This is a genomic window from Flavobacterium sp., from assembly GCF_013823965.1.
Classification (GTDB): domain Bacteria; phylum Bacteroidota; class Bacteroidia; order Flavobacteriales; family Flavobacteriaceae; genus Flavobacterium.
In genome coordinates, this window is the sequence record NZ_PNNA01000020.1 from 1 (window position 1) to 57,671 (window position 57,671).

The 57,671-nt window shown below is 36.3% G+C and carries 43 protein-coding genes (1 of these 43 running past the window's edge); 14 read left to right on the top strand and 29 right to left on the bottom strand.

The window, feature by feature from the left end:
* Positions 1–301: 301 nt before the first annotated feature.
* The 6 genes from C0430_RS02105 to C0430_RS02130 all read right to left on the bottom strand — a co-directional run bounded on the left by C0430_RS02105 (position 302) and on the right by C0430_RS02130 (position 11,436).
* Positions 302–2,701, bottom strand: coding sequence for a glycoside hydrolase family 31 protein (locus C0430_RS02105; protein WP_290864986.1), 2,400 nt, complete (start codon positions 2,699–2,701; stop codon positions 302–304).
* Between the two features lie 206 nt (positions 2,702–2,907).
* Entirely contained in the window at positions 2,908–4,812 is a 1,905-nt protein-coding gene (gene glgB, locus C0430_RS02110) for a 1,4-alpha-glucan branching protein GlgB (RefSeq protein WP_290864988.1), read from the bottom strand.
* A gap of 62 nt (positions 4,813–4,874) precedes the next feature.
* The gene (locus tag C0430_RS02115) at positions 4,875–6,515 is read right to left on the bottom strand and encodes a trehalose synthase (RefSeq protein ID WP_290864990.1); all 1,641 of its coding nucleotides are present in this window, start codon (positions 6,513–6,515) and stop codon (positions 4,875–4,877) included.
* On the bottom strand, positions 6,515–8,449 hold the full coding sequence (locus C0430_RS02120; RefSeq protein ID WP_290864992.1) for an alpha-1,4-glucan--maltose-1-phosphate maltosyltransferase: 1,935 nt from the start codon (positions 8,447–8,449) through the stop codon (positions 6,515–6,517). The genes C0430_RS02115 and C0430_RS02120 overlap by 1 nt, the downstream gene beginning before the upstream one ends.
* A gap of 289 nt (positions 8,450–8,738) precedes the next feature.
* Positions 8,739–10,019, bottom strand: coding sequence for a glucose-1-phosphate adenylyltransferase (locus C0430_RS02125; RefSeq protein ID WP_290864993.1), 1,281 nt, complete (start codon positions 10,017–10,019; stop codon positions 8,739–8,741).
* The gene (locus C0430_RS02130; protein ID WP_290864996.1) at positions 10,009–11,436 is read right to left on the bottom strand and encodes a glycogen synthase; all 1,428 of its coding nucleotides are present in this window, start codon (positions 11,434–11,436) and stop codon (positions 10,009–10,011) included. The genes C0430_RS02125 and C0430_RS02130 overlap by 11 nt, the downstream gene beginning before the upstream one ends.
* Positions 11,437–11,619: 183 nt before the next feature.
* Between C0430_RS02130 and C0430_RS02135 the strand changes: the two genes are divergently transcribed.
* The gene (locus C0430_RS02135) at positions 11,620–12,483 is read left to right on the top strand and encodes an alpha/beta hydrolase (protein WP_290864998.1); all 864 of its coding nucleotides are present in this window, start codon (positions 11,620–11,622) and stop codon (positions 12,481–12,483) included.
* 4 nt (positions 12,484–12,487) lie between these two features.
* On the opposite strand, the gene C0430_RS02140 is transcribed toward C0430_RS02135, so the two are convergent.
* Both C0430_RS02140 and C0430_RS02145 read right to left on the bottom strand, forming a co-directional pair.
* Complete coding sequence (locus C0430_RS02140) at positions 12,488–14,107, bottom strand: amidase (protein WP_290864999.1); 1,620 nt, start codon at positions 14,105–14,107, stop codon at positions 12,488–12,490.
* A gap of 129 nt (positions 14,108–14,236) precedes the next feature.
* Positions 14,237–15,454: an aminotransferase class I/II-fold pyridoxal phosphate-dependent enzyme gene (locus tag C0430_RS02145; protein ID WP_290865001.1), complete on the bottom strand. Its 1,218-nt coding sequence runs from the start codon at positions 15,452–15,454 to the stop codon at positions 14,237–14,239.
* Positions 15,455–15,632: 178 nt separating this feature from the next.
* On the opposite strand from C0430_RS02145, the gene C0430_RS02150 reads away from it, so the two are divergent.
* From C0430_RS02150 to C0430_RS02175, 6 genes are all read left to right on the top strand, one after another.
* Positions 15,633–16,091, top strand: a complete 459-nt coding sequence (locus C0430_RS02150) for an Lrp/AsnC family transcriptional regulator (protein WP_290865003.1) — start codon at positions 15,633–15,635, stop codon at positions 16,089–16,091.
* Between the two features lie 110 nt (positions 16,092–16,201).
* Entirely contained in the window at positions 16,202–17,605 is a 1,404-nt protein-coding gene (lpdA, locus tag C0430_RS02155; protein ID WP_290865005.1) for a dihydrolipoyl dehydrogenase, read from the top strand.
* 321 nt (positions 17,606–17,926) lie between these two features.
* Positions 17,927–19,213, top strand: a complete 1,287-nt coding sequence (locus tag C0430_RS02160; RefSeq protein WP_290865007.1) for an anthranilate synthase component I family protein — start codon at positions 17,927–17,929, stop codon at positions 19,211–19,213.
* Positions 19,214–19,321: 108 nt separating this feature from the next.
* Positions 19,322–20,632, top strand: a complete 1,311-nt coding sequence (gene tilS / locus C0430_RS02165) for a tRNA lysidine(34) synthetase TilS (protein WP_290865009.1) — start codon at positions 19,322–19,324, stop codon at positions 20,630–20,632.
* Complete coding sequence (locus C0430_RS02170) at positions 20,632–22,638, top strand: thioredoxin family protein (protein WP_290865011.1); 2,007 nt, start codon at positions 20,632–20,634, stop codon at positions 22,636–22,638. Before tilS ends, C0430_RS02170 begins: the two co-directional genes overlap by 1 nt.
* Positions 22,639–22,703: 65 nt before the next feature.
* Positions 22,704–24,551, top strand: a complete 1,848-nt coding sequence (locus C0430_RS02175) for a CocE/NonD family hydrolase (protein ID WP_290865014.1) — start codon at positions 22,704–22,706, stop codon at positions 24,549–24,551.
* 161 nt (positions 24,552–24,712) lie between these two features.
* Here the strand turns inward: C0430_RS02175 and C0430_RS02180 are convergent, their stop codons facing one another.
* The 5 genes from C0430_RS02180 to C0430_RS02200 all read right to left on the bottom strand — a co-directional run bounded on the left by C0430_RS02180 (position 24,713) and on the right by C0430_RS02200 (position 32,836).
* On the bottom strand, positions 24,713–26,038 hold the full coding sequence (locus tag C0430_RS02180; protein WP_290865016.1) for an ammonium transporter: 1,326 nt from the start codon (positions 26,036–26,038) through the stop codon (positions 24,713–24,715).
* 173 nt (positions 26,039–26,211) lie between these two features.
* Positions 26,212–27,219 (bottom strand): aminotransferase class I/II-fold pyridoxal phosphate-dependent enzyme, encoded by a 1,008-nt coding sequence (locus tag C0430_RS02185; RefSeq protein ID WP_290865018.1) that lies wholly within the window; start codon positions 27,217–27,219, stop codon positions 26,212–26,214.
* A 3-nt stretch (positions 27,220–27,222) separates the two neighbouring features.
* Positions 27,223–28,236 carry a dipeptide epimerase gene (locus C0430_RS02190; RefSeq protein WP_290865020.1) on the bottom strand — a complete coding sequence of 338 codons (1,014 nt, stop codon included), beginning with the start codon at positions 28,234–28,236 and terminating at the stop codon, positions 27,223–27,225.
* A 304-nt stretch (positions 28,237–28,540) separates the two neighbouring features.
* Complete coding sequence (locus tag C0430_RS02195; RefSeq protein WP_290865022.1) at positions 28,541–29,809, bottom strand: amidohydrolase family protein; 1,269 nt, start codon at positions 29,807–29,809, stop codon at positions 28,541–28,543.
* Positions 29,810–29,845: 36 nt separating this feature from the next.
* On the bottom strand, positions 29,846–32,836 hold the full coding sequence (locus C0430_RS02200; RefSeq protein ID WP_290865024.1) for an amidohydrolase family protein: 2,991 nt from the start codon (positions 32,834–32,836) through the stop codon (positions 29,846–29,848).
* Positions 32,837–33,004: 168 nt separating this feature from the next.
* Between C0430_RS02200 and C0430_RS02205 the strand changes: the two genes are divergently transcribed.
* Positions 33,005–34,540, top strand: coding sequence for a YifB family Mg chelatase-like AAA ATPase (locus tag C0430_RS02205; protein WP_290865026.1), 1,536 nt, complete (start codon positions 33,005–33,007; stop codon positions 34,538–34,540).
* A gap of 202 nt (positions 34,541–34,742) precedes the next feature.
* Here C0430_RS02205 and C0430_RS02210 read toward each other — a convergent pair whose 3' ends face one another.
* A complete protein-coding gene (locus C0430_RS02210; RefSeq protein ID WP_290865028.1) occupies positions 34,743–35,762 on the bottom strand; it encodes a type I restriction enzyme HsdR N-terminal domain-containing protein in 1,020 nt (339 codons plus the stop codon).
* Positions 35,763–35,952: 190 nt separating this feature from the next.
* Here C0430_RS02210 and C0430_RS02215 point away from each other — a divergent pair, with 190 nt between their 5' ends.
* Positions 35,953–36,558: a transposase gene (locus tag C0430_RS02215; RefSeq protein ID WP_290865030.1), complete on the top strand. Its 606-nt coding sequence runs from the start codon at positions 35,953–35,955 to the stop codon at positions 36,556–36,558.
* A 62-nt stretch (positions 36,559–36,620) separates the two neighbouring features.
* Here C0430_RS02215 and C0430_RS02220 read toward each other — a convergent pair whose 3' ends face one another.
* From C0430_RS02220 to panB, 10 genes are all read right to left on the bottom strand, one after another.
* Positions 36,621–37,907 carry a DEAD/DEAH box helicase gene (locus tag C0430_RS02220; RefSeq protein ID WP_290865032.1) on the bottom strand — a complete coding sequence of 429 codons (1,287 nt, stop codon included), beginning with the start codon at positions 37,905–37,907 and terminating at the stop codon, positions 36,621–36,623.
* 174 nt (positions 37,908–38,081) lie between these two features.
* The gene (locus C0430_RS02225; RefSeq protein WP_290865034.1) at positions 38,082–38,939 is read right to left on the bottom strand and encodes a neutral zinc metallopeptidase; all 858 of its coding nucleotides are present in this window, start codon (positions 38,937–38,939) and stop codon (positions 38,082–38,084) included.
* An 83-nt stretch (positions 38,940–39,022) separates the two neighbouring features.
* The gene (locus C0430_RS02230) at positions 39,023–42,436 is read right to left on the bottom strand and encodes a PAS domain S-box protein (protein ID WP_290865036.1); all 3,414 of its coding nucleotides are present in this window, start codon (positions 42,434–42,436) and stop codon (positions 39,023–39,025) included.
* Between the two features lie 819 nt (positions 42,437–43,255).
* Complete coding sequence (locus C0430_RS02235; protein ID WP_290865038.1) at positions 43,256–44,014, bottom strand: hypothetical protein; 759 nt, start codon at positions 44,012–44,014, stop codon at positions 43,256–43,258.
* Positions 44,015–44,053: 39 nt separating this feature from the next.
* On the bottom strand, positions 44,054–44,791 hold the full coding sequence (locus C0430_RS02240; RefSeq protein WP_290865040.1) for a nitroreductase family protein: 738 nt from the start codon (positions 44,789–44,791) through the stop codon (positions 44,054–44,056).
* On the bottom strand, positions 44,782–46,110 hold the full coding sequence (locus C0430_RS02245; protein WP_290865042.1) for an aldehyde dehydrogenase: 1,329 nt from the start codon (positions 46,108–46,110) through the stop codon (positions 44,782–44,784). The genes C0430_RS02240 and C0430_RS02245 overlap by 10 nt, the downstream gene beginning before the upstream one ends.
* 44 nt (positions 46,111–46,154) lie before the next feature.
* Positions 46,155–46,844 (bottom strand): RluA family pseudouridine synthase, encoded by a 690-nt coding sequence (locus C0430_RS02250; protein ID WP_290865044.1) that lies wholly within the window; start codon positions 46,842–46,844, stop codon positions 46,155–46,157.
* An 18-nt stretch (positions 46,845–46,862) separates the two neighbouring features.
* Positions 46,863–48,284, bottom strand: a complete 1,422-nt coding sequence (locus C0430_RS02255) for a glycosyltransferase family 39 protein (protein ID WP_290865046.1) — start codon at positions 48,282–48,284, stop codon at positions 46,863–46,865.
* Positions 48,281–49,057, bottom strand: a complete 777-nt coding sequence (locus C0430_RS02260) for a glycosyltransferase (protein WP_290865048.1) — start codon at positions 49,055–49,057, stop codon at positions 48,281–48,283. The genes C0430_RS02255 and C0430_RS02260 overlap by 4 nt, the downstream gene beginning before the upstream one ends.
* Before the next feature lie 60 nt (positions 49,058–49,117).
* A complete protein-coding gene (gene panB, locus C0430_RS02265; protein WP_290865050.1) occupies positions 49,118–49,936 on the bottom strand; it encodes a 3-methyl-2-oxobutanoate hydroxymethyltransferase in 819 nt (272 codons plus the stop codon).
* A gap of 403 nt (positions 49,937–50,339) precedes the next feature.
* On the opposite strand from panB, the gene C0430_RS02270 reads away from it, so the two are divergent.
* Entirely contained in the window at positions 50,340–51,068 is a 729-nt protein-coding gene (locus C0430_RS02270; RefSeq protein ID WP_290865052.1) for an NUDIX domain-containing protein, read from the top strand.
* Here the strand turns inward: C0430_RS02270 and C0430_RS02275 are convergent.
* The 5 genes from C0430_RS02275 to C0430_RS02295 all read right to left on the bottom strand — a co-directional run bounded on the left by C0430_RS02275 (position 51,052) and on the right by C0430_RS02295 (position 55,588).
* Positions 51,052–51,441, bottom strand: a complete 390-nt coding sequence (locus C0430_RS02275) for a DUF2809 domain-containing protein (RefSeq protein ID WP_290865054.1) — start codon at positions 51,439–51,441, stop codon at positions 51,052–51,054. The genes C0430_RS02270 and C0430_RS02275 overlap by 17 nt on opposite strands.
* Positions 51,442–51,447: 6 nt before the next feature.
* Positions 51,448–52,875 carry an L-serine ammonia-lyase gene (locus C0430_RS02280; protein WP_290865056.1) on the bottom strand — a complete coding sequence of 476 codons (1,428 nt, stop codon included), beginning with the start codon at positions 52,873–52,875 and terminating at the stop codon, positions 51,448–51,450.
* 139 nt (positions 52,876–53,014) lie between these two features.
* On the bottom strand, positions 53,015–54,565 hold the full coding sequence (locus C0430_RS02285) for a SulP family inorganic anion transporter (protein ID WP_290865058.1): 1,551 nt from the start codon (positions 54,563–54,565) through the stop codon (positions 53,015–53,017).
* A gap of 175 nt (positions 54,566–54,740) precedes the next feature.
* On the bottom strand, positions 54,741–55,130 hold the full coding sequence (locus tag C0430_RS02290; RefSeq protein ID WP_290865060.1) for a DUF1398 family protein: 390 nt from the start codon (positions 55,128–55,130) through the stop codon (positions 54,741–54,743).
* A 23-nt stretch (positions 55,131–55,153) separates the two neighbouring features.
* Complete coding sequence (locus C0430_RS02295) at positions 55,154–55,588, bottom strand: thioesterase family protein (protein ID WP_290865062.1); 435 nt, start codon at positions 55,586–55,588, stop codon at positions 55,154–55,156.
* 315 nt (positions 55,589–55,903) lie between these two features.
* On the opposite strand from C0430_RS02295, the gene C0430_RS02300 reads away from it, so the two are divergent.
* The 4 genes from C0430_RS02300 to C0430_RS02315 form a co-directional block, all read left to right on the top strand.
* Positions 55,904–56,158 carry a hypothetical protein gene (locus tag C0430_RS02300; protein WP_290865064.1) on the top strand — a complete coding sequence of 85 codons (255 nt, stop codon included), beginning with the start codon at positions 55,904–55,906 and terminating at the stop codon, positions 56,156–56,158.
* A 114-nt stretch (positions 56,159–56,272) separates the two neighbouring features.
* Positions 56,273–56,611, top strand: coding sequence for a hypothetical protein (locus C0430_RS02305; protein WP_290865066.1), 339 nt, complete (start codon positions 56,273–56,275; stop codon positions 56,609–56,611).
* A gap of 90 nt (positions 56,612–56,701) precedes the next feature.
* Entirely contained in the window at positions 56,702–57,631 is a 930-nt protein-coding gene (locus C0430_RS02310; protein ID WP_290865068.1) for a TerC family protein, read from the top strand.
* Between the two features lie 11 nt (positions 57,632–57,642).
* Positions 57,643–57,671, top strand: partial view of a zf-TFIIB domain-containing protein gene (locus C0430_RS02315; RefSeq protein WP_290865070.1) — the 5' portion only. 217 nt of this gene lie beyond the right edge of the window; only the first 29 of its 246 coding nucleotides appear in the window; its start codon is at positions 57,643–57,645; its stop codon lies beyond the right edge, outside the window.

Genomic DNA, 57,671 nt, shown 5'->3' on the forward strand with positions numbered 1-57,671 from the left:
AGCCAGAACAGAGTAGTTAACCTTGCCTGTGCAGATGAACTGCTGTTAATTGGTGGGTTTTGGGTACTGGAAATAGAACAGAAAAAATGATATTAATTTAAAAATCACATCTAAAACAGTGTGAATGATGGTAATATAATTTCAGTGTCGAATGAAAGAAATTAGAAAACTTACCGTTCCTTTTAAACCAAACCTCTGCACTGAAAGTGCAGAGTGGTTAGGTTTAAATATTTATAATATACTACTATTATCAAATTTTAATTTATCAAATAAATTCAAAAGCATCAAATAGTATAGATAATTATGCACCGATAATATGCAATTCGGAAAACTCTTTATCAACAATCAAATAATTTTCTTTTTCAAAAGTATTGAAATCAAACGAAATTTTCTCGTTGTCTATTTCTATTTCTTTTACTTTAAAGGGTAATCCAAAAAGATTAATTTTATATTTTGAATAATTTGTATTGTATTTCCCTTCTTTGTGTAATTGAACGATTAGCTCATTTGGTTTGCCTATGGTTTGGAAAGACAAGAAGCTAAATCTTCCTTTTTTGTAATCGTACCCATCTTGTGCATCTTCGTAAACTCCTGATTTTTCTTTTCCTTCTTTGTAATATAAATCTAAAATCAATTCGTCAAATTCTATTTCGCCAACGTATTGTTGCACAGGGTATTTGGGGATTACGGCTCCAGCTTTTACAAAAATCGGAATTTGGTCAAATTTGGTATCAACCCAAATTTCTTTGCCTCCAGAAATCAATTCGTGGGTCCAATAATTATACCATTGGCCACGAGGAATATACATTCTTCTTCCTAAAGCATTAGGTTCTAGGATGGGACAAACTAATATTTGATTACCAAAAATAAACTCGTCATTTCGATAATGCGTTTGAATATCTTCTTGGTCGTAATATACCAAAGGTTTCAACATTGGGATTCCTTCTTCGATATATTGCCAAAACATCGTGTACAAATATGGCAATAGTTGATAGCGTAGATTGACAAACTTTCGAGTAATATCGATAACTTCCTCGTCAAATGACCAAGGTTCTTGACTGCCATGATCGCCAGATGAATGTGTTCTGCAAAATGGATGAAAAACACCCAATTGAATCCAACGTGCATATAACTCACCCGATGGTTGCTCGGCAAATCCTCCAATATCTGAACCGGTAAAGCCCATTCCTGACAGGCACATTCTTTGTACTTGAATGTTGGCTATCCATAAATGTTCCCAAGTAGCCACGTTATCTCCTGTCCAAGAGGAAGTATAACGCTGTGTTCCTGAATAAGCCGATCTCGTAATCACGAAAGGTCTTTTTGGATAAGAAAACCTTTTTACTCCATGATAGGTTGCCCTAGCCATTTGCATTCCATAAATATTGTGTGCTTTTCTATGACTGCAAGGATTTCCGTCATAATTATGACGCACATCCATTGGAAATGTTTTATTGGGAACTTCCATTACCGCGGGTTCGTTCATGTCATTCCACACGCCTTTTACACCAATATCCGAAATTAATTCCTTGAATAATCCTGCCCACCATTCTCTAACTTCGGGATTTGTATAATCGGGAAAATTGCATTCTCCTGGCCAAACTTTCCCTTTCATATAAGGACCATCAGCTCTTTTGCAGAAATAATCTTTCTCCAATGCTTCTTTATATACTGAATATTCTTTGTCTATTTTAATTCCCGGATCAATGATAACAATGGTTTTAAATCCGTCTTGGGCTAATTCAGTAACCATTCTTTTTGGGTCTGGAAAATACTCTTTGTTCCATGTAAAACAACGAAACCCTTCCATATAATCAATATCCAAGTAAATGGCATCACAAGGAATTTGTAATTCCCTGAATTTTGAAGTAATTTCTTTTACGTTACTTTCTGGAAAATAACTCCATTTGCATTGATGGTATCCCAACGCCCAAAGTGGTGGTAATTCCGGTTTCCCGGTCAAATCAGTATAAGTAGAGACTACATCCTGCATTTTTGGACCGTAAATGAAATAATAATTCATCTCTCCGCCTTCTGCCCAAAAACTGGTAATGTTTCTTCTTTCGTGACAAAAATCAAAATAAGTTCTAAAAGTATTATCGAAAAAAATACCGTATGAATGCTTGTTTTGCAATCCAACATAAAAGGGAACTACTTTGTATAAAGGTTCTTGATCTTTGCTAAAAGCATACTGGTCTGTTGCAAAATTCTCCAGTCTTTTTCCTTTTAAATTCAATTGGGTTGCTTTGTCTCCAAGTCCGTAAAAGCATTCTCCATCTTTTGATGTCTTGCTCATTTTGACAATATTCCCGCCATATTCATAGCTTTCTTCCCAGTGAAAACCCAATTCGTCTTCAAGAATAACATCATCTTTCAAATCAAAAATAGATATTCTTAAATCTGTTTTTTGAATTCTACACTTAACTTTACTTGTTTGTACTTGATAATAATCCTCTTCTTCCGTAAGTTCAAGAAAATTATATCCATGCGAATGATATCTGTCAATGGCATATGAAAAGTCGTTGCTAAAATATCCTTTTGTGGTGTATCTAAAACGTATCAAGCTATCTCTTAATACCGTCAATTTTAAGACTACATTATTCTCACTATGAAAATAAACAGAATCAACTTCTTTCTCGACTGAAACTATTTTTGCGGGATATTGATTTCCCTTAAATTCTAATTCTGTGTTTGTAATCATCTTATTGTGCTTGTTTTAATCGTTTTTTTTGGTTTTCAAAAATACAAAAATACTTTCTATGGTTTCTTTAATCTTTTTTATTATTAACGAAAACGTTGTAATGGATTTCACTACATGAAGACAAATAAAAAACCCAATTACATTTTAATTTTCACAATCTAGGCAAAAACTAAAAGTTGTAATTGGGTTTTAGGAGTAAAGTATTTTTATGCAAATTTAAAAACGGTCACGCTCAAAGGAGGTAATAGTAATTCTATCGAATATTCCCTGCCGTCATAAGGCGAAGCTTCGATTGTCAATTTGTTAGGATTTGAAACTCCACTGCCTCCATAAATAGTTGCATCACTGTTAAAAACCTCTACCAGTTTTCCTTTTTTTGGTAAACCAATACGGTAATTAGGGCGAACGACTTGAGTAAAATTGCAAACCACGACTACATCTTCTTTTGGATTGTTTCCTTTTCGAATATAAGACATAACGGCATTTTGATGGTCTGAATAATTAATCCATTCGAAACCTTCAGGGCTAAATTGTTTTTCGTGTAATGCTGGATACGATTTATACAAATCATTCAAGTCGGTTATTGTTTTTTTGATGCCTTCGTGAAAACCAAATTGCAATAAATGCCAATCCAGGCTTCCTTCAAAATTCCATTCGGCACTTTGTCCAAATTCACTTCCCATGAACAATAATTTGGAACCTGGATGCGTAAACATATAACCGTAAAGCAATCGTAAATTGGCAAATTTCTGCCATTCGTCGCCCGGCATTCTTCCTGCAATGGATTTTTTACCATACACTACTTCATCATGGGAAAGCGGCAACATAAAGTTTTCGGAAAAAGCATACGTCATCGAAAAAGTCAAGTCATTTTGATGGTATTTTCTGTATACTGTTTCTTTTTGGAAATATTCCAAGGTATCGTGCATCCATCCCATCATCCATTTCATCCCGAAACCTAATCCTCCCATTGATGTGGGTCTGGAAACCATCGAGAAAGAGGTACTTTCTTCGGCAATAGTTTGTACGCCTTCAAAATTGGAATACACTGCTTCGTTGAATTCTTTTAGGAAACTTATGGTATCCAGATTTTCTCTTCCGCCATAAATATTAGGTTCCCATTCGCCTTCTTTTCTGGAATAATCCAAATACAACATTGATGCAACGGCATCCACACGAAGTCCATCGGCGTGATAATGTTGCAACCAGAAAATCGCATTGCTTATCAAGAAAGAACGCACTTCATTTCGTCCGTAATTAAAAACCAAACTTTTCCAATCGGGATGATAGCCTTTTCTGCGATCAGGATGTTCGAAAAGATTGGAACCGTCAAAAAATCCCAAACCATGCGCATCATCAGGAAAATGAGAAGGAACCCAATCTAAAATAACTCCAATTCCGGCTTGGTGCAATTTGTCTACCAAAACCATAAAATCCTGCGGTTTTCCGAAACGGGAAGTGGGGGCAAAGTAACCTACCAATTGATAACCCCAAGAAGGATCATAGGGATATTCCATTATCGGCATAAATTCCACGTGGGTAAAACCAGTTTCTTTGACATAATTTACCAAATCTTCGGCTAATTCTAAATAAGTCAAGAATTTGCCATTGGCATTGCGCTTCCATGAACCCAAATGTACTTCATAAACGGAATAAGGCTTGTCCAAACCGTTATGGTCTTTACGCGTTTCCATCCATTTTTTGTCCTTCCATTGGTAATTTAAATCCCAAATTACAGATGCTGTATGCGGTGGATGCTCACAATACAAGGCAAATGGATCTGCTTTTTCTGTGATTATTCCACCGTTATGGGATTGTATTTTATATTTGTATGTACTCCCTTTTTCAATACCGGGAATAAATCCTTCCCAAATTCCGGAAGAATCCCAACGCACTTGCAACTGGTGTTCTCCTTGAATCCAATAATTGAAATCCCCAACCACGGAAACGGAACGCGCCGATGGTGCCCAAACGGCAAAATAAACGCCTTTAACGCCGTCGACTTCTATGAGATGTGCGCCTAGCTTTTCGTATAATCTGAAATGTTTTCCCGCTTTGAATAAATCTATATCAAAATCGGTAAAAAGGGAATAAGGTTGTACTTTGTTCATTTTAATTAGTAATTATATTTTTTTATTTTATGCCACCTCTAGTTATTCAACCCGGGCTTGGTTTAACTATTTTTTTTAAATTCCATAATGCTGGCAATTCCAGTCAAAGGAATCACGGCCCAGCGTGGACGAGAATTCAATTCATATCCCAGTTCGTAAACTGCTTTTTCGAGCAGGCAATATTTGAGCAGGAAATCGATTTCTTTTCGATAACCAATATTTAAATTTCCGCCTTGGGCAACATCGGTATACGTTTGGATAAAAACACCCACAAAATATTTGAACAATATTTCTCCAGCTTTAAAAAGTTCTTCCTGTTCGAAAGGATATTTGTCACCATTGTTGAAAATCGTGGCATAAATCGCATAATGAAATGAGCGAAACATTCCTGCAACATCCTTCAATGGCGGTTGTTTTACTTTTCGATCTCGAATCGTGCTTTCGGGTTCTCCTTCGAAATCCAAAATATAAAAATCGTCTCCATTGACCAAAACTTGACCCAAATGATAATCGCCGTGAATCCTGATTCTTTCGGATTTCATTTTTGTCCAATCGAAATCTAGAAATAATTTTCGAATTTCCTTTTTATGATCTAAAAACTGGTTGGCCAATTCTAAAGCCAAACCATCCAGTTTATGAAGGTTGTTTTCTAGAATATTCAATCGATTTTGAAACTGGTAAGTCAATCTATTTTTGAGCCAAACGGTATAATCTCCATTATAAGTTGTTGGCGTAAATGCCGTTTCATGAATGTCGCTTCCCAACGCAATATGCATTTCGGCTGTTCGTGTGGACAAAGTTTGAATGCGAATAAATATGCTCAATCCAGCCCAATCGATGATTTCGTGTGGAACCTCGTTGATTTTCAATCTTTTGAACAATTCAATATCGGGTAATTTAGCGATATTGATCTTTTTTTGTTTCAAATTATCGAAAATTTTGTCCACTTCTCCAATCATGAATTGCCAAGCATCGCCTTGATTTGGAACTAATTCTTGCATTAATCCAAGCGTAATGCTTCCTTCGGACAATGCAACGCTGATGCTTCCCATGTAAGCTGGCGAATTTTTGAAATCCATTCTTTCGGTAAGAAAACGACTGATTTCATAATCGGGATTCGTGCTGATGTAAATTCTCCTGAAAATCTTCAGCACCAAGGTATTGTTGTAAATTATGGAAGTGTTGCTTTGTTCCACACCCATAAATTTGGACGTTTTATATTCAGTTTCTTCCAGTTTTTCTCCTTTGTGAAACTTTACTTTTGAATCGGATTTTTCTCTCGAGTTGACAATTTTTTCAAACAACAATCTTTTAAAATCCTCTTGATGCAATGCATCGACAAGAAATCCTGATTGCCCGCCCATTTTTACCGGAGCAATTATGGTGTTCGTATCCAACTTGTCTTCCGACATGAAAGCAAGTGGCATAAAATAGTGTTGGTAAAAAGCTTCCTTGAAATTAACTTCGAGCAAAACACCATAATAAATGTTGTCCTTTGAAGCAATTTTAAACGAATCGACGACTTCAATATATTTTAAAGTACTTGCTTTTCCGCCATACCAACGCTTGTTGATAATGTAGTTTTCAAGAATGTCAGAAGAAAAAACTTTTAGGAATTCCTTTTCTTCAAAAGCATTTTCCCAGTTTGTTTTAAAAACAAACGGATTTTGAAATTGATCGTCGTTCATCTTGTTTTCTTTCACTATTTTCTAATTTTAAATAAATGAAAAGGCAATTCTGGAGAAAGCTCCACAAAATTCCATTCTTTATCCCAAATATAACTATTTCCTGTAATTAAATCGGTAATCTCGATTGGCACGTTTCTTAGTAATGCATCAGGAAGTCGGACCATCGCTTGTTGCGTGTTGTGAGCGTCGAGACTGGCCACCATCAAGGTTTCATCCTGTTTGTCGTCGTCAAACTTGTAATAGGCCAAAATCTGGTCGTTACTCGTGTCGCAAAACTCGATATTATTGGTTTGTTGCAACGAAGCTTGTTCCTTTCTAATCGTGTTAATTCTAGTGATTAGCGTTGTGATTTTGTTCTGTTTTTCCCAATCCCACCTGAAATATTCATATTTTTCGGAATCCAAATATTCTTCTTTGCCCGGAGCCATTGGAGTCGAAATTCGATACTCGAAAACTGGGCCGTAAATCCCGACGCTGGAACTCAAAGTTGCCGCCAAGAAATATTTTTGGAGATGAATGGATTCATTGCCGTTTTGCAGAGGAAAAGGGTTGATGTCCGGCGTGTTAGGCCAAAAATTAGGACGGTAAAACTCTTTTTGATCAGAACGTGTCAATTCTTCCACATATTCCGTCAATTCTTTTTTGGAATTTCTCCAAGTAAAATACGTGTAAGACTGTGTAAATCCTTGTTTAGCCAATTCGTTCATAATTTTTGGACGCGTGAAAGCTTCCGCCAAAAACAAAACATCGGGATGTTTTTTCTTGATTTCGCCAATCAACCAACCCCAGAAAAAGAACGGTTTTGTATGTGGATTATCGACTCTGTAAATCTTGATGTCACACTCTTCAATCCAAAACAGTGCCACGTCCAACAATTCTTTCCAAAGATTTTTCCAGTCGCCACTTTCAAAATAAATGGGTTGTATGTCTTGGTATTTTTTGGGTGGATTTTCGGCATATTGTACCGTTCCGTCCGGTCTCCACTTGAACCATTGTGGAAAATCTTTCACGTAAGGATGGTCTGGTGCGGCTTGCAAAGCATAATCCATAGCGACTTCAATTCCCAATTCTTTTGCTTTTTTGACCAATGATTTGAAATCATCAATACTTCCCAGTTCGGGATGCGTGGATTTGTGACCTCCATATTGCGAGCCTATTCCCCAAGGTGAACCCACATCGCCAGGTTGCGCATTGGTAGCGTTATTTTTTCCTTTGCGATTTACTTCTCCAATGGGGTGAATTGGCGGAAAATACAAGGTATCAAATCCCATTGCAGCGACTCTTGGCAACAATCTTTCGCAATCTTTGAAAGTTCCGTGTTTCCCTTCTTCAGCGGAAGCGGAACGAGGGAAAAACTCGTACCAAGTGCTGAATAAAGCTTTTTTCCTGTCAACGTAAACTTGTAATTCCTTGGATTTGTTTTCGATGAAACGAATTGGATATTTTTTGAATATTTGGTGTAATTCAGGGGACATTGCTTCCAGGATTGCCGTATCGTATTCAGATTCATTCGTGAAATAAGCCGCCAGTTTTGAAAGGTATTCTTTCTCGGAATCATTGGCTAGATTCATGATCGAATTCACGTATTCTGCACCTTCCAGAAGTTCTGATTTTACGTATTGGTTGTCTTGAATTTTGCGTTCGGTTCCGTGTTGCCAGTTCAGGGCATAATCAACCCAACCTTCTACAAAATAGGAATAAAATCCTTGTTTTTCGACTTTGAAGGTTGCTGTCCATTGTTCGTTGTCTTGAGGAACCATCCTTGCTTCTTGCCAATTTTTATCGGATTCGTGTTTGAATTTTACGCAACATTCGATGATGTCATGTCCATCGGAAAAAACATCTGCCGCTACGTTTACGGTTTGTCCAACAATTCTTTTTATGAAATATGATCCACAATCAATTTGTGGCGAAAGGTTTTCTATTACTATTCGGGTTTGATTCTGCATTTTGTATTTTTAAAAGTCAACTAAATTTAATGAAAATAGGTTTCGTGTCTAATTTTGAAATCTTTGTCAAAGATTAACTGCATTTGGGTTACGGCAATCTTGTTCTCTGGCAGTTGCTCTGCGTGAGGGATTACTTCACGTTGCAATTGTTTCCATAGGAGTTCAGTGAACTTCGTTTGCAGTGGAGCTCTTTTTATATTTGGCGATTTTTTCGCCAAATATAAAAAAGCGGGAACGTAAAGCCCGACCCGTAGTTTTTACGGAGGGTCATCCCTCAATCAAAATGCAATTACTTGATTACGTAATTATCAGGTATAACGGCTCCTTTTTTGACAACGACGATTCCTTCTTTGATGGTGTACAATTCATTTGTACGATTTTCCAAATGTTTGCCGCCATTGATGTAAACATCGTTTCCGATGCGGGAATTTTTATCAATAATGGCATTGTTTATAAAGCACCTTTCGCCAATTCCTACCAGTTTTTTATTGTTTTTGATGTCTTCGTTCATTTCGTCAATGCTTTGGTAGAAATCATTACCCATAACATAAGTATTTTGGATAGTTGTATCCTCGCCAATTCTGGCACGAATCCCAATTACGGAACGCATAATTTCCTTGGCATTGATGATACATCCTTCGGAAATCAATGATTTATCAATATGTGTTTTTTTGAACTTTGTAGGAGGCAACAAACGCGGACGAGTCACTATTTTATTGTCATCGTCAAATAAATTAAATTTAGGCACGTCATCTGTCAAGCCAATATTAGCTTCAAAAAAGGAATCGATATTACCAATATCTGTCCAATAACCTTCGTATTGGAAGCTAAATATTTTTTTGTTTCCAACGGCTTGCGGGATTATTTCTTTTCCAAAATCTTGCGTGCTAGATTCTGCCATAACATCTAACAAGAATTTTCTATTGAAGACATAAATTCCCATTGATGCCAAATAGTGTTTGCCTTCACTTTTCATTTGATCGCTAACATCAGATGTCCAGTCCGGCAATAGTTCTTTAGCCGGTTTTTCGATGAAAGCTTCGATAAAATTTTCGGAATTCGTTTTTAAAATTCCAAATTCAGGTGCGTCTTTTGCATTTACGGGCAATGTTGCGATAGAGATATCGGCTTCGTTTTTTATATGTTCTTCAATCATTTCGTTCAAATCCATTTGATACAATTGGTCACCCGAAAGAATCATGGCATAATCAAAATCATGATTTAAAAAATGAGGCATGCATTGTCTCACCGCATCAGCTGTTCCTTGAAACCATCTTGTGTTGTCGGGGGTTTGTTCGGCAGCCAATATATCTACAAAAGCATGACTAAAAATACTGAAATGGTACGTATTCTTGATGTGGGCATTCAAAGAAGCCGAATTGAATTGTGTTAATACAAATATTCTATAAATATCCGAATTCATGCAGTTTGAAATTGGAATATCAACCAATCTATATTTTCCTCCAATGGGAACTGCAGGTTTTGAACGTGACTCTGTCAATGGATATAATCGGGAGCCTTGGCCTCCTCCGAGAATAATAGCGATTACATTTTTCTTTTTAGGTTTCATTTTGATTAATTATTAGATTGTACGTTTCAATATATTCTTGACAAACACTTTCCCAGGAATGGTCAATACTCATTCCTGATTTTTGTATATCGTTTATTTTTTTCTTGTCTTTATATAAATTTACTGCCCTTTGAATCGAATAACATACATCAACCACTGTGGCTTGATCGTGACATATTCCGTTCCCGTTGTCACCAAAATCGATTACCGTGTCTTTTAAACCTCCAGTTCTTCGCACAATGGGAATGGTTCCGTAACGCAAAGCATACATTTGGTTCAAACCACAAGGTTCCACTCTTGAAGGCATTAACAAAAAATCGGAACCTGCATAAATTTGATGGGCCAACTCTTCGCTGTAGCCAATAAAAACGTTGTAATTGCCATTGAAACTCGTCAATAAATGTTTCAATTGGTTTTCTATTTCCGTGTTTCCAGAACCTAAAACTAGAATATTAATTTCCTTGAAATTTTCGGATAAAGCCAGTGCAGCTGCATGAGGCATCAAATTGGCGCCTTTTTCTTCCAATAATCTTCCTATGAAACTAAAAAGTGGTTTCGTTGGATCTAAATCAAATTGGCGGCACAATTTTTCTTTATTATCCTGTTTTCCTTTTTTGAAATTTTTGATGGAATAATTCTTGGCCAACATTATGTCCGTCTCTGGATTCCAAACTTCCATGTCTATGCCGTTCAAAATTCCTTTGGACTTGTATCTGACAAGATTGAACAGCGGTTCCAATCCATAAGCCGAATAATTTATTTCATTCAAATAATTTGGAGAAACCGTAGTCACTGCCGATGCGCATTTTATGGCTGTTGCCAAGGAATTAATCCTGTTGCCCCATTCTAAGTAGGTTGCTTTCGATAAATCAAATTCTGGCAAATAGAACAATTTATCAAATCCAAATTGCCCTTGATAAATGGAGTTGTGGATGGTAATCACCGTTGGCACGTCATGCAACTTCAAATACTTGTAGCAATAAAACATCATAAACGGAATCAATCCTGTATGATGATCGTGGCAATTGATGACGTCTGGAACATTGTTTCTGGTCATTAACCAATCTAATGTGGCGATCTGGAAAGACAAAAATCGTTCAACGTCATCTTCGTAACCGTAAATTTCTTCTCTATCGAAAAGATCTGGAATTTGTACCAAATATAATTCATATCCCAGCTGGTCTTCTTTTTCCTTTAGAACGTTGAAAGGGAAATTAAAATTCCCCAATTTTGCAAAACCCGAATGAACACAATTGAATTCATTTTCTTTTACAAACTTGGTTTCATAATGAGGAAGGACAACACGCACAAGGTGATTCGCTTTATTTTGATACTTTGGAAGAGCTCCCACGACATCGGCCAATCCGCCTACTTTTGCTACTGGATAGCACTCTGCGCCTATATGAAATATTTCCATCTGAGAAATTCTGTGTTTTCAATTCTTTTTAAAAAATACCATTGATCGTTATAGATTTGGTAGCAATGAATACAAGATTACGTGTAAATCCTAATTAATACTTTATAAATTATACTACATTTATCTTTTTCTAAATTTAGTAAAAAAAAGACAAAATAACAGCATGATTGAAAATTTATTGAAATGACAAAAAAAACTTCCAAACATACAGAATCATTGAAAATTCCTGAACTAATCTTACAAACTAGTAAATTTATCGCTTATTTTTCGTCAAAACTAGTAACGCTATTTGCAGCAAAGTTGTTTACTTCTCCACTAAAACATAAAATTCCAAAAAGAGAATTGGAAATGGATTGTAAAAGCATTCAAAAGCGAATAGAAATTCCTTCCATAAACAAAAAAGTGGTTTTGTACCAATATGGAAAAAGCAGCAAGAAAATTTTATTGGTACACGGATGGTCAGGACGAGGAACACAACTATTTAAAATTGCCGATGAATTAGTAAAAGCGGGATATTCCACGATCAGTTTTGATGCACCAGCACATGGAAAATCACCCGGAAGGACAACGATTATGTCTGAATTTGTTGCAACAATTTTAGAAATTGAGAAGCAGTTTGGGTCTTTTGATGCCGCTGTTGGCCATTCTTTGGGAGGAATGTCATTGTTGAATGCCGTTAAAAAAGGATTTAAAATAAATCATCTTGCCATTATTGGTAGTGGTGATATTGTTCAAGATATTTTAGATGATTTTGTGGCAAAATTAGAATTAAAGCCAAATATAAGTTCTAAGTTACGGGAACATTTTGAAAAAAAATATGGACAGGAAATGGATAGTTATTCTGGTTACAAATCAGCTATGGAAATTGACATTCCGGTTTTGGTAATACACGACAAAAATGATCCCGAAGTTGCCGTGACTGCGGGAATCAACATTTACAATCACCTTAAAAACGGTACTTTATATTTAACAGAAGGTCTTGGACATCGTAAAATCCTTGGTGATCCTGTAGTGATTGATAAAGTAGTTCAGTTTGTAAAAAAGTAAGGAATTACAAAAATGATTTTTTAAATTCTGGTTTAACCCTATTTTTAGAAGCTTGTTCATATGCATATGCAATTCCTATCAGTTTAGGCTCGCTGTAAGATGTTCCAAAAAAGGATAAGCCAACAGGTAAATCGTACACTTTTCCGCCTGGAACCGTGATGTGAGGATATCCACTAGCTGCTGCTGGCATCGTCAAGGAATAACCCCAACGATCCCCATAAATCATGTCAATACTACATGCTGGTCCCATTGTAATCCCACAAATTGCGTCAAGTTTATTTTCAAGAAAAACAGCATCTAAAATTTTTTTACTGCCGGTATGACTCTTGATTAATGCTTCAGTGTATTTTTTATCATTCAATCCCGATTTTAAGTTCGAAGTTTCCAATATTTCCTGCTTAAAAAATGGCATGGCTTTGTCTTCATTGGCCAAATTAAAATCAATCACTTCTTTTAAAGATTTGACTTTGGCATTGGCAGTAGACAAATAATGATTTAATCCATCTTTAAATTCGTATTGCAAAACTTCATATTCAGCATCACCTAATGCATTTATTTGATCCATATAGTCAATTTCAATAATCGTGGCTCCTTTTTGTTTGAGAAGATTAACCGCATTTTTTAAAAGAGCATTTAGGAATTGATTCGTTCCTTGCGGTTTTTTTTCTATTCCAATGCGTTTCCCTTTTAAAGCATTCAAATCTAAAAATTGGGTGTAATTATGAAAGCTTTTTCCCTTACTTTCATTTGTAATCCAATCTTTATCGTCTATTCCGGAAAGAATACCCAACAAAATTGCTGCATCTTCAACGGTTCTTGTCATCGGGCCAGCAGTGTCTTGAGTTTTTGAAATGGGAATAATGCCTGAACGACTTATCAAGCCGACAGTTGGTTTAATTCCAACTGCACCATTTACCGAAGCCGGACATACTATTGAACCATCTGTTTCTGTTCCAACAGCAATCACACAAAGATTGGCCGAAACGGCAACACCAGACCCAGCACTGGAACCACAAGGGTTATGATCTAAAAAGTAAGGATTTTTGGTTTGCCCACCACGACTGCTCCAGCCGGAAGATGATTGCGTGGAACGAAAATTGGCCCATTCACTTAAATTAGTTTTTCCAATAATTATTGCTCCTGCTTCACGTAATTTTTTGACAACAAAAGCATCTGTGGAAGCTATATTTCCAACCATTGCCAATGAGCCGGCAGTAGTTTGCATTTTATCGGCCGTATCAATGTTGTCTTTTATTACAACAGGGATTCCATGTAATGCACCTCTTGTTTTTCCTTGGCTTCTCTCTATGTCCATTTCTTTTGCAATATCAAGAGCATCAGGATTTGTTTCAATAATTGCATTTAATTTAAAACTGTTTTTATCAATATCATTAATTCGTTTTAAATATAGCTCTACTAATTGTTGGGAAGAATATTTCCCGGAAGCCAACTTTTCTTGTAAACTACTGATTGTTTCTTCATCAAGTTCAAATGCTAATGTTGCATCAGAATCTAAAGTTTCTTCTTCAATATTTTTTTGGCTATTGTTGCAACCTTCAATAAAAAGAGTGGTCAAACCCACTGTTGCTAAAGTTGTACCGGTTAAAAAATCCCTTCTTTTCATAACTGTATTTTTATCTAAAGTTTAAAACTGATATTTATTTTTTTATAAATATATAATTTTTTTTAAATTATGAATGGAATTGATTCTATGTTTGTCTTTATTTCAATTAATTCTAAAGATTATTGTTTTTTAACGTGCCTGATATTGCTTCAAAACTTCCAACTCAACCATACATTCCTTCATCATTTGATAAGTACGTTCAATATTGTTGTCCAGCCCAATCGAAAACCGAATCAATCCATCTGTCAAGCCCATTGTAGCCTGTTCTTCAATAGGGATTTCACTAGAAGTGGAAGTTCCCGGAGCACTGAACAAGGTTTTGTAGAATCCTAAACTTACGGCCAAATAACCCAATTTTCGACTTTGCATCAATTCCATTACTGCATTGGCTTTGTCCAATGTACCAACATCCAATGTCATCATTCCGCCAAAACCATATTCAGGATTAATCATCGAGGCATACAATTTATGGCCGGAATGACTTTTCAAACCGGGATAAACCACTTTTAATCCGTCTTTTTCAAAACGTTCAGCCAGATACATCGCATTATGGCTGTGTTGTTTCATTCGGATGTGTAAAGTTCTCAAATTTTTCATCACGCTAGCTGAACGCAAACTATCCATTGTTGGGCCAAGAAGCATACTGGCTCCATTGTTTACATTCTTCAAACTATCGATAAATTCCCGTGATGCACAAGTCACGCCACCCAGCGTATCGCTGCTTCCGTTAATGTATTTTGTCAAACTGTGAATGACAATATCCGCACCCAATTTTGCTGGTGAAACCGATAAAGGTGAAAAAGTATTGTCGACAACCAATTTGATATGGTGTCTTTTTGCAATTTTTGCCAAGCTCGCAATATCAGCTATTTCGAGCAAAGGATTGCTCACGGTTTCGCAGTACAAAACCTTGGTATTTGCTGTGATAGCCGCTTCCACTTTGTCCATTTTTGTGATGTCGACAAAGGTAGTTTTGATGCCTAACCTTGGACTGAAATTCTTCAAAAAAGCATAGGTTCCACCATAAATTGTTCGGCTGGAAACAATATGATCTCCAGAACCGCATAGTTGCAAAAGGGTAGGCGTTATCGCTCCCATTCCTGAAGCGGCAACATTGGCGGCTTCGGTGCCTTCCATTGCGGCCAATGCTTGGCCCAAATACAAATTACTGGGTGAGGAATGTCGCGAATACAAATAACAACCATCGGCATTGCCTTCAAAAGTATCGAACATTGTTTTTGCAGAAAGAAAGGTGTAAGTAGAACTGTCTGAAATGGAAGGATTTACGCCTCCAAATTCTCCAAAATATTGTAAATCTTGAATGTTGTCTGCGGGATTAAATTTCATTGCGGTTAGTTTTAGCGTTTGTATTTCAAAGTTCTGAACATTTAGAATCAAAATCAATGCTTGTGTGTTTATTTAGATTTAAAATCTAAAATAGTTTATTTTATTAAATTTATTTTCTAATTTAGCTCGTCTTATTATATAACTTTAGTTTTTATCACAAACCTTAAACCTCGAACAAATGACTTTGGATGCCATTGACAAAAAACTGCTTTTTCTGTTACAAAACGATTGTAAAAAAACAACCAAAGAGTTATCGTTAAAACTGGATCTTTCGGTAACGGCAGTGTATGAACGCATCAAGAAACTCGAAAGGGAGGGTATTATTGATAAATACGTTGTCTTGGTAAATCGTTCGAAAGTCGAAAAAGGATTCGTGGTTTTTTGTCATATCAAACTCATTCAGCACACGAAAGAATTTTTGACCAAGTTTGAAAACGAAGTTGTCAAACTCAAAGAAGTACTGGAATGTCATCACGTGAGTGGCGATTACGATTATATCCTGAAAATTTTGGTTAAAGATATGGAAGCCTATCGAGAATTTTTGGTCACAAAACTCACTACTTTGGAGCATATTGGAAGCACACACAGTACTTTTATGATTAGCGAAGTAAAAAACACAACGGTAATTGAAATATAGAATTTGATAACTAAAAAGAAATAGTTCGTTACGAAATCTTTAAAATTTTAACTTTAACTTCAGATAAAAAAGACTTAATTTTGCACAACTAAAAATAAAAAACACAAACTATGAGTTCATTTGACGTAGTCATTATAGGTTCTGGCCCAGGAGGATATGTTTCGGCAATTCGATGTGCGCAACTAGGTTTCAAAACTGCCATTATAGAAAAATATTCCACTCTTGGAGGCACATGTCTCAATGTAGGCTGTATTCCGTCAAAAGCATTGTTGGCATCTTCACATCATTTCAGTGAAATTAAACATTTTGCTGATCACGGAATCGAGGTTTCTGGCGAAGTAAAAGTGAATTTGGAAAAAATGATTGCCCGTAAGCAAGCCGTTGTGGACCAAACTTCTGGTGGCGTGAAATTCTTGATGGACAAAAATAAAATCACGGTTCTTGAAGGCACGGGTTCATTTGTAGACGCTACCCACGTGGCTGTTGCCAAAGCCGATGGAACTTCGGAAACTATTGAAGCCAAAAATATTATTATTGCAACAGGTTCTAAACCATCTTCGTTGCCATTTATAAAAATCGATAAAGAAAGAATCATCACTTCAACCGAAGCATTGAAATTGAAAGAAGTTCCCAAACATCTTGTAATTATTGGTGGTGGCGTTATCGGAATCGAATTAGGTCAAGTTTATTTGCGATTAGGAGCACAAGTTTCCGTAGTGGAATTTATGGACAGAATTATTCCAGGAATGGATGCTTCCTTGTCCAAAGAATTGACCAAAGTCTTGAAAAAACAAGGAATGAAATTCTACGTTTCCCACAAAGTGAAATCTGTGGAAAGAAAAGGCGACAATGTAACAGTTCAAGCTGAAAATGCAAAAGGTGAAATCATCACTTTGGAAGGTGATTATTCATTGGTTTCCGTTGGTCGTCGTCCTTATACTGATGGTTTGAATGCAGATAAAGCAGGCGTTAAAATTACGGATAGAGGACAAGTGGAGGTAAACGATCATTTACAAACCAATGTTCCCAATATTTACGCTATTGGCGACGTAGTTCGTGGCGCAATGTTGGCACACAAAGCCGAAGAAGAAGGAGCAATGGTTGCCGAAATCTTGGCGGGACAAAAACCACACATCAACTACAACTTAATTCCGGGAGTAGTTTACACTTGGCCAGAAGTAGCTGCTGTTGGACAAACCGAAGAGCAATTAAAAGCGTCTGGAGTGGATTTCAAATCAGGAAGTTTTCCTTTCAAAGCATTGGGAAGAGCAAGAGCCGGTGGAGATTTAGACGGATTCGTAAAAATCCATGCCGATGCCAAAACGGATGAAGTTCTAGGTGTTCACATGATTGGTGCTCGTTGCGCTGATTTAATTGCAGAAGCAGTAACAGCAATGGAATTCAAAGCATCGGCCGAAGATATTTCAAGAATGAGTCACGCACATCCAACATTTGCGGAAGCAATAAAAGAAGCGGCATTGGCGGCAACTGACAATAGAGCGTTGCACGTATAATTAAAAAAATAATTCAAATTACAACCCGACAAGTTTCAAAAACCTGTCGGGTTTCTTTTAATTAGTTCAATTTATTTTGTAACAAAAAGTCCTTTGTAATTTTTCTAATGACTGAAAATCAGGAACAAATTCCCGAAAGACATAAATAGTTCGATTGGAATTTCTTAAGGAGCCAGAAAGGAATTGATGAATAAAATGTTTATCGTGGCCAGTAGAATCAAGAGATTGGCAAAGGTTACATAAGGACCTGTGACTATTAATTTAACAAAAAAATTAAAATAAATTTGTCGTAATTTTGAATTTTTAAAACTTTTCAATTCTTTGAGAACATCAATTACAAAGCCTATCGAGAATCCAAGCCAATTCAAGCAACTTGCATTGACTTGGGCACAGCAATTTCGGGAAGTCATTTTTTTGGATAGCAACGATTATCCACAAGAATATTCCACTTATGATTGCATTCTCGCCGTGGATGCATTTACATCAATAAAAACAGATCATCAGAATGCTTTTGAAGATTTGAAACAGTATCAACAAGCTAGCAAAGACTGGCTTTTTGGTTATTTATCCTATGACTTAAAAAATGATGTTGAAGTCTTGCAATCCAATAATTTTGACGGATTGGATTTTCCGGATTTATTTTTCTTTCAACCCAAAAAAATATTTCTGTTAAAAGGGAACCAACTCGAAATTCAATACCTCAATATGTGTGACGATGAAGTTGAGGCGGATTTTGAGGAAATAGGCGTTCAGTGTTCAGTCTTCAGTGTTCAGTCTTCAGAAATTGAGATAAAACAACGAATTTCAAAAGAAAATTATCTCAAAAAAGCAACAAAAATTCTAGAGCATATTCACCGTGGTGATATTTATGAAGCTAATTTTTGTATGGAGTTTTTTGCCGAAAATGCCATAGTCAATCCATTGGAAAAGTTTTTAAAACTTAATAAAATTTCAAAATCTCCACTTGCTGTTTATTTCAAGAACAACAAACAATTCCTGCTTTCTGCTTCGCCGGAGCGTTATTTGAAAAAGGAAGAAGAATTGATTATTTCGCAACCTATCAAGGGAACAGCCAAAAGATTTCTAGATCCAATCGAAGACGAAAGGTCAAAAAAAGAATTAGCATCTGATCCCAAAGAAAGAGCCGAAAACATTATGGTTTCTGACTTGGTTCGAAATGATTTGTCTCGAACTGCGCAAAAAGGTTCCGTAAAAGTAGAAGAATTATGCGGCATTTATTCTTTTGAACAAGTACATCAAATGATTTCTACCATCACTTCAAAATTAGATAGTAAACATACTGTGGTTGATGTGATTAAAACTACTTTTCCAATGGGAAGCATGACGGGAACGCCCAAGGTTTCCGTGTTGAAAATCATCGAAGAATTGGAAGAAACAAAAAGAGGTTTGTACAGTGGAGCCGTTGGTTATTTTACGCCAAATGGCGATTTTGATTTTAATGTTGTCATCCGAAGTATTTTGTACAACCAGGAAAAGAATTATGTTTCGTTTTCTGTGGGAAGTGCCATCACTTCACAATCTATTCCTGAAAATGAATATGAAGAATGTCTATTGAAAGCAAAAGCAATGCGAGAAGTTTTGGGTTGAATCCTGTAAAACCCATTACAAGAAAAAAAATGTCAATAAAATGAAAAAATGGGTTCTTTACGACCAAAATTTAAATGTTTTTTTCGTAAGAATTTACTAAATTTGAAGATGCTAGAAAAATTCCAAAACCATATTATCCAAAACTTTGATTTTTTAATTGGAAAAAGACTCCTTTTGGCCACCAGCGGCGGACTCGATAGTATGATAATGGTTGATTTGTTTCATAAATTATCTTTCGACATGGCAATTGCCCATTGCAATTTTCAACTTCGGGGCATTGAAAGTTTTGAGGACCAAAAGTTTGTCCAGAATTATGCCGATGCCAATGAAATTGACGTCTTTATAACCCAATTTGACACTACGACTTTCGCCAAGGATTTTAAACTTTCCATACAGGTTGCCGCTCGAGAATTGCGATACAGCTGGTTTTACGAACTATTGGAAACCAAGAAATACGATTATATTCTTACCGCACATCATGCCGATGATAATTTGGAAACCTTTGCCATCAATCTCATTCGAGGAACTGGCTTGGAAGGTTTGACGGGAATTCCTGCACAAAATGGAAATATAATTCGGCCATTTTTGATTTTTTCAAGGCAAGAAATCGAACAATATGCCAATGAAAACAATTTGGAATGGCGAGAAGACAGCAGCAATACTTCGGAAAAATACTTGCGAAATAAAATAAGGCATAATTTAGTTCCCGTTTTGAAGGAATTAAATCCTGATTTTCTTTCTTCGTTTCTTAAAACACAAACGTATTTGCAAGAATCCAAAATGATGGCTGAAGATGCATCAATTTTGGTTTACCAGCAAGTAGCCATTCAACAAGGCGAAGAAATTCATTTTGATTTGAATAAATTGAAAAAATTGCCCAATTACAAATCTTATTTGTACCAGTGGCTTAATGAATTTAAGTTTTCGGCGTGGGAAGATATTTATGATTTGGTTGATGGACAATCCGGCAAACAAGTTTTTTCAGAAGGATATCGATTGCTGAAGGACAGGGATTCTCTAATTTTGTGTCCCATAAATAATGATGATGAAATCGAAGAATATTATATTTTTAAAGACCAAAAGGAAATTAGTATTCCTTTAAATCTTTCGTTTTTGAAAGTAACTGATACAAGCATTGTTTCGAATACTACTATATTTGTGGATGAAGACAAGTTGTGGTTTCCTTTAGTTTTAAGGCGATGGAAACATGGAGATAAATTCCAGCCCACAGGAATGGATGGAAAATCAAAAAAAGTCAGCAAGTTTTTTAAAGACAATAAGTTGTCATTGATAGAAAAAGAGAATTCCTGGATTTTATGCTCAGACAATCAAATCGTCTGGATTGTGGGTTTTCGTCAAGACGAGCGTTTTAAAATTGGAAATAGAACAAAAAAAATACTAAAAATACAATTGGAATAATGAAGAAAATAATTTTCTCCCTCTTAATTTTACTGGCTTTCGCCAAAGGAAATGCACAAATTTTGGATCCCGTTAAATGGACCACTAAAATCGAAAAAAAATCAGCCACAAACTATATACTAACTTTTAATGGAATAATTGAGGATAATTGGCACATGTATTCCCAGTTTACTCCCGAAGGTGGGCCATTGCCACTGGAAGTTATTTTCAAAAACCAAAAAGGGAATTTCAACTTGGTTGGCAAAGCCAAAGAAGGAAAAACCACAACCGCATACAATGATATTTTTGAGGTGAACGAAACTTTTTTCGTGAAGAATGCCCAAATTCAGCAAGAAATTTCAATACTGAATCCGAAAATTTCAAAAATAGAAGTAGATTTAAATTACCAAGTCTGCAAAGAGTCTTGTATTAATTTAGAAAAAAAATTCAGTTTTACACTTCCGGCTGCAGCAAAGGTTGATGCGGAACCTATGGTAATTGACACGACAAAAAATGTTGTAGCAACTTCAAAACCTGAAATGAACACAGCGGATGTTGAGCCCATTTCAAATGCTAAAGAAACTCCCACCAAGCCTGAAAAACAAAAAGGTCTTTGGTCTATATTTTTTATTGCCTTTTTATCTGGATTCGCGGCTTTGTTGACACCTTGCGTGTTCCCGATGATTCCAATGACGGTTAGTTTTTTTACCAAGCAAAGTAGAAACAGGGCGGCTGGAATTCGAAACGCCATCATTTATGCCATTTCCATCATATTAATTTATGTGATATTGGGATTGTTGGTGACTTGGATTTTTGGTGCCGATGCATTGAATGCTTTGTCAACCAATGTGTGGTTTAATATTATATTCTTTATTTTATTAGTAGTTTTTGCCACCTCATTTTTGGGAGCTTTCGAAATTATGTTGCCTAATTCTTGGGCAACTAAAGTAGACAGACAAGCCGATAGAGGTGGAATTGTAGGTATTTTGTTTATGGCCTTGGCCTTGGCAATAGTTTCATTTTCTTGTACGGGCCCAATTGTTGGAACGCTTTTGGTCGAAGCCGCTTCCAAAGGTGGTATTGCCCCAATCGTGGGAATGTTTGGCTTTTCATTGGCATTAGCCTTGCCTTTTATGCTTTTTGCGATGTTTCCGGGTTGGTTGAATTCTTTGCCAAAATCAGGTGGATGGCTCAATACTGTAAAAGTTATTTTAGGTTTTATGGAATTGGCTTTGGCATTCAAATTTTTGTCCAATGCTGATTTGGTTTTACAATTGCATTTATTGGAAAGAGAAGTATTCTTGGCCATTTGGATTGCTATTTTTGGAACTTTGTCACTCTATTTATTTGGAAAAATTACGATGCCACACGACAGTCCGATGACGCATATTTCGGTGGGAAAATTGTTGTTGGGATTGCTGACTTTAACCTTTACGATTTATATGATTCCGGGACTTTGGGGAGCGCCATTAAAATTAATCAATGCTTTTCCACCACCAATGGAATACAGTGAAAGTCCTTTTGGAGTAGGCGGTTCAGCAGGAAATAGTTCCGCGACAGTTTTGCCGGATGGTGCTAAACTTGGCCCTCACCAAATAGTGGTTTTTGATGATTATGAAAAGGGATTGGCTTATGCCAAAATGGTAAACAAACCTATAATGCTTGATTTTACGGGATTTGCTTGCGTGAATTGTAGAAAAATGGAAAACAACGTTTGGTCTGATTCTCGTATTTTATCTATCCTAAAAAATGATGTTGTTTTGATTTCGCTTTATGTGGACGACAAACGTGAATTGCCAAAAGGGGAACAGCATATTTCAAAAACTACGGGTTCAGAAATTGAAACAGTAGGCGATAAGTGGGCAGATTTTATGATTTCGAAATATAAAACCAATACGCAACCTTTATATGTTTTGACCGATTTAGAAGGAAATAGTCTGAACGAAACCACGCCAACAATAAGTTATGTTGGGGTTGACGAATATGAAAGTTGGCTGAAATCAGGAATTTCTGCATTCCAAAAATAAAACGAAGAACTCTTCTAGCATTAGTAATTTTTAAAATTTACAAAATAATTCCAACCCAGTTATTTATGAAAAAATCATGTTTATTAGTTTTTATATTTTTCGGCACTTTTTTATTTGCACAAGAAAAGCAAGCAAGTTATGTCGCTGAACATTACACCAAAAAAGAAGTTCGCATAAAAATGCGTGATGGAGCAAGCTTGTTTACCTCGATTTATTCTCCTAAAGACACCTCAAAGAAGTATCCCATAATAATGCAGAGAACGCCATATGATTGTGCTCCTTATGGCGAAGATAAATTTAAAAGAAGCATAGGCCCTAGTGAAACCATGATGAAAGAAGGTTATATCGTGGTGTATCAGGATGTTCGTGGCAGGTACATGAGTGATGGTTTGTATGATAATATGCGTGCTTTTATTCCAAATAAGAAAAGTAAAAAGGAGGTCGATGAGGCTTCAGATACCTATGACACCATCGATTGGTTGATAAAAAATGTGGCAAACAACAACGGAAATGTGGGGATTTGGGGTATTTCGTATCCCGGATTTTATGCATCGTATTCTTTGTTGAGCAATCATCCAGCCTTGAAAGCGGTTTCGCCACAAGCTGCTATCAGTGATTTCTTTTTTGATGATTTTCATCACAATGGTGCTTATTTGTTGAGTTATTGGAAAGTGACTCCTTTATTTGGGCCTCAAAAAAACAAGTTGACAACCGAAGATTGGTTTCAATTTCCCAATATTGGAACTAATGATGATTACCAATTTTTTTTAGATGCAGGGCCATTGGTGAACTTGGATAAATATTACGACAAGAGCAACGAATTTTGGCAACAGCTAAAAGACCATTCCAGTTATGATGAATTTTGGCAAAAACGCGGGATTCTGCAACACATGAAAAACATAAAACCGGCAGTGATGTTTGTGGGTGGATGGTTCGATGCCGAAGATTTATACGGCCCTTTGAATACCTATTCCACCATCGAAAAAAGCAGCAAAAACTATAACACCATCGTTATGGGGCCATGGAGTCATGGAGATTGGGCAAGAAATTCTGCCAACCAAGTGATAGGAAATATTAATTTTGGGGACAGTATTTCCGGCTTTTACCAAAAAAATATCGAGGCTAATTTTTTTAGACATTTCTTGAAAGAAAATGGGAAAGGCGTGAATAAACTTCCAGAAGCTTATGTTTTTGATACCGGAAAGAAAGATTGGAAAACCTTTGATTCTTGGCCTCCAAAAAATACTGAAACGCAAGTTTTTTATCTGCAAGGAAACGAAAAATTGTCAATAAACAATCTTGATGTTGCCTTCGAAGAGTTTATAAGCGATCCTAAAAAACCAGTTCCCCATTCCGAGGACATACAACAACGAGGGCTTACGCCAAGAAAATACATGACAGACGACCAACGTTTTGCAGCCAGACGTCCCGATGTATTGGTTTTTGAAACAGAAATATTGAATGACAATGTTACATTGGCTGGAGATATTTTGGCAAAATTAAAAGTGTCAACAACGGGAACCGATGCGGATTGGATTGTAAAAGTGGTAGATGTTTTTCCTAACGATGAACCTGAAACCAAAGAAATTCAACCTTATTTAAAAATGAGCAATTACCACATGATGGTAAGGAGTGAAGTGATGCGAGGACGTTTTCGCAACAGTTTTTCGCAACCGGAACCATTTGTTCCAAATCAAAAAACAGCTGTAAACATCAAGTTGCAAGACGTTTTTCATACGTTTAAAAAAGGACACAAAATCCAGATTCAAGTTCAAAGCACTTGGTTTCCTCTGATCGATTTGAACCCGCAGACCTTTGTAGAGAATATTTTTTATGCGAAACCCGATGATTTCAAAAAACAAACGCACCGTGTTTACAATGATTCGGAAATTGAATTTAAAGTTTTAAAATAATTCAAAACACAAAATAGGGTGTTGGGAAATATTTAATTTAGGTAGTGTTTGTTTTTAAATTGATTCAAAACAATGCAACCGCCCAATTCAAGAAATAAAAAAATCCCATCCGATTAACGGATGGGATTTTTTAGAATTACAATTTATTTTTGAAAGTTGATTTACAAAAACTCTCCGTGTTGCGAAATATCCAATCCTAATTCTTCTTTTTCTTCAGAGACTCTTAATGGAGTAATTTTGTTTACTATAAAGAACAAGGCGTAAGAAGCGGTAAAAGCAAATATGGAAACAAGAACCAATGCTTTCAATTGAATTAAGAACAAAGTAGGGTCGCCATAGATTAAACCTTGGTTGTCACCCACGATAGAATTAACGGATTTTGACGCAAATACACCTGTTAAAAGCATACCTACCATACCACCAACACCGTGACATGCAAATACATCCAAAGCATCGTCAATTTTACCTTTAGGAAAATTACTCACGACAAGATTGCTTATAATGCTGGCAATAAAACCAATCGCAAGAGCTGATGGCATTGTTACAAATCCTGCAGCAGGAGTGATGGCCACTAATCCCACAACGGCACCGATACAAGCTCCCATGGCAGAAAGTTTGTGTCCAAGAATTTTATCCAAAAATACCCAGCCCATTGCAGCGGCAGCGGCAGCTACAGTTGTAGTTCCCAAGGCTTGTGCGGCAAGACTTCCAGCTCCAACAGCAGATCCTGCGTTGAATCCGAACCAACCGAACCATAATAAACCAGTTCCTAATAATACATAAGTAATACGAGCAGGATTTGCTTTTGGAACTTTTCGTTTACCCAAGAACATCGCTCCAGCAAGAGCAGCCCAACCAGCACTCATGTGCACTACGGTTCCTCCTGCAAAATCCAATACTCCCCATCCGAAGAATAATCCATCAGGATGCCATGTCATGTGACATAATGGAGCGTATACAAACAATATGAATAATACCATAAACAATAAGTAAGCCCAGAAACGAACACGTTCTGCAAAAGCTCCTGTTATCAAAGCGGGTGTGATGATGGCAAATTTTGCTTGAAATAAGGCAAACAAGATAAAAGGAATAGTTGGGGCTAATTCCCAAGCTGTGTTGGCACTTACTCCTTGAAAAAATAGATTCGACGATGGATCCCCGATCAAACCTCCTATCGAAGGTCCAAAACATAAACCAAATCCAACCACAACCCACAGCACGGTCACGATGACCATGGCCATAAAACTTTGTAATACTGTACTAATAACATTTTTTTTGCCTACCATTCCTCCATAAAAGAATCCCAGTCCTGGAGTCATTAACAATACTAGACCAGTGGCAGTCAACATCCATGCCGTATCACCTGTGTCTAATTTTAGTGGAACAACATGAGCTCCTAAAGTTGTACTTTCCGGAAATAAATAAATTGAAAAAATGGATAATACCAAAATTGTGATTAGAATCACACTTAAAATAATCTTTCGCATAGTTTTTAGTTTTAAATTTTGATAAAAGTATATAATTCATTTCATACCCCCATAAAAATTATGCTTCAAGCTGTTATTTTTGTCAAATTTATATTTTACCCCCTTTAAATTTATGGGTTAATGATAATTGTTTGTTAAAAATTATAATTTATTAACACTGATTTGTGCTAATTTTAATTTAATTGAGTTATCAATTGTTCTAAATCAAGAGTGGTGTGGTTAGAAGTAATGACTATTCGGTTGAGTTTACCTGATGAAGTGGGATATTTAAAAGAAGTGGTTATGATTTTGTTTTCCAATAATTTTTTAGAAACAGCTTCACTTTCAAAATAAATAAGTGGATAGGAGGGATGAAAAGTAAATCCTTCTCTATTGATGAAATTTTGGTCTAAATAATCAAGATTTTGTTTTAATTTTTGTTTTTGAGATTGATAAAGTTCCTGTGCATTAGTGTAGGTTTCCAAAAAAGCAGGATTCATTCCCGAAGCTCCTATAAAACTATTTAGACTGCGTATTTTGGAAATAAAATCACTATTGCCAGCAATTACGCCACCTGAAATGCCCAATGCTTTTGCCAATGAAGCAATCCTGATTATTTTGATGTTTTCTTTTTCGAGTATTTTTTGCCATTCATTTCCATAAATCCCAAAACTGTGGGATTCGTCAATTACCAAGTGGATTTCTTTTTCTTTTGGAATCTCGAATAAAACGCTTAAGTCAATAGGTTCGACATATAATGAAGGAATAGCATCCGTCACTACGGTTATTTTGGTGAGAGTTGGATCGAACACTTTCGGATTTAATTTTCCCTTTTCCATAATTGGAAGACTGGAAAGATTCATTAATGCCGGATGTGTATCTGGAAAATGAAACACTGCATCTGTTGTGCTAGAAAGGTGTTCAACCACTAATTTTCCTGCCAACATTCCCGAGGAAACGGCCAATGCAGCTTCGGTATCCATATTTTTGGCCAATAATTTTTCGGCAGTTTCGTATATTGAAAGTTGAATATTCGAATTGCGGGAACTTCCAAATCCGGTTCCCCATTTTTTGATGCTGTCAAATAAAATATTTTGAAAATCGGGATTGGTGGTTATTCCTAAATAATTGGTACCGCCAAAATATAAATATTCGATACCATTAACTGTAATGATTCGATCTGGAAATCCACCTACTGTCATTGTTTATCCAATTAGAGTAACTCCAGTTCCATTTAACTCGGAGTATTTTACGATACCGTCCTTAATTGTTACTCCTGTTGCAATATCTTTGGCCAGCAACAATGCACCATCCATGTCAACATAATTCAATTCTGGCAATAAATGTGCAATCGCTGATATTCCCACCGATGATTCGGTCATGCAACCAACCATTGTTTTCATTCCTAATTTTTTTGCTTGTGAAATCATTCTTCTTGCCGAAGTAAGTCCGCCACATTTCACGAGTTTTACATTCACCCCGTGAAAATGATTGTGACATTTGGCCACGTCTTCTTCAATAATGCAACTTTCATCTGCAATTATGGGCAAGACCGAATTTTTGAAAACTGTTGCATGTCCTTCCCAATTGTCGGCTTTCAAGGGTTGTTCCAAAAATTCTACGCCAAGTTTTTTTAACTCAATGGCGTTATTTATGGTTTCAGGAACTGTCCAACCACAATTGGCATCAATTCTAAAAATGGCATCGGTATGTTTCCTTAATTCGGTTACAATGGCGATATCTTCTTTGGTACCTAGTTTAATTTTATAGATGGGCCAAGGCAATTCTTTCATCTTTGACACCATTTTTTCGATGCTGTCAATCCCAATGGTATAATCTGTTTTTGGGTTGTCATCAGTTGAATAACCCCATAATTCGTATAGTTTTTTCCCTTTTTTGCGGGCATACAAATCATTGTAGGCAATATCTAAAGCACAAAGTGCAAACATGTCATGTTTTAAAAATGGATGGGCTTTATGCCAAAATTCCTCAGGAGTTTCATCAGTAATACTTTCGATTAAAGGAGTTATTTTTTCCAAATTCATTTTCATCGAATCAACGGTAATATTGTAATATGGATTTGACGTGGCTTCTCCAAATCCGGAATAACCGTCACTTTGCAATTCGACAATTAAAGAAGGTTGAACTTTATATGATTCTCTTGAAATGGTAAAGGTGTGCTTTAATTGAAGGTCGAAGGTTCTAATTATTACTTTCATTTTTATGACTTTTTGCTGGACAAATGTTTTATTTATAACAAAGAAAATTAATATAAATTAGATTACATATTAAAATCAAAAGTAAATTTCATTTTATGACGATTTTTTTTTAAAACAAATAAAAAAAGAGGAAACTGATTCTTGCAAAAGCTGTTTTTAGACTTTTTTCGATTTTCAATTCGCGTAAAAAAAGAATTGATGAAGTGGTTTACCTTTGATAAAAATGTGAAAGCCAGATACAAAAAACAGTCGCAAGAATGTTCCTGCGACTGTTTTGGTAATTCTATTTCGTCCAATGCATGAATTATTGTTGGTTGTATTTTTCTTTGTATTTATCGTAAAGTCGACTTTGATGGTTTTCTAAATCAATCATCCTTCCTTGAATGAATGCCTCGGTCAATTTATTGGTTCTCATATCCAGGGCATCACCTTCCGAAATAAATAAAGTGGCGTCCTTGCCCAGTTCCAATGAACCGCATTGATTTTCTATTCCCAGTAACTTGGCCGTGTTTAAGGTGATTAATTGCAAGGCTTGTTCTTTGTCTAAACCATAAGCAGCACAGGTTCCGGCCAGAAAAGGCAGGTTTCGTGTTTGCATGCGCTCCATGTCGCCACTGTTTTCGAGACCAACAATTATTCCTTTATCAGTCAATAATTTTGCCATTTTATACGGTAAATCAACATCTTGATCGTCGCTTTTTGGCATATCGTGTACGCGTCTCAATAATACGCCAATATTATTTTTTTGCAACATTTCAGCCGATTTGTAGGCTTCGTATCCGCCAACAATCACCATTTTTTTTATTTTGTTTTCTTTGGCAAATTGGATGGCATCAATAATTTGTTTGTTTTCGTCGGCATGAATGAACAAAGTTTGGGTCCCGTCAAATAATCCTTTCATGGCTTCGAAAACCAAATTTCTTTCTTTTGAAGCGTCAGCCAAGTAGGCTTTGGCGTTTGAAATAAAAGTATTGATTTCTTCCACTTGTTTCAAGTATTCTTTATTGGCATCAAGAGTTCCCGGTTCAGCCCACCAGCCGGTTCTGATGTAATTTATTGGAAAGTTAAGATGAATTCCGTCATTTTCTTTAATCAAGGCATCTTTCCAGTTCCAAGAATCCAGTTGCACAATTGACGATGTTCCTGAAATTCTGCCACCACGAGGCGTGATTTGTGCCATTAAAATTCCGTTTGGACGAACCGTTTCAATCACTTTTGATTCGGCAGTATAAGCCACGATGCTTCTTATGTGAGGGTTGAAATTTCCAATCTCTTTTTCATCATCCGAAGATTTCACGGCATCAATTTCTACTAAACCCAAAGTCGAATTTGGTGCTATAAATCCAGGATAAACGTGCTTTCCTGTCGCATCAATCGTGCTTTCGTAAGCGTCTTTGGAGAGTTTTATTAGTTTGGAATCAGCCACCAACGTGATTTTTCCGTCCTTGAATCCAATGGCGCTGTTTTCTATTATTTGGCCGTTGCCCAAATGTGCCGTTGCATTTAGAATCAAAACTGATTTTGTTTGTTTTTTGGCAGGTGTTTGTTGTGCTTTTGTGTGTATTGATACCATAAGTACCAATGCTAGTATATATATATATTTCATCTTTTATTGTTCTAAAGTATCACAGTGGTATTCTTTTTTTGCCGCCTTGATTGGTTCTTGGGTAATCATTCCCTTGTTTTTTTCTTGCAACAACTGTCTGATTAATTCGTTTTTTTCATTGGCAACAGCCACTCTTTGGGCTTCGTCTTTTTGGGCATCATAGTAAACTACGCCTTCAATCAATGTTTTTTCTGCTTTGGCATAAATAGACAAAGGATTGTTGTTCCAAAGAACGACATCGGCATCTTTGCCTACTTTTATGCTTCCCACTTTGTCGTCAATGTGCAACAATTTGGCAGGATTCAAAGTCACGAATTTCCAGGCTTCTTCTTCGGGAATATTGCCATATTTCACTGCTTTTGCCGCTTCCTGATTCAATCTTCTGGACATTTCTGCATCATCGGAATTGTAGGCAACCACTATTCCTTCCTTGTGCATTATTGGGCCATTGTAAGGAATTGCGTCGTTTACTTCAAATTTGTAAGCCCACCAATCAGAGAATGTGGAAGCGCCAACTCCGTGTTCTTTCATTTTGTCTGCCACTTTGTAACCTTCAAGAATATGGGTGTATGTATTTACCTTGAAATTGAATTTTTCGGCCACATTCATCAACATTAAAATCTCGGATTGCACATAAGAATGACAAGTGATGAAACGCTCTTTGTTGATAATTTCGGCAATGGTTTGCAGTTCCAAATCCACTCTTGGTGCTTTGGTTTTGTCTTTTTTGGAATTGGAGTTGTATTTTTTCCAAGCTTCGTCATATTCTTTGGCTCGTTGAAAATAATCCGTAAAAACCTGCTCGACACCCATTCTGGATTGTGGAAAACGAGTTGGATTTATATTTCCCCAATTGGATTGTTTTGGATTTTCACCCAAAGCAAATTTGATGAATTTGGGTTGGTTTTTGTACAAAAGTTCTTCTGGAGCCAATCCCCATTTCCATTTCACAATGGCCGAGCGACCGCCAATAGCATTTGCCGAGCCGTGCAACAACTGCGAAGTGGTAACACCACCGGCCAAATCCCTGTAAATATTAATATCTTCAGAATTGACCACGTCTTGGATGGTCACTTCGGCACTCGAGTTGTGACCGCCTTCGTTTACGCCTCTGGAGATGGCGATATGCGAGTGTTCATCAATGATTCCGCTGGTCAAATGTTTTCCTTTGGCATCAATAATAGTGGCTGAAGTATCGGAAATATTTTTTCCTATGGTGGCAATTTTTCCGTTTTTGACCAACACGTCGGTTTCTTGCAAGATGCCTTCTTTTTCGTTAGTCCAAACCGTGGCATTTTTAAAAAGTATGGTTTGTTGAGTTGGTTTTTGGGTATTTCCAAAAGCAATATTGGGGAAAGTAACCGGAATGACATTTGGTTTTTCGACTTTGGAGGAATCTATGACTGCAACAAATGGCGAAGTTTTCGTGGCTGACCATTTTATTTCAGTTCCATTGGGCAAAATTGCCTTGCCGGAGATAGTTTGAGTGTTTTCGACAAAACCGGTCAATCTTGTAAAACCGGTTTTGATGGTATCTTTTGATTTTATCAATGCCGTAATCCAATTATTGGCAACCACAAGTTTAGAACTTATTTTTTTATTGTTGGCAGTTGTTATTTCAGATTTTGGAGCTGCAATTTCACCGTCAATTTTCCATTTATAGGAATCATTTTCGATGATTAAATCATAATTGCCGCGAATGTCTTTTGTATCGATGTTATTGACAACAAATTTAGTTCCTTGAACCCAGTTTTCGTATAAAATAGTTTTTTCGTCAAAAATAGGTCCCGAAGTAATCACGAAATTGGCAAAACTTCCGTTTTTTAAGCTTCCAATTTCGGCACTTTTTCCAAGAATCGAAGCTGGAATTGTTGTCAACGCTTCCAATGCCTTGGTTTTGTCGAATCCGTATTTTATGGCTTTCAACAGATTGGTTCTAAAGTCTTCCAGTTTTTTTAGTTTATCGGTTGTTAAAGCAAATTCGATATTGTTGTCTGATAGTACTTTCAAGTTGGTTGGCGCTTGGTTCCAGAAACGCAAAGTGCTCAAGTCCATTTGATCTGCTTGATAGGGATTCGAAACATCATAGGCTTCCGGAAAATTGATCGGAATAATGAATTTGGAATTTGTTTTTTTGATTTCTTCGATTCTTTCGAACTCATTTCCAGCACCTTTCAATACGTAGTTAAAGCCAAATTCTTTTCCCAATTTAGAAGCTCTCAAACTGTTTAGCTTGTCTTCGGTAGTGAAGATTTGCACTAATTTTTCGTTGTTAATCAAGGCTTCCAATGACAAATCTTTGGTTTTGGAATTTCCGTTTTTATACCAATTTTTGTCCAAATACATTTGGCGAAGCAAGGCTATCATTCCCATTAACGAACTGGGATAAGCTTGATTTGTTGCCACGCTTCTGGTAAATCCAAAATGATTGGTTATTTTGTTGGACAACAAGCGATTACTTCTATCGCTGTTATTCAAGGCGATTAGAGTTCCGGTTCCACGGGCAATTCCGTCCTGGATATGGGTTCCCACCACGCCAAAACCAGCTTTAAGTAATTCTGTCGCCTTGGTTTGGTCGTATTTGAAATTTTCGTAGGCGTTGACTTCTGGTCGGATATTTTCATTCCAATAAAATCCTTCGCGTTTGGTATCATACAGTAATCCTCCTGAATTTGAATTGTTTGTGGGCTTTTCAATACCAAAATTAGTGTAAATATCGATAAACGAAGGATAGATTGACTTACCTTCCAGGTTTATGGTTGTACAGTTTTTTGGGATTGAAATGTTGTTTCCCGCACCAATTACTTTTCCGTTTTGAATGAGCAAACTTCCTTTTTCGATGATTTGGGTTGGAGTGACATAAATCTTGGCATTGGTAAAAACGACATAATTGTTGTTTTTGTTTTGAACACCTTCATTGTTTGGGAAATATTCTTGGGCACTAATTTTAGGGATAAAGACTCCCAAAAAGAGGAGAAGCAGAATTCTGTTCATAAGTATATTTGATTGTTTAGCGAACGAATATATAGAATCTATCACACTTTTTGTTAAAAATAACATGATTTAACATTTGTTCTTTATTTTATGACGATGTATTTAAATGTAGAATCAAATGGTCTTTTATCAAAAACTTCCTATATTTATAAAATCAAATAAATCAGTATGTTAGTTAAAGTTTTTGGAAGTGCCGTTTTTGGGGTTGAAGCCACCACAATTACAGTTGAAGTAAATATTGACAAGGGAATTGGATATCATCTGGTTGGTTTGCCGGACAATGCCATAAAAGAAAGCAGTTATCGAATTGCTGCCGCGCTCAAAAATAACGACTATGCGATGCCAGGCAAGAAAATCACCATCAATATGGCTCCCGCCGATTTGAGAAAAGAAGGTTCGGCTTATGATTTGACACTCGCCATTGGAATTCTCGTGGCTTCGGCCCAAATTAAAGCTGACGAAATCGACCAATATATTATAATGGGAGAGCTATCATTGGACGGAAGTTTGCAACCCATCAAAGGGGCTTTGCCCATCGCCATAAAAGCCAAAGAAGAAGGTTTTAAAGGTTTTTTTCTTCCAAAGCAAAACGTCAAAGAAGCCGCAATTGTCACCGGATTGGATGTTTATGGTATCGAAAATTTGCAAGAAGTAATTGATTTCTTTGAAGGAAAAGGAACATTAGAACCAACAACAATAGACACTCGAGCCGAATTTTATAAAACTTTGGACTTCCCCGAATTCGATTTTAGCGATGTGAAAGGGCAGGAGTCCATAAAAAGATGCATGGAAATTGCCGCAGCCGGTGGACATAACATCATTCTTATTGGTCCTCCGGGAGCCGGAAAAACGATGCTCGCCAAACGTTTGCCCAGTATTTTGCCGCCAATGACCTTGCGGGAAGCTCTAGAAACTACCAAAATTCACAGTGTCGCGGGAAAGTTGAAAGAAGTCGGATTGATGAACCAACGACCGTTTCGAAGTCCGCATCATACCATTTCGAACGTAGCTTTGGTTGGTGGAGGAAGTTATCCGCAACCCGGCGAAATTTCGATGGCTCATAACGGCGTTTTGTTTCTGGACGAATTGCCGGAATTTAAAAGAGAAGTTCTCGAAGTGATGCGTCAACCGCTCGAAGACAGGGAAGTGACTATTTCCAGGGCCAAGTTTACCGTGACTTATCCATCGTCTTTTATGCTCGTGGCGAGTATGAATCCTAGTCCGAGTGGTTTTTTCAACGATCCCGATTCGCCACAAACTTCTTCTCCACACGAAATGCAACGTTATTTGAGCAAGATTTCGGGACCGTTGTTGGATAGAATAGACATTCACATCGAAGTGACTCCCGTTCCTTTCGAAAAATTATCGGATGAACAAAAAGCAGAAAGCAGCGTCGAAATTAGAAAAAGAGTGACATCAGCTCGGGAAATTCAATCGGAACGTTTTATCCAAATGGAGAACATTCATTACAATGCTCAAATGAATACCAAACACATTCGGGAATATTGCGCCCTCGACGACGATTCTAAACAATTGTTGAAAACTGCAATGGAACGTCTAAATCTTTCCGCGCGAGCCTACGACAGAATCCTGAAAGTAGCCCGAACCATCGCCGACTTGGAAGCTTCACCAAAAGTTGTTTCCTCACACATTGCCGAAGCGATTCAGTATCGAAGTTTGGATCGTGATGGTTGGTTGGGTTAGTTAATATAGCATAAGGCTCCGCAAAGTCTTCGATTTTGAGGTAGTGATTTTCGGTTTTCAACCGATTTTATTTTGGATTGTTTAATTTTATGTCAGTCAGAGACTGACGAACGCATCCGCAAAGTCGGAGACTTTGCGGAGCTAGATTTTTATTAATGCATCTGGCTGGTTGGATTGAAATTTAGCTCAACTTTGATGTTTTTTATTCAAGTAATAATAATGTTCTATTGGTTAATTCATTTTTATACTTCAATAAATCATCAATGTTTTCAAGTATATATTCATTATTTTCAATTGAGATTTTCATTGATTTACCATTAAAAACCAGTTTGCAAATAACTTTTTTTGAACTATCGTCAACACTTATATTAAAAAAACTTTTAAAATCTTTATAGGATATTCTTTCGTTTGGAATTTTTTTATTTTGAATAAGCAGAGTTCTAATTGTGTGATATGCTTGTATTTCTAATTCTGTTGTAATAACACCTAGAGAATTTGAACTTGCTTCATCCATTACTTTTTTATCATATAAACATTTAAGTAAAGATGAATTAATCAAACTTATCATTTTGCCTTGTGTTTCTTCATTGAATTTTGTTTTGAATAACATATTTCTATGAATTATTTTCAATAAGTCTTTAGATGGAACATTTAATTCTTTGAATAACGAATCTTCAAAACTTTCAGCAAATACAATTTCCTGAGCTGATTCAATAATTTCTTTTATTTTGATAAAACGTTTATCAAACCTTATTAATGATTCAATATCTTTTTCAGAATAGTTACTTAAATTGAATTGAAAGAATGGTTTGTTATCTATGATATTTGGTTCTACAACATCAGAATAAAATCTATACTCAATACCATTTGTAAGAATAGCAAGTTTAGAATTTTTTGTATTGTTGAAATATCCGTTTAATTGCCCAGCTTCTTTATCGCTTAATTTGCTAGTTTGTTTTTTGGCTTCAATTAGAATTGTATCTTTTTTATTTAAGATAATGGCATAATCAATTTTCTGACTTATTCTTTCTCCAAAATCTGCATTGTATTCTGGTATTAAATCTGTAGAAACATAATTCAACATAAAGAAAAAAGGTTCAATTAAAAATTTTCTAGTTTGGGCTTCATTTGAACATAATTCTATAGCTTCATTTAATTTGAAATTATCCAACATTCTTTTTAATTGTGAAATCGCTTGTTTTGGAATTATAGTTGTCGCCATTATTACGTTTTTATAATTAATACATCAAATGTAATCTTTTTATTATCAATGTGAAAAAAAGATAGCCAATTATCTAAATAAATCATAATAATTATCATCTTCGTAATGAGATTTTATTAAAAGCTCCGCAAAGTCTCCGACTTTGAGGATGTGTTTGTCAGTCTCTGACTGACCTTAAAAAAACAACAATATGAAAGAAAAAGAAGGATTCATAATTAGAGATCAGTCCAAAGCGCATTTCATAACCGCAACGGTTGTGGATTGGGTTGATGTTTTTTCCAGGAAAATCTATAAAGATTGCGTCATTGAAAGTCTGGATTTTTGCATAAAAAACAAGGGAATGATTTTGTATGGATTTGTAATTATGTCCAATCACGTTCATTTAATCATCCAGTCAGACAACAGTAAATTATCGGATTTGATTCGGGATTTCAAGAAGTTTACAGCAAAGACCATTTTGAGTAAAATAGAAACCGAACCTGAAAGTAGGGCCGATTGGATGCTGAAACGTTTTGAATTTGCTTGTAAAAGTCATGACCGAAATGAAAAATATCAGTTTTGGCAATATGGAAATCATCCTGAAGAAATTTTTTCAGAAAAGTTCTTTTGGTCGAAATTGGATTATATTCATTTGAATCCAGTTCGAGCAGGAATTGTTGCCAAAGCTTCACATTATGTGTATTCCAGTGCTTCCAATTATGTTGAAGATAGTGGAATTATAGCAATTACAAAAGTGGATAATCCGGTAATAGATGTTTTGAAACCACAATCGATTAGCACTATTTATAATTGGTAGCGAAGGTCGGAGACCTTTTATCACATCCACAAAGTCGGAGACTTTGCGGAGCATTGATGAGATTATCTAGAACGCCTGTCATTATTTTGTTGAGGACGTCTTGGACCAAAGCTGTTGTTACTGCTTCTATTGGCAGTATCTGTTTTAGGTTTTCTGGGAGTTGAATTGCGTTGTTGTCTTCCTTGACCTTGTTTGATAGGTTCTGTTGAAGCGTTGGGATCTGGTTCAAAACCTTTGATGTTTTCTTTCGGCAATTTCAAGCCGACCAATTTTTCGATATCGCGTAAAAAAACAGTTTCGTCCGGACTAAACAACGAAATGGCTTCACCACTGGCTCCAGCTCTTCCGGTTCTACCTATACGGTGAACGTAATCTTCAGGAATGTTTGGCAATTCAAAATTGACAACGTGTGGCAACAATGGTATGTCCAAACCTCGAGCGGCAATATCCGTGGCGACCAAAGCGGTCAGGCTTCCGTCCTTGAAACCAGCCAAGGCTTTAGTTCTCGCACCTTGTCCTTTGTTCCCGTGAATGGCTGCTGCTTTGATACCAGCACTAATCATGTTTTCAGTCAACTTGTTGGCACCTTGTTTGGTTCGGGTAAAAACTAAAATCTGTTTCCAGTTGCCTTCGGTAATCAGTTTGATGATCAATTCTGTTTTTTTCTCTTTGGCACAAGGGTATATTTTTTGAATAATGGCATCAACGGTCGTATTTTCTGGAGTTGCTTCCACTTGTACTGGATGATGTAAAATACCCATTGCCAATTTCTTGATGTCTTTCGAAAAGGTTGCTGAAAACAGCAAGTTTTGTCTTTTGGATGGCAATAGTTTGATAAGGCGTTCAATATCACGTAAAAATCCCATATCCAACATTCTATCTGCTTCATCTAAAACCAAAATCTCCACTTTTGAAAGTGACACCAAACCTTGATTTTTCAAATCGATTAAACGACCGGGAGTGGCGACCAAAATGTCGAGACCTTGACGTATTTGGGCAGCTTGTGGATTTTGGTTTACACCACCAAAAATTACGGCAGAGCGTAAATCCACAAATTCGCTGTATTCTTTTATATTGGCCAATATTTGGGCAGCCAATTCTCGTGTTGGAGTCAATATCAAGGCACGAATGGGTCTGTGGCTCAACTGTTTTCCTTGCGATAATATTTGCAATATGGGTAGGGTGAAACCTGCCGTTTTTCCTGTTCCTGTTTGTGCTGATGCCAATACGTCTTTGCCTTCCAATATGGGAGGAATTGCTTTTTGTTGTATTGGTGATGGGGTTGTGTATCCTTTTTTGCTGATGGCTTTTAGTAAAGCATCAGATAGACCTAATGAGTTAAATGACATAAATGGTGTTTATGAAGTAAACACTATTTATATGGAGTACTTCTTTAATTTGGCGCAAAGGTACTGCTAATTTTCCCGATGTGTCTTGGATTACTTGGTTTTGTTTGAATGAAATATTTTTTGAACTCATTTATCAACCACAAACCACAATGAAATACGAATTAAAGTTTACTACTAATTCACTTCCGCAAAAGTATTTCCTTTATTAAAATCTCCCGATTTAAAACCACGATTGAACCAATACATTCTTTGTTCGGAAGTTCCGTGAGTGAAGGAATCGGGAACGACTTGTCCCTGCATTTTTTTCTGGATGGCGTCGTCTCCCACGGCATTGGCGGCACTCAAGGCTTCTTCGATATCGCCGGGTTCGAGCATTGCGTTTTGTTTTTCGTTGTAGTGTGTCCAAAGTCCGGCATAGAAATCGGCTTGCAATTCTAGCGCAACGGATAATTTATTGCCTTCGGTTTCGTTTCTGTTTTCTTGAAGTTGTCGCACTTTTGAAGAAGTTCCCAACAAGGTTTGAATGTGATGTCCAAATTCGTGTGCCAAGACATAAGCCACTGCAAAATCGCCGCCATCTGCACCAAATCGGGTTCTCAATTCTTCGAAGAAAGACATATCCATATAAATGATTCTGTCACCGGGACAATAAAAAGGCCCGGAAACGGAACTTGCTCCTCCGCAAGCAGTTTGCACTTGGCCACTGAATAAAATTAGCTTTGGAGCTTCAAAAGTGAGGTTGTTTTCTTCGAATATTTTGGTCCAAATGTCTTCGTTGTCGGCCAAGAGGGTTTTTACGAATTCGCCTTCCTTGATTTCTTCCGGAGTCAAGGCTCTTGACTCGGTTTGTGTGGATTGTTGTTGGTTGAATTGTTCTAAAATAGGAGTGATTTGTTGGGCATTTTCGCCACCAAAAATATTAACCAGCAAAATAATGATTCCGATTATTCCTCCTCCAACCACAGCTTTTCCGCCTGAAAGTCCCCTGCGGTCTTCCATATTGTCGCTTTGTCTTCTACCTATCCATTTCATATTATGAGTTTTAAGGTAAAAATAGTGTCTTTTGTTTAATTAATTTTCAATCTAAGCTACTTATTTTTAATGCCAAAAGTTAGTTACTCATTCATTTTATGGTTTAATCTTGGCACTTCCATCCATTTTATGATTGTTTTTTCAATAATTCCTTTTGGAATGGGTTTTGAAATGTAATCATTCATTCCGGCTTCCATACATTTTATTTTTTCATCTTTTTCGGCACCTGCCGTTACGGCAATGATGGGAATATTTTTTCCTGATTCAAGATTTCTTATGGCTTTAGTAGCTTCATAACCATTCATTGTGGGCATTTGGATGTCCATAAAAATTATGTCAGGATTAATGGCTTCAAATTGTTCAACAGCTTCCATTCCGTTGTAAACCTCAAAAATAGTTGTTTCCACAAATACATTTTTGATGATGGTTTTTAGTAACAACATATTGATTTTGTTGTCTTCGGCAATCATTATTTTCCATTTTCTTAAATCGTCATTTTTTTTGATGACAAAGTCAGTCCGATTCTCAACTGGAATATTTATTTTGATTTTATTTGGCTTAATTTGGTTGCTGGTTTTTAAATCTAAATCAAAATAAAAAATGCTTCCAATGTCTATTTTACTTTTAAGTTGGAGCTTGCTATTCATCAATCCCAAAAGTTGGTTTGAAATGCTTAAACCCAGTCCCGTTCCTCCAAATTTTCTTGTTGTTGAATTGTCTTCTTGGGAAAATGCATTGAATATTTTACTTTGATTTTTTTCTTGTATCCCAATTCCGGAATCGGTCACGATGAAACGAATTTTGTTTCTTGAATCATCAATTTTTTCGAGGATCGAAATTTCTAATTTTATGGTGCCTTTTTCGGTGAATTTTACGGCATTGGACAAAAGATTAATCAAGATTTGTTTTAAACGAATGATGTCAACCCAAAAATATTTAGGAATATCCGGAGCTATGAGCAGTTCTAGTTTCAGGTTTTTCTGGTTCGATTCATAGGTTATCAAGTCTATTATTTGATTTAATATTTCTTTGATTTCACATTTCTCAATAAATAATTCAAGTTGTCCGGCCTCGATTTTCGAAAAATCAAGAATGTTGTTGATGATGTCCAATAAAGAATATGCAGATTGATTAACCGTTTTCATGTGTTTCTCTTGCGTTTTTTCAAGATTGGTTTTCAAAAGCAAGTTGGTAAATCCAATTATTCCATTTAGCGGTGTCCTGATTTCGTGGCTCATGTTGGCCAGAAATTCTGATTTTGCTTTGCTGGCCGCTTCGGCTATTTCTTTTGCGATTAGGGCTTCTTCGGCTTCTTTTTTGTTGGTTATGTCAAAAAATATTCCACCCACATAATCAATTGAATCATGATTGTTTTTGATTTTATCGCCAAATTCTTCTACCCAAACCAAATTGCCGTTTTTATCCATGATTCTATAAATCTCATGCATTTTGACATGTTCTTCAGCCAATTTTTTTGCAGCATTTTGAACACGTTCATTGTCTTCGGGATGTAGTAAATCGACATAGTGTATTTTTTTCTCCAGAAATTCAGATTTATTGTATCCGGTCAAGTTTTCTATTTCATCATTAATATAAATCTTGCTCCATTTATCGTCAATGTTTGATAGATAAACAGTTCCGGGGATATTGTCGGCCAGTAATCGGAATTTTTCTTCGCTTTCGTATAGTATGGTCTCGTTTTTATTTCTTTTTAATGCCGAAGAAATATTGGTGGCAAGTGTTTGTAATATTTTGATTTCGTCTTCTGACCATTTTTTTTCTTTGGAACAATCATCAAAACCTATAAAACCAGTAAATTCATCTTCAATATGTATCGGCAAAATCAGTAAAGACTTGATTTCATTGGCCACCAATAACTCTTTGAAAAACGAATCTTTGAGTTTATGGGTTATGAATTTAAAATGCTTTTTAGTATTGAGTTCTGAAAAAATTTCTTTCAAATTGTCGACGGTGAATTCCTTTACATCAGTTATTTGCAGTGCAATTCCTTCTTTTGCCCATTTGAATTTTTGGCTGATCAAATTGGTTTTGGAGTCTAGTTCATAATAGAAAAGGTGGTCTGTTTTTGTGGCTTTTCCCATTATTTCATATGTCTCAATAAACATTTCCTCAATGCTTTTGCTTAACAAAAACTTTTCGGTGCATAATGCCATGGCCGATAAAAGTTCGCTCTTGTATTCTAATTTTTTCTCGGCTTGATAGCGTTTTTTTGAGGCAATTTGCAATGAAACGATATCAGAGATGTTTCTGGCAAAATTAATATCGTCGTTGTCCCATTGTTTTTTTGATTTCGTGGTTTCAAAACAAATCATTCCGGTCAATTTACCATTTCGGAAAAGGGGAATTTCCAGCATTGATTTGATGTCGTATTTCAAGAAGTAATCGGGAATAAATTCTACAATTACCGAATTATTGTAAACATCATTCGCGATTATCAGGACTTCATTTTTTATGGATTCAAAAAATTTGGGATGATTTTCTTTTTTAAATACAATGTTGTCACCGAATTTCTTGTTGTCTAATTCGTATATTTTTTTACATACAATTTTGTCTTCCTTGTATTTCCAAAAGCTTACTCTGTTGATGTTGGAGGCTTTAGCGGCATTTTTTATAATTGTTCCAATGATGCTGTCTAAATTTTCATGTTTACAGAAATTTTTAGTTGATATTTCTTTGATGGCAGCAGAGTATTGTCTAATTTTTTCTTGTCGGTTTTGGTTTTCGATTTCAAGGTTTTTTAAAGTGGTAATGTCCCTGGCTAATCCGGAGTAGCCAATAATTTCACCAAAATCATTTCTTCGAATGACCACTTTTTGCGAAATCCATATTTCTTCTCCATTCTTTTTTATCAATGGAATTTCAACCGTAGTAAAATCATTGTCCTTTTCGGGTAAATTCGTATAAAAATCCATCATGTTTTTGGCATAATCATTTCGGATAAATTCCGAATAATTTCGTGTCAGGGCTTCTTCAGAGCTGTAGCCCAGCGTCTTGATGGTGAAATCATTTATGAAGGTGAAATTGCCAAAAATGTCAACTTCAAAAATAAGGTCGGTAGCGTTTTGAATTAAATTTCGGTACTGGTTTTCAAGGTTTATTTCATTGGTAATATCATTTCCAATTCCAATGGTTAGATTGTCGTTGTGCTTTTTGTCTCTCCATTGAATGTATTTGTAAGAGCCATTTTTGCATTTTAATTTCCTAACATACAACCGCTCGTCAACATAGTTTTCGTGGTATTTATCTCCAATAAATTCAGAGTCTTCAGTAAGTTTCCAAAATCCCATTCCCATTACTTCTTCTGGAGAATATCCTAAAATGGAGCTTATCGTTTTACTGCAAAAAGAAATTTCGCCAGCGTTATTTGTGGCAATTATCAGTGCATTTCCTTTATTTACGATTTCGTTGGTAAACTTGAATTTATCTTTAACATTAAGCAAAGACTTGTGCCTCACGTAATTTATGATTTGAATCAATAAAGAGTAATTAAATAGTAAGGAAACCGATTTTAAGGGTATTATTTTAAAAGTAAAAAGGATGAAAATGAAGCTAAAAATTGCTGCTACAAAAAACAGGTAAAATTTTATGGGTTTGAGAATGTCATATGAAAAGAAAAAACAGGTCAAAAAGGCAATCATGGGTGTTATATCCGGCGAAGTATTGATCAAATTTTTGGATATGATGCCAAAGGAGATAATAAACAGCACCTTAAAAATAAATTGAATATTTTGAAATACCCAAACTGATTTTTTGCTTGCAAAATACATGGCCAAAAAAAACATGCCCACACTAAAATTTTGGGCCAACAAACTTTTGGATCTAATTTCGAAATAAGTGAAAAAAATTTCGAGAATTGGAATTATAATTCCCAAAAACAAAAAATAGAATTGGGTTTCTATGTTTCTTGAACCAATTTTTGATTGGGTTTCTACATATTTATCATTAAGTGAAGACTTAATTTTTAAAAACTTGTATACTAACAAAAAGGCCGAAATGATAAATATCGGCATTACGATTTCAAATAAATTATTGTTTATGAAAAATTTGTCTATCAAAAAATAATGATTTTCGAAGAGATTGTCACTTGCAAAAAAATAATTATTTATCTCGGGAATATATGTCAATAGTATTCTACACAACATTAGATGTGATGTTTTAGGTTAAGTTGAAGAATTAGATTTGGGATCTTTTCTCTTGGGGATAAAAATAGGTTTTTTTGTCTAACAGGTATAAAAAAGAATGTTAATATTAGCAAAGAATTAGAAAAGCGAGTAAATTTCTTCTATTTTCTTTGCTTAATCAATACCAATTATGGCTTTATAAATAGCATAATTCATCGAATACATAAATGGCATGGTAAAAAGAATACCAATGCAAAAAGCAAAAATACCAATGGCTGCCCCAATCAATGCAACAATCAGTAATCCAAGTAGCACCAAAGGTTGTTTAGAAACGATTACGATACTGGATTTTATGGCTTCAATGGCATTCAATTTTCCAAAAACAATTAAGGGAACTACCAAAAATGTCACAAAAGAAAGTACCAAGGAAATTAGGGAGCCCATTATGCTGAGTCCTGCTAACTCAAGAACTATTGAAAGCCCCGTATTAAACAACGTGATCATGAAAATGGCAATAAAAATATTCGCAAAATAAGGAGATTTGTAATAACTAAACATCGTTGCAACATGAAATTCTTCTCCTTTTTCTGCACAATCCGCCATTTTAAAAAAACCAGCCATAAACGGATTCAGCAGTCCAGAAAACAGAATCATGCCCGCATTAATTTGCAATACAATAGCTAAAGGTTTTTCTTTAAGTTCTGAAAATTGCGTAATTTTTTTGCTGAATTCTTCCATGTTTTCCACTCCGATATAGGAAATCAACCCAATCATTCCTATCACAAAAAGTATTGCAAAGAAAACTAAAAGCATCAATCCGGCATACAAGGCAATTTTTTTATAATTTTCAAAAGCATGTTCGAAAACAGTTCCAAAATCTAGTTCATATCCATTGGTGCTTATTGCTTCTATTTTTTCTTTTACGGGTTTCATGTTTTGTTGTTTGATGTTTGTTAATTTATTTTCTAAATATTATTTTTTGAAATAGACTTCTTCAAAAGGAACTCTAAAACGTTCTCCATAAATTCCATTATCGTCTCGACGTCCGCAAGCTATAATCATGTTTATTTCTGAAGATGACGGCAAGTCCAACGCTTTCTTTACTAGCAACGAGTCAAATCCTTCCATTGGACAGGTATCATAATTTATGGCTGCCATACTAATCATAAAATTTTGTGCAGCAAGTCCTGCGCTTTTATGCGCCACAATTCTAATGTCGCTTTGTCGCGCTTGACGATAAATAGGTCTAAACATTCCAATTAATTGGAAAGCCATAAATTTTATCATTCCCAATATTCCCCAAAAATCAAAGTAGATGGAAGGAACAATTTTTTGATAATAATTCAAGGCAAATTTTTCTCTTTTTGAATATTCCGATGCGGGTTTATCGCCATATTGTGATTTTAAAAAATCTATATTCGCTTGAGCTCGTTTTTTCCACAAATCTTTTCTGGCCACGACCACAACCATTTGTTGGGCTGTTTTTGCAGCATTTTGATTAAAACTTGCCTTCGTAAGTTTTTGGAGAACATCTGGCGAAACGACATGATAAAACTCCCAAAGTTGCATGTTGCTGCTTGTCGCCGCCAATGTGGCCAAGTGAATACAATTTTTTACTTTTTCGTCATCGATGGATTCTTCCTTGAAAACCCGAACCGAACGTCGGTAATTAATGGCTTCACTTACTGTTTTTTCATTGGTTACAACCATTTCAACAGGTTTTTAATAGTTTGAAATTTATTTTTATATGGTGCATAACGCATTGGCAAATCTAACCAATTTGCTTTCTTGACAATACTTTTTTGATGCGAAAAAGTGTCAAAACTCAATCTTCCGTGGTAAGCGCCAATTCCGCTGTGGCCAACACCGCCAAAAGGCAACCTTTTATTCGAAAAATGTACCACGGTGTCATTGATGCAACCGCCTCCAAATGAGTATTTTTCAATAATTTGTTTGGAAAAAGCGTGGTTTTCCGTAAAAATGTACAAGGCCAAAGGTTTTTCAAATCTGGAAATTATGCAGTCAATTTCCGATTCATTTTCGTAGGCAAGAATGGGTAAAATTGGGCCAAAAATCTCCTCTTGCATAATTGGACTTTCCAACGAGGTTTCCTTGACCAGAGTGGGAGCGATGTAGCAATCCTTGCTGTCGCTTTGTCCTCCAAAAAGCACTTTGTCCGGTTCGATCATGTGAACCAATCGTTGCCAGTTTTTAAGATTTATAATCCTTGCAAAATCAGGCGATTCACTGGAATTTTTTCCATATGCTTTCGTGATTTCTTCTTTTAAGTAGGTCACGAAATGGCTTTTCATGTCTTTTTGAATCAAGAGGTAATCGGGTGCAATGCATGTTTGTCCGGCATTTACAAATTTTCCCCAAACAATTCTTTTTGCGGCGAGTTTTAAATTGGCCGTTTCGTCAATGATGCAAGGATTTTTTCCGCCAAGTTCCAGCGTTACGGGTGTCAGGTTTTCGGCTGCGGCTTTTGCCACGATTTTACCAACGGCTACACTTCCCGTAAAAAAAATGTAATCCCAACGTTTAGAAAGCAATTGTTGCGATACCTCGACTCCGCCTTCAACAACTGTCACGTGATTTTTATCGAATACTTTAGCAATTATTGCAGAGATGATTTCGGATGTTTTTGGCGCCAATTCAGAGGGTTTCACGACCACTTGGTTTCCTGCCGCAACTGCCGCAATCAAAGGACAAAGTGCCAATTGAAAAGGATAATTCCAAGGCGCAATTATCAAAACTTTGCCGTAAGGTTCTTTGTAAATGTAATCGGTGGAAGGGAAATTAAGGATGGAAGGAAAGACTCTTTTTGGTTTTGCCCAATTCTTCAAATTCTTTATGGTGTGCTTTAGTTCCAAGACTACATAACTGGTTTCGGTGAGCATCGCTTCAAAAGCAGGCTTTTTGAAATCATCGTGTAAAGCCTGAATGATTTCGTTTTCATGAATAATGACCGCATTCAGCAGTTTTATCAAGGTTTCCTTTCTGAAGTTGACATTGGTTTTGTATTCCATGACTTAAAAAATGAAATTAATCTCTAAAGATACATTTTTTCAATTTAAACAGCATTCCAAATCACGTCATTTGGAACTGGAGCAACAATTAGTATGTTTTCTTTGGAAACGGGATGAATAAAAACCAGTTTTCTTGCATGTAAATGGATTCCGCCATCGGGATTACTTCGATCAAAACCATATTTCAAATCGCCTTTTATGGGTGAACCAATAGCCGAAAGTTGTGCCCTAATTTGATGGTGTCTTCCGGTGTGAAGGTTGATTTCCAATGCAAAGTAGTTGTTCAGTTCCTTGATTATTTTGTAATCCAAACTGGCTAATTTGCTGTCGGGAATTTCTTTGATATGTGCTTTTGAAGTATTGTTTTTCTCGTTTCTTTTGAGGTAATGAACGAGTTTGTCTTCTGTTTTTTCGGGCTTGTTTTTCACGATGGCCCAATAGGTTTTTTGGGTCTCGCGATTGCTGAACAATTCATTCATTCGAGTCAAAGCCTTGCTGGTTCTGGCAAAAACAACAATTCCGGTTGTTGGTCTGTCCAAGCGATGTACGACTCCCAGAAAAACTTCGCCGGGTTTATTGTATTTGTCCTTGATGTATTCTTTTACAACATCGGACAAGGGTTTGTCACCGGTTTTGTCGCCTTGCACAATATCGCCCACACGCTTGTTGACAATGATGAGATGGTTGTCTTCGTGTAGGATTTGCAGGTTGTTTTTGTCGGATAGTATTTTCATCAATTATATTTTTCTTCTTTATTTGGTTGTAAAAATAGAAGTTTTATAATTGCTTTGGGTCAATGTCATTTTATCCAGATACTTTTGTGGAATTTCCTGTTTTTTCTTTGTCGGAATTACAAAAAACAGTTGTTTGTTTGAACTTAGAACCGAATCTAATTGCATTTCCGTTTTTACAACTTGTGCTTTCCCATTAGAATAAAATTGCCCCGAATAATTTTTGTCTTTCCAATAATACAATGGTATTTCCTTGTTTTCGGTTTTGACTTTCAAGGCTTCCAAAAGATATTTATCAGAGTTCATGTAATTGTCCAGTTTTCCTGTGGCAACTAAACTAAAATAAGCAATGAATACGATTACTGGAAAAATCAAGGCAGTACGAATCAACCATTTTTTTTGGGTAAAATCTTCCCACCAATGAACCATCAAAAACATCATTGGGATTGTAATCGGAAGGAGGTAAGTATGGAGAATATTGCTGGAAATCGTGAAGAACATTGGTGTCCAAAACATCCATAAAACCAAGAAGGAAACCCAGTCGTTTTTTAAAATGGTTGTTCTGTTTTTCCATAATTTGTGTAAAACGACCTGAAACCAAGGCAAAGTGAAAATCAGCATAAAAACCCAAATCATCCCTTTTGGTTGGGAGTGGCCACTGCCATATAAATCACCTTTCCAACCCGATTCCACGAAGCGTTTGTAGTGTTCTCCAACTATGAAATAATCTAGAAATCCCGGTGTTTCTTGTTCTGCAAAATAATACCAAGGAACAGCGATTATTGCCGTGACAAAAAGCCCAATTACAATTGAAAACTTGGAAAATAATTCCCTAAATCTGTTGAAATCCAAGCAACACCATAAAAATAACGGAGGAAATGTCAAGACCATTATAAGTGGTCCTTTGGCCAAGAATCCTAATCCCAGCGCAACGAAAAACAAGTAATTCCAATAGGTTTTTCCTTCGCTTTTCATGGTTTGCCAAAAGGAAATCATCATTATCGCCACACAAAATTCAAGTGTTGTATCAGTTGAAACAACGCCTGTATGGATTAAAAATTCAGGCATTGTCAGCAAGATAAATCCCGGTAAGTAAAAGGAAACACCGCTCTTTTTTGCCATTTTTCCTGCAATGATAATCAAGATGATGCTCAATATAAAAGAAGGAAATCGTGCAGCAAATTCATTGATTCCAAAAATAACGAAACTTCCTGCGGATAACCAAGTGGATAAAGGCGGTTTTGCCCAAAAAGGAACGCCGTAATCTATTTGCAAAACAATCCATTGGTTTGTTTCCTGCATAATTCGAGCAATTTCGGCATAACGCGCTTCAGTTTTGTCCAATAAAGGAATGGTTGCGGTCAACAACAACCTAAATACAGCAATAAGAATTACGGAAATGTATAGAATGAAGGAATTGTTTTTTAGCTTTTCTGAAATCATTTATTGGTGGTTTGTATTAGATTATTTTTTGCTATGTTGTTATATTTTCTCTGAATTTCAAACAAATCAAACCACAGTTTGAAACCGTAGGTGAATTTTACTTTGGAATCTCCTTTTTCGACCCATAATTTCAAAGGCACTTCCACCATTTTTTGGACTGCTTTTTCCTTTCCGAAAAGGTGAATCATTCGGTAGAATATTTCCACGTCAAACAACCATCTTGAGATGAATTCTTTTTCAAATAGTTTTTCCGAAATTTCTTTGGTAAAAAGTTTAGCACCACATTGGGTATCATACACTTTGATGTCGAGAATATTGGAGATAAAAGTGGCCACAACTCTTCCAATCAAAAAACGGCTGTTTTCCCTTTCGATGGTGGAGCCAACTTTCCGGATTCGGGAACCAAAACTAAAAACAATTTCTCCTTGTAAATAATCTCGTAATCCAATGAATTCCTCTAATGTCGTTGCCAAATCGGCATCGAGATAACCTATGTATTGATGTTGGTAAATTTTGTTGCAATACGTAATTCCAGCTCTAACAGCTTCCGCTTTTCCCGAATTTTTTTCCAGTGAAAGAACATGGATTTGGGTAGGATGTTTTTCTTTTAAAGCATTTAAAACAGCAAGAGTATTGTCTTTGGAACCATCATTTACAAAACAAATAAATGCCTCTGGATTGTTTTCCAAAAAGTTGGAATACTCACTATTTGAAATTCCTTTTTCTTCATTATAACAAGGAATAACAATGCTGGTATTGAAAGCTGTTGACATATATAAATGTTTTTGTTGGATCAAAAAGAAAACTTGGAAAGGCTATACTTTGATTAAAAATTAATACTGCTCTTTTTCATTTGGAAAATCACTAGACTTCACATCGGTAACATATTGACCAATGGCGGTTGTCATTTCTTCGTATAAATTCATGTAACGACGCAAAAATCGAGGACTAAATTCGTTGTTCATTCCCAACATGTCATGAATAACCAAGACTTGTCCGTCAACACCGCCACCAGCACCAATTCCTATAATGGGAATGGAAACACTTTTGGCCACTTTTTCGGCTAAATGTGCAGGAACTTTTTCGATAACTATGGCAAAACAACCTAGTTTTTCCAAGAGCTTGGCATCTTGCATTAATTTTTCGGCTTCTTGATCTTCTTTGGCACGAACGGTGTAGGTTCCAAATTTATAAATTGATTGTGGGGTCAAACCCAAATGTCCCATAACGGGAATTCCGGCATTCAATATTTTTTTGATGGAATCTTTTATTTCGCTACCACCTTCGAGTTTTACGGCATGTCCGCCGCTTTCCTTCATGATTCTGATGGCAGAACGCAGCGCTTCTTTTGGATCGGATTGATAGCTTCCAAAAGGTAAATCCACAACGACCAAAGCTCTCGAAATGGCACGTACCACGCTGGAGGCGTGATAAATCATTTGGTCTAAAGTAATCGGCAAAGTCGTTTCGTGACCGGCCATCACATTTGAAGCCGAATCGCCCACCAAGATTACGTCAACACCGGCGACATCAACAATTTTTGCCATGGAATAATCGTAAGCCGTAAGCATGGATATTTTCTCTCCGTTGGCTTTCATTTCGATCAATGACTTTGTGGTAATTCTTTTGTAATCTTTTTTTGCTACTGACATTCTAATTATAGTTTTTAGAGTGTAAAAGTACTAAAAACAAATTCTTTTAAGCAAAAAATGGATTCGAAATCAATCGAACCCATTTTTTGGGCTTGCTGGATAGATAAATTTAGAATTACTACGACTTAATTAACTTTTTTCCTTGTGACAAACCCATATTGTGGAAACAGTACTTTTAATTTAATTCCAGAATTTGATTTCAAGAAATTCCAAAAGCAACTGGATATGACCTTTTTTTTAGTAAAAAACAATCATTGCTTCATTATGAAGCAATATTAATTATTATTTTTTATATTTACAAAAAATGGAGAATAATTTATTTGGATATTGGTTATTTTAGAATAAAACATAATCAATTTCGTATTTTTGTCGATAATGGATAGCAATGGATATTAAAAAATTAATGGAAGAAAATTCAGAATTGGGATGGGAAGATTATCTTCCGCATTTGTCCATTGACTGTGTTGTATTTGGATTTCATGATGCCACTTTGAAGGTATTGGTTGTCAAAATAAAAGATGAAAACATTTGGGCACTTCCAGGTGGCTATGTTTTAAAGACTGAAAATCTATCCGAAGCCGCCAATAGGATTCTTCGAGAAAGAACAGGAGCCGAAAACATTTATTTGCATCAATTTTGTGTTTTTAGTGACTTGAATCGCTCGGAAGGATTTTTCGAAAAATACGAAGATGCAATTTGGAACAAACAGCGATTTATTTCGATTGGATTTTATGCTCTGGTTGACTTTTCTAGAGTAAACTTGGTGATTGATGCTTTTTCGGATGCGTGCGAATGGAAATCTATCAATGATTTGCCGGAATTGATTATGGACCACGGAAGCATTTATGATGGTGCTTTGGAAACACTTCGAAAACAATTGAATCACAAACCAATTGGTCTTAATTTGCTACCCGAAAAATTCACGATGCCCGAACTTCAAAAATTGTATGAAATTATTTTGGGCAAAAAATTGAATAGAGGAAATTTTTACAGGAAAATGTTGCGCTACGATATTTTGGTAAAACTGGACGAAATTAGAAAAGGAGGCGCTCACAAAGCACCCGATTTGTATCAATTTGATGTTGAAAAATATCAAAATGCTTTAAAAAATGGTTTTAACGAAGGTTGGTAAGATCATTTTTTTTGACACAATAGCCGTCCATTAAAAAAGCAATGATGATTCCAAGCGTATAAAATCCCAAATCGCTCCACAGGAAACCTTGTCCCAGGGCATAATGTCCCAATGTGGTTCTTCGAATGGCCAATAACCATTCTGCCCTGTACAGTTGCAGGAACTCAATGCAAAAACAAAAACATAAAGCAAGCACCATTGTCTTCATAAAACTGTTGTTGATGAAGCACATTCGCAGTCCAAAATAGACCATCACGGCATATAAAGTGTCTCCAAAAAAAGTTGGCACACCTTCAATTTTTCGGGATAATATCCCCAAAATAATTACAAAAACGATTAGGATGAAATAAGTAAATCGAGTGTTTTTTAGCATAATAATTTAACAATCGGCCATATTTACTGCCACGGCCAATCCGCCTTCAGAAGTTTCCTTGTACTTGTTGTTCATGTCTTTGGCGGTTTGCCACATCGTGTCAATGACTTTATCCAATGGGACTTTTGCATTTTTCGGATTGGTTTCCAATGCTAATTCAGCGGCGTTTATGGCTTTTATCGCTCCCATGGTATTTCTTTCGATACATGGAATTTGGACTAAACCGCCAACGGGATCGCAAGTCAATCCCAGATGGTGTTCCATGGCGATTTCGGCAGCCATCAAGACTTGTGCTGGAGTTCCGCCCATCAATTCGCATAAAGCGGCAGCAGCCATGGAAGAGGAAACACCAATTTCTGCCTGACAACCGCCCATTGCTGCTGAAATAGTAGAACCTTTTTTGAAAATACTGCCAATTTCTCCGGCTACCATCAAAAATTGTTTGATTTCTTTTTCTCCGGCTTCGTGGTTTTCGATGACCAAATAATACATCAAAACGGCTGGAATTACGCCGGCACTTCCGTTGGTTGGAGCTGTGACAACGCGGCCTAAAGCTGCATTTACTTCGTTTACGGCCAAGGCAAAACAGCTTACCCATTTCAGGATTTGGCGAAACTTTACTTCCGTTAAACGAATTTGTTCCAGCCATGATTGTGGCGAATCATAATTGGCCAAGCCAATAAGGTGTTGGTGCATGTCGAAAGCTCTTCGGCGAACATTTAAACCGCCGGGAAGAATTCCCTCGGAATGACAACCGATGTACATGCATTCGAGCATCGTGTTCCAAATGCGCATTAATTCGTGGTGAATTTCAGCTTCTGGACGCATCGATTTTTCGTTTTCGTATACAATTTCCGAAATGCTTTTGTTTTGTTGCAGCGTATAATTCAGCAATTCGCTGGCATCTTGTATTGGAAAAGGAAAAGCGCATTTTATTTCAATTTTCTTTTTGGCATTGACACGTTCTTCTTTTACGACAAATCCGCCACCGATGGAGTAGAAGGTTGAAGCGTATTTTTGACCATTCGTTGCATAAGCCGTAAAAGTCAACCCATTGGCATGGAAAGGAAGAAAGTTTTTGTTGAAAACAATGTCTTTTATACAATGGAAAGGAATCGTGGTTTCGTTTCCAAGGTTGATTTTGTTGTTGTCCTGAATTGATTTTACAATTTTGGAAATGTCTTTTATAGGAATATATTCGGGATCTTGACCGCTTAATCCCAACATTATTGCTAAATCAGTGGCATGGCCTTTCCCTGTTAGCGAAAGTGAACCGTATAAATCTACTTTTACCCTATTGATGGAATGTATCCGATTTTCGTTTCGCAATTCTCCCAAAAAACGTTCGGCTGCACGCCAGGGGCCAAGTGTGTGTGAACTTGATGGTCCCACGCCAATTTTTAACATATCAAAAACAGAGATGCATTCTTCCATAATAGTAGATTTCGTAGGACAAATATAAAAGAATGAATGCGTAAAAAGAATTTTAAGCTTCTAAAATTGCGAATATGACAAAAGATTAATTTTAAATTTTGATTACACAATTAAATTGACAAAATCCGATTTTTTTACTTTAATGCACTGCCGTCACGTTTACTTTTTCGATGTTTATCAGGTGTAATTCAATATGTCTGTCTCGTGCTTTTCGATGGAATTCGCTTATGATTTCTAAAATATCGTAATCAATTAAACGACTTTCACTGCCGTCAATAGTCAAAATACTGTATTCAGGTACTTCATCCAATGCTTTTCTCAGTTTTACCTTGTTCAAAAAAGTCACGTTGTGGTTGAGTTTGATGTACTGGGTTTCTATTCCCAGATGCCGAGTTTGGGTAATATTATATTCAATTTTGAAATTGCTTTGGACGATATAATAAACCGAAATCAAAAGGCCAATGCATACTCCAAGCAGCAAATCGGTAGCAAGTATGACAATAATCGTAATCATGAAAGGAATGAATTGTTTGCGTCCCAAACTCCACATGTTGCGATACAATTTTGGTTTTGTCAAATTATATCCAGTTATGATTAAAATTGCGGCAAGAGAAGCATAAGGAATTTTGTTGAGTAAAAATGGCACCAGCAAAACGGCAAGCAACATGAATAGCCCGTGCGTAAAAGCGGAAAGTTTTGTTTTACCGCCGGCATCCACATTAGCCGCACCTCTTACCACCACAGCCGTCAACGGAATAGCTCCAAGGAGTCCACAAGTCATGTTGCCAATTCCTTGCGCAACAAGTTCTCGATTTACGGGAGTTATGCGGTTGCGCTTGTCTAATTTGTCGATGGCTTCAACGCAAAGCAAGGTTTCCAATGTGGCGAGCAGTCCAATGAGAATTCCATATTTCCATATTTCGGGATTGGAAAAAAGTTTCGAAAAATCGGGAAAAGAAATGCTTTCGAATATATTGGAAGAAATACTGACCAATTGTGTTGGTTTGAGCGAAAAGTCGGAAGTGGCAGCCGTAAACAGGAAATTGACAATTGTACCAATGACCACCACTACTAAAGGAGCTGGAATTGGTCTTAATTTTTTGGCAAATGGTTGTTGCAGCAAAATCAACACGGCAAGCGAAATTACGGTTATCAAAATGGCTCCCCTGGTGATGTGATGGTTGAAGGTTTCAATATTTCCCAAGAAATTTTCCGCAGTAAATAATTGAATTAATCCACTACTCCAAAAATCGGGTTGGTCGTAACCCAATGCCAACGGAATTTGTTTGGACACCAGAATTATTCCTATGGCAGCCAACATTCCTTTAATCACCGCCGAAGGAAAATAATTGGCAATGGTTCCGAGTTTTAAAACGCCAAGCAACAGTTGAAATAAACCTGCAATCATCACGGCAAGCAAAAAGACTTTGTAATCGCCCAGCGAAATGATGGCAGCAGCCACAAGGGTGGTCAAGCCAGCTCCAGGACCAGAAACCGAAAGAGGAGAACCACTAATCAACGATACTAAAAGTCCTCCAATAATTCCCGAAAGAAGTCCAGCATAAAGTGGCGCTCCTGATGCCAAGGCAATTCCCAAACAAAGTGGCAAAGCAACCAGGAAAACGGACAGTCCCGCCGTCAAGTCATGTCTAAACCAAATAATTCGGTAATATTTGATTGTTCGTTTCATTGTCCAAAAAATTATACCCAAAGGTAAGATTTTTATGCAAAGATTGTAAGTTTGAACAAACTGATTTCAGGAAGGATTTTTATTAATGTCTTGGGTACCACAACCTAGGGGTAACTACGGCTTAGAGTGGGCTTTGATATGGAGTAGCCCTAGTCTAAAACAGCTGCCGAGATTGTTAATTTGGAATTTTTTCAATAATAATGGCAGCTTCCGATAGATCAAAATAAGTGCAAGTCATTTCGATGATATTCACGCTCCATTTTGCAATTCCGCATTGTGCAGCGTGATGGCAAAAGGTGTGGTAATCCGTTTGACCGTCTTGGTGCATCACCAGAAATTCGATGAAACGTTCTTTATTCGCTGAAGGTGCCACAGCAATGCTTTCGTAAGTTTCAGTTGACGCTACCCTAAAATTATTGTTGCCAAAATATTCCACGTGACCGTCGTTGACGAAGGTGTCATAACCCTGAACGCCCAATTCAATTAAATCTTGGATGTAAGCAGGAAAATCGGTGCCGGATTTTACCTTGGAATGTGCATCTTTTATTTGGGCAATAGTGAACATGATCAAGAGGGATTTTGGGTTAATTATAAAGCGGCAAAAGTAGTTGTTTTCGGGAAACTATTTAGTGCATCCACTACAATTTGGGGAGTGGGCGAGGCCAGTTTGCGAAGTTTGGTGTCCATCCAGGCACCATCTACAGTAATGACGGCACACAAAACATCTTCTCTGTACAACTCGTGTACAATTGAATAACGGGAAGCATCGGCATTCATTTTTGCCATTTTGGTTTGCATCGTGATCAGGTCGGCGAGGTGGATTTCTTTTCGGAAGATACATTCTTCCCGAAACAATATGGGGCCAATGTGTTCTTTTTGCATTACTTTCAAGGTTAATCCCAGTTGTTCCAAGAGTTCCACACGATGTTGCGCCCCGAAATCGTAATACACGCTGTGACGCAAGTGAAAATTAGGGTCTAAATCGGCCCAACGGAAGGATAGTTGTTTGCTAAATGTTGCCATTGTTTTTTTATTTTTTTGAGGGCTAAAATTAAGTATAAATGTTGGAATTGCATAGAAAAACAAAGTGGAAAGACTTTTGTCTGCAATTTAAGACTTTGCGGAGTCGAGGTATTTTTGTTTTTTGTGTAGTGTGTTTTTTAATCTTATTTGCAATGACATCTTTCTTTAAACCATCACCATCTTCTTTGACTAAAGGGGCATAGGTGTTAAATTAATCTAAAATATTTATCTCAAAAAGCATACACATTAGTTTTTAATTATTTTTGCCGTATGAACCTTTGTCGAAAAAATTTAGTCAATAGTATTTTGCTCCTTATGGGCATGCTATTGTGTTACACTATTTGTTTTCAACAAAGTAATGCTTCTCCATTAGTGGAGTTAAGTTCTGAAAATAGTTCATCTCCTGATTTTGTTGACTCTGATTTGGACATAAGCGAAGAAGACCAAATTATTTACGGATTGGAATTTTTCTTGATGGTTGAAAAGTATACCCAACACAACCATTTTTATCATACCAGTAGATCATCTCAACCATTTTACCCTGTTTGGCAACCGCCAAGGCTTAGTTAATATTCTAATAATTTCTTGTTTAGTGTTTGAAAACTGTTCATCCACTCAAACGGCATTACTGTTCTAGGCAAGTAATGCTAAAAATTTATGTTTATTAACTAAAATACATTGTATATGGATTTTGAAGACTTTTTGAAAAAAAAACGCAAGCCTCATAAAAAACATGCATTGCACAACTATTATCGAAATGATGGTTATAAATACCAGACCTATTCTAGTGGTCACGGAAGTTTTAACGCCATTGCATTTATCAATAGTTTAAGAAACAACAAGAAACTCAAGATAGTTCTCCTTGTTGTTTTGATTCTCGCCATAGCTCTCGTAATTGGAATAATTGCCATTTTCTTTTCTTTGATTTCATCGATGGCTGACACTGTTGCTCAAAATGGGCTTTCAGGAGTGTTTGACAAGGTTATTGATTTTCTAAGCAAACTATGGAATGGCACAGAATAGTCTGTATTAAATGGTGAAAGTGGGGATGAGGAAATATTTGTTTTATTGGTTGATAGTTTAGTTTTAATTAAATACGTAATTTAAAAAAAAATGATAATAGATAGTTTTGTATGGATTTGTTTTTTAGGATTTGTCCTAGTAATGTTAGCATTGGATTTAGGTGTTTTTCATCGAAAATCTCATGAAGTAAAAATTAAAGAAGCTCTTATTTGGAGTGCTGTATGGATATCGCTTGCCTTAATTTTCAATTATGGTGTTTATGTTTTCTTGGGCAAAGAAAAAGCAATTGAGTTTTTGACAGCTTATGTTATTGAAAAATCATTAAGTATTGATAATCTGTTTGTCTTTATCATGCTCTTTACCTATTTTAACGTAGATAGAAAGTACCAGCACAAAATACTGTTTTGGGGGATTTTGGGAGCTTTAATAATGCGCGCCATTTTTATTTTCGCAGGGGTGGCTCTCATTAACAAGTTTCATTGGATTATATACGTTTTCGGGGCGATACTCATTTATACGGGTATTAAAATGATTTTTCATGAAGACAAAGAAATTGAACCGGATAAAAATCCCTTGGTAAGGTTGTTCAAGAAATTCTTTCCCGTCACAGAAGAAAAACATGGAGGTAAATTCTTTGTGAAATTAAATGGTCAAAGATTTGCCACCCCATTATTTATAGTTCTTCTTATTGTAGAATTTACTGATTTGATTTTTGCGGTCGATTCAATACCTGCGGTACTTGCCATTACAAATGATACGTTTATCATTTTTACCTCTAATGTTTTTGCAATATTGGGTTTAAGAGCGTTGTATTTTGCTTTGGCTGGAATCACAAAATATTTTCACTATCTAAAATATGGTTTATCGGTAATATTGGTTTTTGTTGGAGTAAAAATGACTATTGTTGGTTTCTATAAAATACCGATTGTCTACTCTTTGATGGTGATATCCGGCATACTGCTTATTTCTGTTTTACTTTCTGTTGCTTTTCCAAAAAATAAAGATTTAATAAATAACTAAAATTGAAAATTATGAATTGTCCAAGTTGTAAAGTTCCGCT

Bases quoted from the DNA above. Each gene is read 5' to 3' on its own strand.
- C0430_RS02105 (WP_290864986.1), bottom strand. From the start codon at position 2,701: ATGATTACAAACACAGAATTAGAATTTAAGGGAAATCAATATCCCGCA.
- glgB (WP_290864988.1), bottom strand. From the start codon at position 4,812: ATGAACAAAGTACAACCTTATTCCCTTTTTACCGATTTTGATATAGAT.
- C0430_RS02120 (WP_290864992.1), bottom strand. From the start codon at position 8,449: ATGCAGAATCAAACCCGAATAGTAATAGAAAACCTTTCGCCACAAATT.
- C0430_RS02125 (WP_290864993.1), bottom strand. From the start codon at position 10,019: ATGAAACCTAAAAAGAAAAATGTAATCGCTATTATTCTCGGAGGAGGC.
- C0430_RS02130 (WP_290864996.1), bottom strand. From the start codon at position 11,436: ATGGAAATATTTCATATAGGCGCAGAGTGCTATCCAGTAGCAAAAGTA.
- C0430_RS02135 (WP_290864998.1), top strand. From the start codon at position 11,620: ATGACAAAAAAAACTTCCAAACATACAGAATCATTGAAAATTCCTGAA.
- C0430_RS02140 (WP_290864999.1), bottom strand. From the start codon at position 14,107: ATGAAAAGAAGGGATTTTTTAACCGGTACAACTTTAGCAACAGTGGGT.
- C0430_RS02145 (WP_290865001.1), bottom strand. From the start codon at position 15,454: ATGAAATTTAATCCCGCAGACAACATTCAAGATTTACAATATTTTGGA.
- C0430_RS02150 (WP_290865003.1), top strand. From the start codon at position 15,633: ATGACTTTGGATGCCATTGACAAAAAACTGCTTTTTCTGTTACAAAAC.
- lpdA (WP_290865005.1), top strand. From the start codon at position 16,202: ATGAGTTCATTTGACGTAGTCATTATAGGTTCTGGCCCAGGAGGATAT.
- tilS (WP_290865009.1), top strand. From the start codon at position 19,322: ATGCTAGAAAAATTCCAAAACCATATTATCCAAAACTTTGATTTTTTA.
- C0430_RS02170 (WP_290865011.1), top strand. From the start codon at position 20,632: ATGAAGAAAATAATTTTCTCCCTCTTAATTTTACTGGCTTTCGCCAAA.
- C0430_RS02175 (WP_290865014.1), top strand. From the start codon at position 22,704: ATGAAAAAATCATGTTTATTAGTTTTTATATTTTTCGGCACTTTTTTA.
- C0430_RS02180 (WP_290865016.1), bottom strand. From the start codon at position 26,038: ATGCGAAAGATTATTTTAAGTGTGATTCTAATCACAATTTTGGTATTA.
- C0430_RS02185 (WP_290865018.1), bottom strand. From the start codon at position 27,219: ATGACAGTAGGTGGATTTCCAGATCGAATCATTACAGTTAATGGTATC.
- C0430_RS02190 (WP_290865020.1), bottom strand. From the start codon at position 28,236: ATGAAAGTAATAATTAGAACCTTCGACCTTCAATTAAAGCACACCTTT.
- C0430_RS02195 (WP_290865022.1), bottom strand. From the start codon at position 29,809: ATGGTATCAATACACACAAAAGCACAACAAACACCTGCCAAAAAACAA.
- C0430_RS02200 (WP_290865024.1), bottom strand. From the start codon at position 32,836: ATGAACAGAATTCTGCTTCTCCTCTTTTTGGGAGTCTTTATCCCTAAA.
- C0430_RS02205 (WP_290865026.1), top strand. From the start codon at position 33,005: ATGTTAGTTAAAGTTTTTGGAAGTGCCGTTTTTGGGGTTGAAGCCACC.
- C0430_RS02210 (WP_290865028.1), bottom strand. From the start codon at position 35,762: ATGGCGACAACTATAATTCCAAAACAAGCGATTTCACAATTAAAAAGA.
- C0430_RS02215 (WP_290865030.1), top strand. From the start codon at position 35,953: ATGAAAGAAAAAGAAGGATTCATAATTAGAGATCAGTCCAAAGCGCAT.
- C0430_RS02220 (WP_290865032.1), bottom strand. From the start codon at position 37,907: ATGTCATTTAACTCATTAGGTCTATCTGATGCTTTACTAAAAGCCATC.
- C0430_RS02225 (WP_290865034.1), bottom strand. From the start codon at position 38,939: ATGAAATGGATAGGTAGAAGACAAAGCGACAATATGGAAGACCGCAGG.
- C0430_RS02235 (WP_290865038.1), bottom strand. From the start codon at position 44,014: ATGAAACCCGTAAAAGAAAAAATAGAAGCAATAAGCACCAATGGATAT.
- C0430_RS02240 (WP_290865040.1), bottom strand. From the start codon at position 44,791: ATGGTTGTAACCAATGAAAAAACAGTAAGTGAAGCCATTAATTACCGA.
- C0430_RS02245 (WP_290865042.1), bottom strand. From the start codon at position 46,110: ATGGAATACAAAACCAATGTCAACTTCAGAAAGGAAACCTTGATAAAA.
- C0430_RS02250 (WP_290865044.1), bottom strand. From the start codon at position 46,844: ATGAAAATACTATCCGACAAAAACAACCTGCAAATCCTACACGAAGAC.
- C0430_RS02255 (WP_290865046.1), bottom strand. From the start codon at position 48,284: ATGATTTCAGAAAAGCTAAAAAACAATTCCTTCATTCTATACATTTCC.
- C0430_RS02260 (WP_290865048.1), bottom strand. From the start codon at position 49,057: ATGTCAACAGCTTTCAATACCAGCATTGTTATTCCTTGTTATAATGAA.
- panB (WP_290865050.1), bottom strand. From the start codon at position 49,936: ATGTCAGTAGCAAAAAAAGATTACAAAAGAATTACCACAAAGTCATTG.
- C0430_RS02270 (WP_290865052.1), top strand. From the start codon at position 50,340: ATGGAAGAAAATTCAGAATTGGGATGGGAAGATTATCTTCCGCATTTG.
- C0430_RS02275 (WP_290865054.1), bottom strand. From the start codon at position 51,441: ATGCTAAAAAACACTCGATTTACTTATTTCATCCTAATCGTTTTTGTA.
- C0430_RS02280 (WP_290865056.1), bottom strand. From the start codon at position 52,875: ATGGAAGAATGCATCTCTGTTTTTGATATGTTAAAAATTGGCGTGGGA.
- C0430_RS02285 (WP_290865058.1), bottom strand. From the start codon at position 54,565: ATGAAACGAACAATCAAATATTACCGAATTATTTGGTTTAGACATGAC.
- C0430_RS02290 (WP_290865060.1), bottom strand. From the start codon at position 55,130: ATGTTCACTATTGCCCAAATAAAAGATGCACATTCCAAGGTAAAATCC.
- C0430_RS02295 (WP_290865062.1), bottom strand. From the start codon at position 55,588: ATGGCAACATTTAGCAAACAACTATCCTTCCGTTGGGCCGATTTAGAC.
- C0430_RS02300 (WP_290865064.1), top strand. From the start codon at position 55,904: ATGGGCATGCTATTGTGTTACACTATTTGTTTTCAACAAAGTAATGCT.
- C0430_RS02305 (WP_290865066.1), top strand. From the start codon at position 56,273: ATGGATTTTGAAGACTTTTTGAAAAAAAAACGCAAGCCTCATAAAAAA.
- C0430_RS02310 (WP_290865068.1), top strand. From the start codon at position 56,702: ATGATAATAGATAGTTTTGTATGGATTTGTTTTTTAGGATTTGTCCTA.